Raw genomic sequence first — 57,671 nt, 5'->3', positions numbered from 1 at the left:
GCACCGACCGCGAGCGTGGGTTTGCCGCTGGAATACGCCGCTTTGACCATGGCAGGACCACCGGTTGCCATCACAACCGAGGTACGGCGGTGTTTCATCAACTCGGCTGTGCCCTGAATTGTCACGGAATCCAGACATTGGATTAGACCCGTGGGCGCACCCATTTGCTCAGCCACGCGCGCCATAATTCGCACCGTTTCGATGCCACAACTCACGCCACGCGGATGCGGCGCGCACACGATCGCATTGCCTGCCTTCACCGCAGAAAGCACTTTGTAGATGATCGTTGAAGTGGGGTTCGTCACCGGGATCAGAGCTGCCACAACGCCCATCGGTTCACCGAAGGCTGCGATCTTTGTCGCATCATCGCGCCAGAGCAACCCCAGCGTTGTCACATCTCTTAGATAATCCGCGACTGAAAGCGCGTTGAACAGGTTCTTGACGCGCTTATCCGGCACATTCCCATATCCGGTTTCCTCGACGGCCATTTGCCCCAGCCGTTCGGCCTCGGGCTCGATGGCGCGCGCCATGGCGTCGACTATTGCGTCTACCTGCGCCGGGTCAGTGCCCAAAAAGGCGCGATAAGCCTCGAAAGCGCTATCTGCGGCACGCCGTGCGGCGGCGATTGATTTCAGATCTGCATCCATCAAGAAGCTCCGGTGACGATGGTGTCAAAGATACGGCGCGCTTGATCAACGTCGCCCGCTGAAATCCCTATGGCTTCGAGGCGCCGTCCGGCGGCAGCCACATCCGCCCCCAAAATTCGGTCGGACATCGCGATCAGGCTGTTCGTCAACGGGCTCGGGATACCCGCAAGCTCACCCGCTGAGACCAAAGGTACAAGCGAGCCCAACACGCCATCCCGCATCATACCGCGCGACGTTTGCTGATCCGGGATCGGACGCGCGCCCGAGCCACGTTCGGCGCCGGCAAAGGTGGCTATCCACTGCCCTGTCTCCGGCAGGTTGCGAACTCCAAACGCAGCAGCAATGCGTCGCCGTTCGTCTGCAAGCCCCTGAATGACCTCTGTCTGGTCCGGACCAATCAGAGACGCAAAGGTCTGGTTATCCTCAAGCGGAACACCACCCATTGGAATGTCAGGACCACCTGTCCCCATTGCGGCACCGCCGAGGATCAGCGCAGGTATCTCGACTGCGGCCGACAGATCGTTGAAGCCGCACGACAAAACCGAGTCGACCGCCTGAACGTTGGACAAATAGGCGGACACGGCGTCCAGAACTTCTTCCCGACCGCGCGGCAAGGTTGCCGCAGCCATCGGTGCTGCCTGCGAAAGCGTCAAAGCTGCGCCCTCTGAACGGAACCAGTATGGCAGACCCTGAACCTCGACCAGCGTGACGTCCGCCGCGCAGCCTCCGATCCGCAATAGCCACGCTGTTTCCACAGCCCCCAGGGATCGTCCTGGCGCAAGGACCAAGATTTGCCCGTCGCTGAGGTGATCGGCCAGCACCATCGCATACGTGCGCTGTTTGTGAAGCGGTCCGGTCAGGAATATCACCTGTGCATCGCGCACCGCTGCATCCAGCTCAGCGGTTGTGCGCACCGACGGCCCATCCCGATCGACTTGATAGGTCCCGACCGGACCTTCACCGCGAAGCGAGATGCCCGAGGACTGGGCCAACAGCGACAGTTCGGCCCCATAGGCCGAAAACAAGGTGACTTCAGCCCCTTCGGCAAGACAAAGAGCGGCCAACAGGCGTGCATCAGCCCCGCCGCCCAACACCGATATCCGGTCGAGCTTGGGATGTTCAGGTGCACCCCGGGTTGAGCCACGTGTCGCTGCACGTGTGAATTCCTCGAAACCGGCTGACATAGCGTCTCCTCAAGACAGACGGATTAAGCCGCAGAGCCAGCACCAAGGCTGTCGATTATGGCCTCAAGTTCATCATGTGGGCGCGCGATCACGTGGACGGATACGACTTCACCCACTTTGTTTGCCGCTGTCGCACCGGCATCCGCGGCGGCTTTGACTGCGCCGACTTCACCACGCACAAGGGTGGTGACTAGGCCTCCGCCAGCCTTGGTTTGGCCGACAATCGAAACGCTGGCCGCCTTGACCATCGCATCTGCCGCTTCGATCGCGCCGACCAGTCCGCGCGTTTCGATCATGCCCAGGGCCATTTGCCCCGCCACTGGTTTCGCCATTTTTTGTTCCTCCAAAGAAATTTAGATTTTTGGTGTTCTTGGTTCAGGTCGTGGACACGCGATCCACAATCGCGATGATCGCCAGATCGACGGGCGCGGTGGACAGACCGGCGGCCATACGCGCCGCCGAGCCATTGACCAGCAGAACCGTATCCCCCACCCCGGCGCCGCAGGTGTCGACAGCGACCCGCGCCGGTTCGATCACCTTGCCTTTGCTATCGACCAAATCCGTCACCAGCAGTTTCGTACCGACCAGTTTTGCGTCTTTGGCCGTGGCTGTGACGGTCCCGGCGACCTTGCCCAAATGCATCAGAAGGTCCTCAGGTAACGGTCCAACTCAACCGGAGTGACCTGTTGATTGAAGAAATCAAGCTCGCGCTCGGCCTGTTGCAGAACCAGCTCCCACAGCATTTCGCCCATGAGATCGCGAAGCCATTCGGATCCTCGCGCCAGTTCGATCGCCGTTGGCAAGTCGGTCGGGATCGGATCGCCGATCCCTTCTTCGTAACCGTTGCCAGTTGTCGGCTCTGAGGGAGCCAGGCCCTGCTCGATCCCGTCCAGCCCCGCTGCAATCTCGGCTGCCAGCAGAAGGTAGGGATTGGCATCTGCACCAGCGTCACGTTTTTCTACGCGCACCGCGCTGTCGGATCCTTCAATGACCCGAATACCAACGGTCCGGTTGTCATAACCCCAGCTCGTGTTGATCGGGCAGAAAGTATAAGGCTGACGGCGTCGATAACCATTGACGGTGCCACTGCCACAGATTGCCGTTTCGCACATGCGTTGTTGCAGCCCGGCGATGAAGGATTTGCCGGTATCGTTTATCTTGCCGTTATCGGCAAAGACATTCTTGCCGTCTTTCCAAAGCGAGTAGTGTGTGTGGAAGCCGTTGCCGGACTGATCGTAGAACGGTTTTGGCATGAAGGTTGCCAGATAGCCGTGGGCGATGCCCAGCTGGCGGATCAGCGACTTGAACAAGACGACACGATCTGCCGCTGCGAGCGCTTCGCCGTAACGGATATTCACCTCAATCTGACCCGCAGCATATTCCGGGTTCGATTGCTCGATGGGGATACCGCACTCGTTGATCTGCTGGCGGATCGGTCCAACGATGTGCTCCATCCGCGCAGCACGGCCCAGACCGTAGACCTGAATCCCGCTATCGCGCGGCTGTCCGGTCTCCGGATCTAGTAGATAGAATTCAAGTTCAGTACCGACATTGACCTCGAACCCCATTTCGCGGGCCCGTTCAACCTGACGCACCAGCGCCTGTCGAGGGTCGATCGGAACCGGCTTGTGATCCATACCTTCCGCCCGACCAAAGCAAACAGCGACGCCTGGCTCCCACGGCACAGCGACGGGCTGGGTCATTGGGAAGACGTGCATATCGGGGTAGCCGTTGTCGAAATTGACATAAGGCGTATCCCAGACGTCGCACGTCATATCGATCGCCATCAATGCAATCGACAGCGCATTGCCGCTTTTGCAGACGTGGTCCCAGTGGCTGGCCGGAATGCGCTTGCCGCGCATGATGCCGTTGAGGTCACCCACACCGAGTATGACGGTGTGCGTGCCTTCGGGCAGATCAAATCCCGAACTCATTGATGCGCTCTCCCTGTTTTTTGGCTTTATAATTGTTGTATTCTGTATACAGTATTCACAAAGACAATCGATAAACAAGGAAAATCTGCATCATGTCCAAGAACTCGGTCATCGTTGTCGGAGGCGGCATCGTCGGCGTCATGACGGCGCTTACACTGCAACGACGTGGTGAGGCAGTGACTTTGATAGATCGCTGGGAACCGGGACATTCCCGTGCATCTTCAACGGATTACAACCGTGTCATCCGTGCGATTTCCGGGCGGGATGAGTTCTATACACGTTGGGCCCGCGAAAGCCGCCTGCGCTGGCTGGAACTGCAAGCCGAGAGCGGCCAGAACCTGATGTATGAATGCGGTGCGCTGATTCTTGCAACAGGCGGTCATTGCGACTGGGAGAACGCCACAGCCGAAACCTTCGACCGCGTTGGTGTGCCCTACTACAAGTTCGGGCGGCAGGACATCGAATCGCGATTTCCGCAGTTTCGCGTTCCTGACATCGAATACGCCCTGTTCGAACCCGAAGCCGGAATGTTAATGGCGCATCGCTGCGTCCTGACCGGGCTTGAGCTGTTTCGTCGAGCGGGCGGGATCGTACAGCGCGGTCGCGTGACCACCGATGGATCAGAGCGCCCAATGCTGGATGGAAAGCCGCTTGAGGCTGATCTTATCATTGTCTCAACCGGCCCCTGGATGGCGGACATGTTCCCCAGGACGATCAAGCCGATATCGACGGTGGTTGGTGTGAATGTCCTCTATACCTCAACGCCAGATGGGTCCGAGGAGTTCGATATGAGCCGAATGCCCTGCTGGATCGATCATGGTCAGGGCTCATTCGGGCTGCCCTCCTCCGAGGGTTCAGGGGTAAAAGCGGCAGTCGTCATCCCGGACAAGATCGATCTGGACAATGACGAAAGGCTAATCCGACAGGAAACGCTGGGACGCACTCGCAGCTACATCCGTCATCGTCTTCCGGGCCTTGAGGGTGAGCGGGTCGTGGATTCCAAATTCAACCAGATCATCCTGACGCCAGACACGCACTTTATTGTCGACTGGCACCCCGAGCATGAAAACGTTCTGTTCGCGGGCGGCTGCTCGGGACATCTGTTCAAACACGCGCCGGTATTTGCCGAGTTTGCCACAGGTGTTGGAATGAAGGACTTCGGAACGGCTGATCGTTTCAAGATCACTGGTCGAAGAAAACTGAGCCCGAAGGAAAGTCCAAGCGGGCGTTAAAGGTCCGACAGAGTACGATAAAATCCTGAGTTCGGACACTTCTCCTGCGGCAGGCGACTACCTGATCGAATTGCATCGCGGCAGGTTTTCGCCTGACGGCAATGCCCACATTTTTCTGCAAGCTCAAGGCTAAGCTCAGGATGTGCATTGAGATCATCTTCGCTAAGACCAAACTGACTTGCCATAGAAAGGATACGCTCTCTCGCGTTGGGCGCGCCAGAGCGCAACATGGCCAGATCAGCACGGGAAAGACCGAGATCCGATAGCTCCAGATCGCTGATACTTCCCTCGCGTGGAGCATTCACAATGCGCGCAATCCTCTCAAAGAAATCCTTGTATCCCGTCATTGCCAAATCTCCCAATCGATTGCGTATACAGTATACATAGTGCGGCTTGGCTGGACTTGATTAGGATCAAGAGCCGTTCGCTCAAAGGCTTATTGCTCAGGGACGTATGTACCGCGAAAAAGCTCTACTGCTTGAAGCGCTGCAATATCGTCGGGCACATTTGCCGCGTTGACCGAGGACATCCCATCATCCGCTTCCGTAGCTGACAAAAGCACCTCTCGACCTCTGGTGAACAGATCGCGCAAGTGATGCGCCTTGTATTCGGGATGAAACTGAACAGAGCGGGCAGGAAAATCATAATCCAGTGCACCAACTGGACAGTGGCCCGCTGATCCGGTCACCCGAGCCGAGTCCGGAATGCTTGTTACCTGATCCTGATGCCAGACATATGCATCCACGCTATCTCCGCCATAGTTGAAGGGCCGTGCACCAACGACATTGCCTACCTCGACTTTCTCGGCCCGACCACCATAGACGTCAGCCATGATCTGATGTCCGAAACAGATACCAAAGACTGGAATTCGGATTTCTCGACAACGGTCCAGGAAGGCACGTAGCGGCTGAATCCAATCCGTGTCATCATAAACGCCAAATTCAGATCCGCCGACTATAGCACCGTCGAAATCGCTCTCGTCCGGGAGCGGTTCTCCATCAACAACCCCTACTACTACGAACTCGGCTTCCGGTAGGTGTGGGGCGATCCACTCCTGAATCTGCTGTGAAGTCCGCGGCATTCCCTCCAACAATGGCAGCGGGTGGCTAGTCAACTCAAGAACTGCGATTTTCACCAGTCAAAAGCCCTGTCAATTCCAGCCATTTTCACCCCAGTGAAAGCTGACGCTTGAAAACTAAGCGCACGCAAGTCTTCGGTTTCCAGATTGTGTACCGAGGACTTTCCGCAGGCTTTCGCAAGCGCTGTAATCTCCATGGTCATGGCCGTCAAATAGCGCGCAATGCGCTCTGCCCCTGCATTCGGGTTCATACGAGCTTCGAGACTTTCATCCTGCGTCGCAATCCCGACCGGGCAGCGACCTGTGTGACAATGGTGGCAGGCACCTGGGGATGTTCCCAAGGCCGCGTAATCTTCGAGATAGCGCGGACTGTTGCACCCTAGCGCAACCATGGCCGCGTTGCCGATCATCACAGCGTCAGCACCGAGGGCCAGACACTTCGCCGCGTCCACACCGGACCGAATGCCACCGGCAGCGACCAGAGAGACTTTGCCGGTCATGCCGCATTCGTCTAATGCTTCACGCGCAGCGCGAATGGCGCTCATCGTCGGGATACCGGTATGGTTTAACAACAACTCCGGAGACGCGCCGGTACCACCTTCGGCACCATCAACTACTACAACATCAGCACCCGCTTTGGCGGCAACTGCCACGTCAAACCGGGGACGTGTCGCACCCATCTTGATGAAGATCGGCACCTGATAGTTGGTGGCGATGCGCAATTCTTCAATCTTCACTGCCAAATCATCAGCGCCGAGAAAATCTGGATGGCGGATCGTAGATCGCTGATCCACGCCTTCGGGCAAAGTTCGCATCTGGCTGACGCGCGGGCTGACCTTCATACCCAGCAACAGACCCCCGGTTCCGGGTTTCGCACCCTGCCCCACGACAAGTTCCAAGGCATCCGCGCGGCGCAGATGATCCAGATCCACACCATACCGCGCGGGTGACATCTGATAGAGCAGGCGTTGGGAGGCTTCGCGCTCCTCTTCCAGCATGCCACCCTCACCCGTGCAAGTCATGGTTCCTACTTTCGAGGCCCCATAACCCAGCGATGCCTTGGCCGATGCCGACAAAGCACCAAAAGACATTGAAGCGATGTAGATCGGGATCTTCAATTCAAGTGGGCGCTCCACAAGGCCGCGCCCTCCACCCAGAACGGTCGTCGTATCGCAATTCTCGCGATAACCTTCCAGCGGCAGGCGGGTCATCGTTGCTGGAACGAATGTCAGATCATCGAAGGTCGGCAATTGCTTGTTGAACGTATTGTATCCACGTACCTGATAGCGCCCAAGCTGCGCCAGCGCGTGAACTTCCGAGATAGCCTCGGGTGTCCAGCGGGTCGAACCTCCTTCATCATACGACGAAGGAACGCCAGCCGGGCGGTCGTCGATCGCTCCCGCATCGCGGAACCTGATTTCCTCTTCCGAGGCAACATCGAACGGATATTCGTAAGGTTTACTCAGATCATGAGCCATGCGCTTGCGTCCCTGCTTTCAAAATACCAAAGACGCTGGCCCGAAACCATTTTGCGCCAATTTCGCGAACTGTCGACAAGCCCGAGCGGGTCGAGGATCGCATCAACCTCGGCCACTTCTTCAGCAGTCGGTTCGATCACGTCGACATCCACACCCAGGCTGTCGACCTCGCCAGCTACCCAGACCTCACCTTCCCAAAGCGCATCAGCACAGGATTCACCCGCACCGCCAAGCGCTATGATCCGACCGGAATGCGCCATGAAGCCGGACTGATAGCCAATCTTTCCTTCGACGACGATGTTTCCACCTTTCATCGCAACGCCCACCCTTGGCCCCGCATCGCCTTTGACATGGATCGTGCCGCCGATCATCGCAGCACCACAGGACATACCGGCATAGCCACCGACAGTGATGTGCCCTTTGGCCATACCTTCGCCAACGGCCCAGCCGCAGTTGCGTTCGATAGTGATTTTCGCCCCGGTGTTGAGACCGCCGCAGTAATAACCAACCGACCCCTCGAAAGTGATATCCACATTGTCTGGCAGACCCACGCCCAAATTATGACGAGACAGCGTATCTACCACGCGGATCGGCCGACCCATTGTGCAGGCTTCCATTATCTCACGATTGACCTCGCGGATATGTCGCTTGCCGACTTCGATGACGATCTCATCCATCTTTGCAGCCACCTCATTCATGCCGCCAAACTCCGGTTTCCGACGCCCCAGATACCGGTCAGCGACGGGCCGTCGTAGTTGATCACATCGCATTCCTCGGTCATCACCCGGCGGACCGCTTGTTCTTCGGTCGCAGCCGCCAGATCGCCATTGCGGTTGACGACGACCAGAGGCTTCATTGCAAATCGGTCTTTGGCAAACCCAATCCCGTTTGGCGTTGCGATCATGTAGGTAAACACACCATCGATAGAGGTAATGGACTTCTTTAGCGCCTGCTCCATGGTCAGGCCCGCCTTCATTTGGTCGCTGACCCACACGGCAATCAACTCGCTGTCATTCTCAGTCAAGAACCGATAACCCATTCGGGTCAGCTTATCGCGCCAGGTGAAGTAATCGGTGATCTGCCCGTTATGTACGATCGCGACATCCGAAAATGGGCGCGCCCAGAACGGATGCGATGCGTTAGGCAATACCGAACTTTCTGTAGCAAGCCGCGCATGCCCCAGCCCATGTGTTCCTATCATATCGCGAACGCCGTGCTTTTCTGCCACGGCTTCGGCACCACCAATATCCTTGATGATCTCAAGACTGCGGCCGCAGGATTGAACTTCAATGCGGTCTGTCAGCTCATCCGCGTCCGCGACCCAGGCTTGAAGATTCCTTGGGTCTGAAATTTCCATCCGAAAGCAATAGTGACGACTTTGGTCCGTTACGATTTGGGGGTCAGACAGAAAGCTGCTTCCGTGTTCACGCAATATCGTTTCAAACGCGGAGAGATCCGCATCCTGTTGAGACTTGTCGAATCCCATTCCGCGTAAAACGTACCCCGTTTCCCGAGGCAAACCATAAACGGCGAAGCCAGTGCTGTCGGCGCCTCGATGTTCCTGCGCATCCATCAGGTCAACAAGATCCGCCCCAACCTTCCCGGGCGCGGCCAGTATTCTACCAGCAATTCCACACATGAAGAGCTCCCTGTTCATTCTTTCTTGTATACTGTATACAGTACACGAACAATAGCAACCCCATTCGCCTTGGCAGCAGTTGTTTTATTGAATACAGAATTCATGAAGGACAGAAAGAGAGGCTCCGAGTGGCTCTGAAACAAATCAAAACACAACGCAGACGCCTGGCGGACGAGGTCTATGACCAACTGGTCGAAGCCATCATGAGTCGCGAGATCACCGGTGAAGATCGGCTGGTGCAAGAAAAGCTGGCGGCCGAGTTGAACATCAGCAGGACGCCTGTACGCGAAGCGCTCATGCGGTTGGAGACTGAAGGCGTGTTGGAAGTGGCCGCCAGCGGCGGATTTCGATTGGCGCGCATGGACCAGACCGAGGTGCGGCAACTATACCAGGCACGTGCCGCGATCGAAGGACAAGCCGCGCGCATACTTGCGGTACACGCAGAACCAGAGGTGCTGGATCGATTGCGTGAACTCATTCGTCGCGAAGAAGATCTGAGCCAGCCGACGACCCGAGACTATTTTATCGCAAACCGACGCATTCATCGTGCCTTCATGGTTGAGGCGGGCAACAAATTTCTTATCGACATGTTCGATATGATCTGGGGCAAAGCGATGGCGTTCCATCTGTTTTCAGCAATTGAGAACGTTGATATATCCAAATCGCTCGGAAACCACCTGACGCTCGTTGACGCGATTGCGACGGGTGATGTCACCGAAGCACTGGAAACTTTCACCAGCCACATTCAGGAAGGTTTCGACCTTCAGATCGAAGGTCTGAAAGAAGCGGATAACGGTTAAACCGCGTTTCTGAGCGAGCGGCCAGTCAGGGCCTTTGCCTGATTGGCCGCAGCTTGTTCAAATCACGAAATGCAGCCTGTCGAACTCAGCGCGCCATCCAGATACCTCGGATAGAACGGATTCACCGCTCAAGCTACGTCGGATCAGTTCTGCCAGACGCTCTGCATCTCCTGCTGTCATACCCCACCGGACCAGCTCGGGCGTGCCGATCCGTAGGCCATTCATGTCGCCGTCCACCGGCTCAACTGGCAATCCGATGCCGCATGCCAGAAACCCGGATTTACGAAGCAGTTTGGAGGCAGTCTGACCGCCACCATACGGCGCTGCCAGTACCGCGAATTGATGAGAATTGGTGAAACCCTCTCCACCCGCGAAGACCGGAACACCTTGCGCATCCAACGCGGCAGCAAGTGCTTTGGACATCGCAATCATCTCATCTGCATAGGCTGAGCCGAACTCTTTCCAATCCAGCATGGTGACGGCAAGTGCAGCCGTTTTTGCGGCATCAAAGTTGGCTGTCATACCGGGGAAAGCAATTGCATCCAACGACCGGGCGATTTCTGCATCGTTCGACACAATCAAACCCCCGGCCGGTCCGCCTAAGCTTTTGTAGGTACTCATGGTCATGAAATGCGCACCCTCCTTCAGCGGGTTGCACCACGCGCGCCCTGCGATGATGCCGCACTGATGGGCGGCGTCGAACATGACCTTTGCGCCAATTTCATCTGCTATGGCACGCACCTCGGCCACAGGATGCTCAAACAGGTTCAGACTACCGCCTATCGTGATTAGCTTGGGGCATTCGGTCTCCGCCAATGCCCTCAAGCGTTCCAAATCAACGGTATACCCATCCGCATTGACGGGGGCCTCAATAGTGCGCAGACCAAACAGCCCCGCACACCCCGCCAAATGGTGAGTCACATGGCCACCAATCGACGCGGGCGGAGCGATTATCGCATCACCGGGTTTGCAGGTCGCCATAAAACCATAGAGGTTGGCAATTGCGCCCGAAGGCACGCGAACCTCGGCGAACTGCGCATCAAAGACATCGGCACATAGTTCTGCGGCGATAACTTCGATCTCTTCGATCGCCTCCAGTCCCATTTCATATTTGTCACCGGGGTATCCCAGCGATGGTCTGGATCCAATGCCCGAAGACAATAGCGCCTCGGCCCTCGGGTTCATGACATTTGTCGCCGGGTTGAGGTTAAAGCACTCTTTTTCGTGAATGCGGCGGTTTTCGTCCGCCAGATGCTCGATCCGGGCCAGAAGATCGCCAGACGACAACGATGCGGCCTTTGTCGCGATGTCCTGGATCAGAGTTTCGCTTGCGGCAGGCACCCAATCTCTTTGTACAAGTGTCATCTGTCCTCCTCCTGTTTTTTGCAGTTTGGCGGCTTTCGCGTGACACCGCAAAGCAGAATTGTTATTTCTTGGCGTAGAAAAACTAAGGCTAGATCAATGAGTGTCGCCCCCAAACGCCCCAAGGGACCTCCGCTGAACGCAATGCGGGCGTTCGAGGCAGCAGCGCGTCACGTCAGCTTTGTTGCGGCGGCGGAAGAGCTGAACGTTTCTCCGGGTGCGATCTCACAACATGTAAAGGCGTTGGAGGATTGGGCAGGTGCGCCGCTGTTTCGCCGCAACGCCCAAGGGGTGGAACTGACGCCTGAGGGACAATCACTTGTCGCTGTCTTCACCACAGCCTTTGATCAGATGAGCGATGCCGCCCGGGCTCTGCGAAACCTTAAACCAAATGCCGATTTTCACATCGCCGCTTTGCCTGCTGTTGCCCAACTCTGGTTGCCCAAACGATTGCGCCGGATTAGAGAGTGTTTTCCGCATATCAATTTTTCGGTCACGGCGCTGGAAACACCACCCAGCCTTTCGCGTGAGATGTTCGATTTGGCGATCTTCTTCGCGACCTTGGACGAAGCACCTGACCTAATTGTGCTGTGCGAGGATGAAACCCAACCGGTTTGCGCCCCTGCTCTGCTGGATCAGTTAACCGGCAACAACGGGTTTCAAGGCACTCCCTTGTTGCACGATCAGACGTGGAGCAGCGATTGGTCCACATGGTCGCGAAGCACAGGTTGTGAGGTCCCAGATGTCAAAACTGGCCCGCAGTTTTCGCTTTACAGCCTTGCCGTGGAAGAGGCCAAGGCCGCAGCTGGCGTGCTAATGGGGCACCTATGCTTACTCGAAGAGCCATTGAAATCTGGTGCACTCGTAACGGCCCACGCGCAATCCTGCCCGACAGGGCGTGCTCTAGCGGTTCAAGTGCCGGTGGCATCGCGACGAAGACCCGAAACCGATCAAGTCATCGCCTTGTTGTCAGATTGAGTCAAATCTCATCAATCCGGTGCATTGTGCACGACACTTCACATTGAAAGCCGTGCACAAAACAGTCTCGCATAGACCGCAAGGCAACTCAGATTTCATAGGGCATATGGCGGAGAGACAGGGATTCGAACCCTGGAGACGGTTTCCCGCCTACACACTTTCCAGGCGTGCGCCTTCGACCACTCGGCCACCTCTCCGGTAGAGGTGACTTATGCGAATTTCTGAACCGAGCGCAAGGCCCCTTTCGCAAAAATGGACGGGTCAGAAAATACGAAAGCTGGCGACAAATGGCAGATGATCCGACACCTCATCCTTGAACGCCTCGCGCCCCATATTCATGGTCCAGTGCATTGGAAACAGTCGCAAGCTGCCGCGGACATAATCGGTGGAATAAGTGCGTGATACGGCAAAACCGTCCAGTAAATTGGCGCGACCCCTATCCAGAATATGCGAAAATCGGTCTTGCAGATCCCAGCACGAAACAAAGTCCATCATGTCATCCCCACCAAGATGGTGGAAATTGCTGACGTCCTGACCGGGGATCATGTTGAAGTCGCCCATCAGCAGAATCGTGCGTTGTGTCAGACCGGGGGTCGAGCGGATCTCGGCGATCTTGTCTCCGATAATCCTGCATTGGCTGTCACGTATCTGCTGCTCGGGCCGGTCTCGTCCGGATTTAAGATGCACAGCGATCAGCTTGGCCTTGAATTTGCCGACCTCGACATCGGCGATCAGGGCCTGACGTCCGCCGGGATCGTCACCTTCCGAGCCGTCGATCAGCTGCAAACCTGTCACCGAGACCCCCGGTTTGTGCAGAAACCCGATATGGATATTGCCGTTGGGCTGCGGCAGGATCTTGACCTGATAGTTCAGCCCCTTATCGGCCAGACCCAAGGCAAGCCGATCAATATGTTCGATGGGGCTGACCTCGACCAGAGTGATCAGTTCGGCGTCCAGCAGGGCCAGCCCTTCGATTTGATGGGTGACTCGGTCACTGCTGGCTAGAATACCCAGACTTGTGTTCACCGGATTGAAGCCGGCCAGATTCCAGACGGCAATACGCGCGAGGCTGTGTGAAAATGTAACCATCAAAATTCCTCCTGCAAATGACTTCAGACTACATCAAAATGAAACAGTCCGATAACCATTTGCGGGAAAATGCCGATCGCATCACGCTCAGTGGTTGTCGCCCTCGCCGTCCTGATCCCCTGCCGCGTCCAGATCGTCCGCTGTCATGTCCACTGGTTTTGTCGATGGCGCATGGGGTGATAGGTCGTAATCCACGGCAGAAGCATCATTGGACGGATCGGACTGACCCGTCAGCACCTCAGGGTTACGGAGCCACAGGTCACGCTGCGCAAACGGGATCTCGATGCCTTCCTCAACGAACCGGCGATTGATCTCGTGGTTCATGTCGGATTTGACAGACAGCACCCAATTCACATCCCGCAGGATCGCGCGGATTTCGAAATCCAACGAGTCTGCACCGAAGCCCTGGAACACTACGCTGGGCGCGGGATTGGCCAGAACCATCGGGTGCCCGTTTGCGATCTCGCCCAGAATAGTTTCGACCTTGCGGGTATCGGTACCATAGGCGACGCCTACAGGCACGATCACTCGGCCAATCGTATTGCCCCGGGTGTAATTCGTAACCACCCCACTGATCAGGTCCGAGTTCGGAACGATCACATCCGTCCGGTCGAACGTCTCGATCCGCGTCGACCGGACTGAGATATCGCGCACATATCCCATCATGCCGTTCACATCGATCCAGTCACCTTTGGAGATAGGACGCTCAACCAGCAGGATGATCCCTGAGACAAAGTTCGATACAATGGTCTGAAGACCGAAACCGATGCCGACCGACAAAGCACCCGCCACGATCGCAAGCGAGGACAGGTCAAAACCGGCAACCATGATAGCGATCAGTGCCGCCAGAAAAATTCCGACATATCCGGTACCCGACACGATGGCATTCTGCCCGCCGGGATCAATGCTGGTCTTCGGCAGCAGTGAATTGCGCAGCCCGCTTTGCAGCAAACGGGTCAGCGTATATCCAATGGCGAAAATGGCAACGAACGTCAGGAAGTTACTGGGTGAAATCGTAACCCCGCCAATATCGAACCCCAGCAACAATCGCGACCAAGCTTCAAGCAGGTCCGTCTGGCGCGCGCCCCAGTAAAGCGCCAATATCGGCAACGCCAGAATGGCAAGCGCGAACCCGACCAGAACCGAAAACAGTGAATCGCGCGCGGCGTCGCCCTGCCCTGAAAGCCAGCCATATACCGTACCAATAAATCGCTGCACGATCACCAGTGCTGCAATCAGAACCAGCGTTTTGATGGCAGGAAATACGATAGCTTCGGCAGCGTTAATGTATCCGAAGGCCCCCAAGATCGGAGTCGCAATCCCAAGCATGAACAAGGCGCGCCGCAAGAACTCGACCAATTGGCTGAACCCTGCGCCACGGCGGGTAGCTTCCTGGTCCGTCTGTTCTTGCTGAGGCTCTGATTGGCGGACCTGACGCACACGCAGCAGAAGAAGGGCAGACACCACAACGATCGGGAAGCCAACAACGGCGCGGGTCGCGTCAGAGATATTCTCGATCTGCTCGAACAATTGCGCCAGCTCGTGCAAAATAAGCATGACCGCCAACAGGTCTATATAAACCCGCAATTCTCTGATTTTGCCTGCGGACAGTCTTTGGAAGTTCTGCGCCGCTCCCATCAGATAGACCTGCCGGCCGATCCAATCAAAATAGAAGATAATCGCGGCCCAATAGGGGATTTGCTGGAACAAAAGTGTACCGCGCAGGCCCAGCACGCCAGTTAGCACGACGGCGGTGACCAACGCCAACACGCCCAACCAAGGCAATAGAATGCGCAACAGCGAGACAATAAAGGTCCAGACCCCGCTGCCGCTACCTCCTAGCGAGCGGAGATATTCGCCGCCTTTCTCGGACCATTTGCGCCCAAACAGCAATAGAACTGCTGAAACAACCAACAGCACGAGAATGCCAAGACCGCGCTCGCGGATTTGTTCGCGCACCACATCAGAGCGCAAGTTTTCGATGGTTTCGTTAATAAGGCTGTGCGTCGCCTCTTTGATGTCGACCCAAGCTGGTCCCCAATAGACGGGGTTGAGCGGCGACGGCCCGCGTTTCAGCATCTCTTTCTTTTGTCGGTCTCGGACTATCCGATCAATTTCGCTGATCAGCCCATTCGCGCGACTGAAAGCCTCTTCCGAGATGATGCGGGGAACACGCAAACTGTTCAGTTGTGTTTCGAGTTGCGCACGCAGCTTGGCAATGTCTTCGGCCTCGCTTTCCCCTTCAGCCGGCTTTGGGCCAAGCGCCTTGAGTTGGCTTTCCAGCGTCTGAATACGATCGGTGTTGGCACCTCGGGCTTTGTTAAAGTCTTCGCGATACTCATTTATTTCCGAACGCAAATTCTCTAATGCTGCGTTGGATGCACGGTTCGCGCGAATAACAGATTCCGCCCGGTCCGCCGTGCTGACCCAGCCCTGATAATATTCGCTCTGCCGGTCAGTAAGTTGGGCAGAGGCGATCCCGCCCAAACCAATCAAGCAGAATAGCACCAGAACCAGACACAGGCGGACCTGTCGCAGCATCACACGTCCTCAAACACGCCAGGAATACTGCGCGGCGCTTCGGTCATCCAATCGGGCACGGGAAGTTCCTTTTCACGCAGGAATTCAGGATTAAACAGTTTGGATTGATAGCGGGTGCCGTAGTCACACAAAATCGTAACAATGGTGTGCCCTGGCCCCAGTTCTTTCGCCAAACGGACGGCACCGGCAATGTTGATCGCGGTTGACCCGCCCATCACCAGACCCTCTTCGCGCAGCAGATCGAAGATATAGGGCAGCGCTTCGCTATCGGTAATCTGCCAGGAATGGTCAGGTGTGAACCCTTCTAGGTTCTTGGTAATCCGCACCTGTCCGATACCTTCGGCGATAGAACCTCCCTCCATCGCGATCTCACCAGTGGTGTAGAAGGAATAGAGCCCCGCCCCCATCGGATCAGCCAAACCGATCTTGACACCCTTGGGCTGCAACGCTTCGGCCACCCCGGCCAGAGTACCACCCGATCCAACGGCACAGATGAAACCATCGACTTTACCGCCGGTCTGCTCCCAGATTTCGGGACCAGTGGTTTCCACATGTGCCTGACGGTTGGCGACATTGTCGAACTGATTGGCCCAAATCGCGCCATTTGGTTCGGTTTGAGCCAATTGTTCGGCCAGTCGGCGCGAATAGTGCACAAAGTTGTTGGGATTACGGTACGGCGCCGCAGGCACCTGCACAAGCTGAGCCCCCGCCAGGCGGAGCATATCCTTTTTCTCTTCGGATTGGGTTTCGGGAATGACGATCACCGTCTTGAACCCCATCGAGGCACCAACCAGCGCCAGACCGATGCCGGTATTCCCGGCCGTGCCCTCAACAATCGTGCCGCCGGGTTTCAGATCACCGCGCGCTATCGCATCGCGGATGATAAACAACGCAGCACGGTCTTTGACGGACTGACCCGGGTTCATGAATTCGGCCTTGCCGAGAATCTCGCATCCCGTTTCTTCGCTGACGCGACGCAGCCGGATCAAAGGTGTTTTACCGACAGCGTCGGCAAGGTCTCGTGCAATGCGCATGGCATCCTCTTGTCATATGGTATTGCAGCAGATTTACAGGTGCCCTGACGCGATCACAAGCAGGGATCACTTAGCGCGCAGTCGATCGCGGTTCCGCGCCAACCAATAAGCAAGAGTTAGAAGCGGCAGATCCTTGAAAACATGAGCATCTACCATGCTCATGAATTCATCAAACGGCAGAATTTTGCTGCGGATATCCTCACCTTCGGAAGCGAGGCCACCGCTTTCAACCGTACTAGTCAGATCCCCAAGACCGACATAGAGATAAACATATTCTGTTGACGATCCGCTGGATGAATAGGCACCACCTGCATATTCCAGTTGGTATAGTGAAATCTGCGCTTCTTCCATGGCCTCGCGGGTGGCCGCCTGCTGAGGTGTTTCGCCCGGGTCGATCATGCCAGCCACAGGCTCCCACATCCACGGCTCGGGGTCGTCGATCAGGAACACGGGCGCGCGGAATTGCTCTACCAGCAACACCGTATCGCGCACCGGATCATAAGGTAGGACGACCACAGCGGACCCTTGCATCAATCCATTGCGATGCAGCACCGGACTCATCTCGCCGTTATTCTGACGATGCTGCAGTTCAATTTCATCCATCCCAAAATAGTTGACATAGGCGCGCTTGCGGTCATGAACGATCACGTCATCCGCAACGCTCCGCTCATCCCCCGCTCCACGTTGTCTTGCCGCTAATCTGGCCCAGGCGCGTGTTCTTATGGCTGGAAAGCTGCGCACGATGTCCGAGGCATCGACTCTTCCATAATGGGCCATCACCTCGTCTGCCGCGAACACCGAAAGCGCACCCCAATCCCTGATCCAGGTTTCAAGATCCCACGGTGCGCCTTTTTTCCAAATCTCAGTATCCGGAAAGAACACCAAGGCCTGATGTTCTTTTCCATCCTCAGTCACGATTGTCTCCGGGCGCAGTTCATATTCGAAACCGCCTTCATAGAAGGCCAATCGACTACGCTCGACGTCACCTAGGCCCTGCACCAGAACGCCACTGGCCTTACTGCCCTTTTCGGTGACAATCATTGGAAAGGGTTGATCTTGAACCGCGTATACGGCGTGATCCGGCAAAACAGCCTGCATCGCCGATAAATCGCCTGCGCTGCGACCCATGACGAGTTCCAGCAAAGAGACATGGCGCAAAGTGCCATAGAAAAACAGATTGGACAAAGCAGAGGCCCCGAATTGGCAGATCAGATTTAACGCCAGCGGCGAAAAGCAATTTCGGTAAGTATCCCGCTGAGAACAGCACCAAAACCCAGCGTAAGCAGGATTTCCGGTGCCAGAAGCTGTTCACCATAGCCAATCCCGATCTGAAAGATGGCAAGCAGAGCCTCAAACGGACCACCAAACCGATGGCGCATCGCCTGACTGAACATCTCGTAGGTGCCCTGAACGAACAGCCCCCAGAACACCAGCGCCGCTACACCGGTTAAACCGTTGTTGACGGCCGCGGTCCAGCCACGGCCAGCACGTTTACCCATGACAACCCAGCCGCAGATCCAACCCAGGATTATGTTCACGTAAGTGAAATAACCATAGTCCTTACCCTCTTCCCCGTTGTCGATGATCATGCCCGTCACAAGGAACGCGATCACCAGCAGACACAACGCGGCGACGAGACGTGAGGCTGTAGGCATTCGATTTTTCCGTTCTTCAACTGGGTTTGGCTATCGTGATCTGTGTCACATCACAATTACCGGTGTCAAAGGCTGCGCCACATGCGGTCAAATAATAATTCCACATGCGGCGAAAACGCTCATCAAACCCCATCTCCGATATCTGATCCCACTTGGCATTGAAGGTCTCGTACCAGCGCCGCAGGGTCAGATCGTAGCTTTTGCCAAACTCTTTTGAGCGTACAACGGTCAACCCCGCCTGATCGATCTGATCTCTAAGGATAGACGGTGCTGGCAACATCCCGCCGGGAAAGATGTATTTCTGAATGAAATCAACGCCGTTCTTGTAAATGTCCCAGCGATGATCCGCGACCGTGATGATCTGCAATGTGGCATGGGCACCCGGCTTCAACCGATCACGGACCGTGTTGAAATATGCGGGCCAATATTTCTGACCGACCGCCTCGAACATCTCGATCGAGGCAATTCCATCATATTGACCCTGCTCATCGCGGTAGTCCTGTAGCTTGAACTCCACCAGATCAGAAAGCCCTGCTTTTTCAATTCGCTCTCTAGCAAACTTCAACTGCTCTTGGCTAATGGTCAGCCCGGTGACGCGCAACCCACGCTCTTTCGCGGCATATTCGGCGAACCCACCCCAGCCGCACCCGATCTCAAGGATATGATCCCCCGGTTTGGCCCCCATTTCATCCACCAAGCTGGCGTATTTCGCAGTTTGCGCCTTTTCGAGGCTTTCCTGACCCGTTTCAAATATGGCACTGGAATAGGTCATCGTGTCATCCAGCCACAGGCCATAGAAGTCATTGCCGAGATCATAGTGATACGAGATGTTCTTTTTCGCCTGCGACCGGTTGTTACGATGCAACCAGAACCGCAGTCTTTCATAGGCTCGCACTAGAAACTGTCCGGTAAAATCATCGTAGACCGTCTCAGTTCCCAGATGCACGAGGTCCATGAAACTGCGTAGGTCCGGTGTGCTCCAATCGCCTTCAAGGTAGCCGTCCGAGAAGCCCAGCTCTCCCTCGCGCACCAGCCGGGAAAAGACGTCCGGGTCGTGGATGTCCACATGTGCCACGGGGCCTGGTTGTGGCGCATCCGCGCGGAAAATGCGTCCGTCGGGCAGCGCGATGTCAAGTCGGCCGCGCTCCATCCTCTTCAGCATCTTGAAGACTTGTGTAAAATATCTCGGCAGGTTTTCCTGCCCTTCGGTGCTCGTCAGGAACATCCGCTCTCCCCTCTGCGGTTGCGGGTCAAAGCTAGGACGGGATTCGGTTTCTGGCAAGTTTTCAGTTCCTTACTGGTCTTTTCTGGCATTATACGCGCCCAACGCACGGGCGCGGCCTTCCTTCAGCCCCACCACCGGTGCGGGATACATCTGGTCACGAGAAAGCCCCCATGATCGCGGCACGGCATCAAAATAGGCCAGCGCGGTGGATGGCGGCTCGGATTGGCCCTCGGCAATCCAGCGACGCACATAACCTGAGTTTGGATCAAACCGCTCGCGCTGTGTGTCGGGATTGAAGATACGGAAATACGGTGCGGCATCAGGGCCGCAACCGGCCACCCATTGCCATCCCATCGCATTTGCAGCTGGGTCCCAGTCGATCAGGCAATCCCCGAACCAGTCTGCGCCGATTTTCCAATGCGTCATCAGATGCTTTGTTAGATAACTCGCGACAATCATCCGAGCCCGATTGTGCATGCGTCCGGTGACATACATTTGTCTTAGACCGGCATCGACAAGCGGAATTCCGGTTCTTGCCTGACGCCACGCGCGCACTTCGGGCGTGTCGGGATCTGTATTCCAAGGGAATGCGTCCCATTCAGGCTTCCAATTGGCACTTAGAAGATGCGGCCAGTGGTACATTAAGTGATATGCGAACTCACGCCACACAAGCTGACGCAGATAGCCTTCACCACCATGCGCCCCGGTTTGGTCGGCGATTTGCACCCGATGCCAGATTGTACGCGGCCCGATCTCGCCCAGTGCAAGGTATTCTGAAAGATCAGAGGTTCCAGATTGATCCAGTTGATCCCGCTGTTCGCGATACTGATCAATACGTTCTAGAAACACATCCAACTGGTCCAGCGCAGCATTTTCGCCCGGGTGGACAAACGGGCGGACCACTGCGGCCCCGCGCTGCATATCCCGATCCAGTCGCCAATCAGACAATTGATCGGACGCAGGCCAGGTTTTCGGCGTCATAAGCCGCGTGGGCGCGGGCTCGGGCAAAGAGACTTCGCGCCCCTGCACTGATCGCCACATCGGAGTGAAGACCCGAAACGGCTGGCCGGTTTTGGTGGCGATCGTCCAAGGCTCAAACAAAAGCAGGCCAGCAAAAGACTGTGCCTGGATACCCTGTTCGGTCAAAGCAGCCTTGATCTGGGTATCCCTGTTGATCGCCTCTGGATCATAAGCCCGCGTCCAGAATACGGAGCCTGCCCCAGTTTCTCTGACCAGTTCACAAAGAACATCCAGTGCTTGACCCTGGCGCAGTATCAACTTGCTGCCAAGCTGCTCAAGCCTGCCGGCAAAAGCGTCAAGGCCCAGACCAAGGCGCCATTTCGGCGCGGCACCCAAAGTCTGAACCTGATGATCTAGAACAAATACGGGCACGATGGGTCGACCTGATTGCACCGCCGCGCTCAGCGCCGGATGATCTCCTAACCGAAGATCGCGCCTGAACCACAAAATGATCGGTGAATGATCAAAATCCATGTCCGCCCCATGTTTTCTTCGAACTACGAAGCGCCGCAGAAACTGGATCACAAAACGCGGTCAAGCGCCTCCAAAAGCTGATCAATTTCCTGTCGACTGGTGTAGTGTGTAAAGCTAAGACGCAAGACCCCTTGGTCTGCATCGACACCCATCGCCTGCAGAGGGCGATGAGCATAGAAATCACCGCCACCTGCCATGATACCGTGTTTCGAAAGCTCGGCAGCAACAGGCTCGGCCTTCTTATTCAGACTTAACGCTACCGTCGGTGCACGCCGGCTGGCATCAGACGGTCCGATCAGGCGCAGAGCGTTCCGGTCTTTGACCGCGTCCAGCAGAGGTTGCAATAAAGTGACCTCGTGTTCCCGCATCAGATCATGCACAAAGGACCCCCTTGCCGAAGCTCCTGTTTCCGGTCCTCCATGATGGGCACAAAGCAGGTCCACATAGTCCGCCATGCCTGCGCTGGCCGCGATCTGAGCATGGTCAGGCCCGGCTGGTGTGAACCGCTTGAAAAGAGTGTCGCCGTTGAAATAATGCGCTTGGTTGGGCAGCAATTCACCCAGAGCTCGTCGAATAACCATGCAACCCTGATGCGGGCCATAGGTTTTGTAGGCGGAGAACAGATAGATATCAGGGCCCAGATCACCGACATTGGGGAACCCGTGCGGTGCGTAAGAAACCCCGTCGACACAGGCAAAAGCACCCGCAGCATGGGCGATTGCGGTGATTTCGGTGACCGGGTTGATTTCCCCAACGACATTCGAGCAATGCGGAAAGCACACCAGCCGCACTTTCTCGTCCAGCAAATTCTCCAAATCTTGCGGGTTCAAAGACCCACTTTCCGGATCAATCTTCCATTCCCGAATTTCGATCCCCTCATCGGCCAATCGCCGCCAGGGCCCCGAGTTTGCTTCGTGGTCCTGATTGGTCACGACAATCGCTTCGCCCGGCTGCATCCACTGCCGGAATGCCTGAGCCAGTACATAGGTGTTCTGCGTCGTCGAAGGGCCAAAGCTCAGCTCATCTGTTTCCACCCCCAATATCGCGGCAAGTCGCGCTCGTGCTTCGTCCATTTCCGCGCCACCCGCACGGCTCGCCTCATAGGGCGCGTAGGGCTGAACCTTTCGCTGGGTGTAGAACCGGCTCAACCGATCAAGCACAGGTTCGCAGGTATAGGATCCACCTGCATTCTCAAAAAAGCCTGTCCCTGAAGGCTGGGTTCCGAAAAGGCCGGGAACTGTGCCCGAACGAATTCAATATCAAGAGCGCCCATCGCATCTCTCTCCCTTATCATGCACTACAGTCCGGGTCGTTGCCCGCGCAAAGTCCGGACATCCCCGAAAACAAGGCAGGTCTTCCAGCCCAGCCGCAGGTCCTTGGAACGGGTAAGGATCGGCGGCAGCACCCATGATGGCCCCACGACCACCAGCAGACCCGGCCAGATAGCCAGAGGTAGAAGGTTGGGTCAAGTGATTGCGTTAATGGTATTTTTTGCCGCCACGCAATGCGTGCACTGACGAAGTCATTGGCCCACGCGGGGCTTAGTTTCTTTTAGGTAGGAAAATGCCGGGCAGAGATGCCCGGCTCAGTGTTGCTCAAATCAGCATTAGCCCTGAACTTTGGTATAAGTCCCCTCACCCGCCAGGATGCCGCGGAACCCGCCGGGTTCATCCAGACCGAAAACGATCAGTGGCAGATTGTTGTCGCGCGCCAATGCAATGGCCGATGCGTCCATCACGCGCAGCCGCTTGGCCAAAACATCGTCATAGGAAACCTGATCATAGCGCACTGCATCCGAGTGTACTTTGGGGTCTTTGTCATAAACGCCATCCACACCGTTCTTGCCCATAAAGATCGCCTGACACGCCATTTCGTTAGCGCGCAGAGTCGCAGCGGTATCGGTGGTGAAATAGGGGTTCCCGGTTCCTGCGGCAAAGATGCAAACCCGCTTTTTCTCAAGGTGACGAACAGCACGGCGGCGAATGTAAGGCTCGCACACCTCATCCATCCGAATGGCCGAAATCACACGTGTAAAGACCCCTACCCCCTCCAGCGCGGATTGCATCGCCAGCGCGTTCATGACAGTCGCCAGCATGCCCATGTAGTCGGCTGTCGTACGCTCCATCCCCTGCGCCGAACCAGACAGACCACGGAAGATATTGCCACCACCGATGACCATGCAAATCTCAACACCAAGATCATGAACCGATTTGACCTCTTGCGCGATGCGCTGAACGGTGGGCGGATGCAGTCCGAATCCCTGATCTCCCATCAGCGCCTCGCCGGAAATCTTCAACATGACACGGTCATATGTTGTTTTTGGGGTCTCGGTGGTCTCGACGGAAGGGGAAAGGCTCATGTTGCGCTCCGGGCTGGCACGGGGTTATTTTCCGGCGCAAAATGAAGCAAAACCTCCGCATGTTCAATGCGGATAGTCAGGAACGGGGCAACCAGTCATGGCCGACAACTCTGAGAACCGGCTTTTGGCGCAATTGCCGTCGATTCCCGATGACAAACCTGTATTGATCGCCGGGCCCACTGCCTCGGGTAAATCGGCGCTGGCGCTGTTGATCGCCGAGCGTTTCGGAGGCGTGATTGTCAACGCCGATGCCAGTCAGGTCTATGACTGCTGGCGTATTATCTCGGCCCGCCCCTCGCCCGAGGATGAGGCCCGCGCACCGCACCGTCTGTATGGGCATGTTGCCTATGACCAGACCTATTCGACTGGTCATTGGCTGCGAGAGGTCACGCCGATGCTGTCGCAACGCCCTCGTCCGATAATCGTCGGAGGGACCGGTCTGTATTTCACAGCTCTGACCGAGGGGATGGCCGATATCCCCGCAACCCCGCCGGAAATCCGGGAACACGCGGATAAGTTGCCGTTGCAAGAACTAATCGCGGGTTTGGACGGTCTGACCCTGCAGAGGATCGACACCCAAAACCGCGCGCGTGTTCAGCGCGCCTGGGAGGTTCAGAACGCAACCGGGCGATCCCTTTCGGATTGGCAGGCTGACACCCCCGCCCCGATACTGGATATTCAAAACACGGTGCCGATTGTTTTCGACGCCAGAAAAGACTGGCTGCTGGATCGCATCAACCGACGGTTCGACCTGATGTTGGACCAAGGAGCTATAGAGGAAGTGGAGGCCATGCGCGATCGCTATGACCCCTCTTTTCCCTCCTGTAAAGCGATCGGCGTTCCGGAGCTAATGGGCTACCTGGACGGCCGCATGACACTGGATGAGGCGCGCGAAAAAGCGACGATCGCGACACGGCAGTTTGCCAAGCGCCAACGCACATGGTTCCGTGCGCGCATGAAGTTCTGGCATCACCTTGACGCTGCGTGTTGAAGGCTGCAGTCGCCGGAGACGATAAAGCCTAATATAACAACGCCTTAATCAGCACCATGGTGAGAGATAGATATATATCCATCTATCCGTCACAACGTGTCTCGTTTCCTTTCACATTGAAACTTTCCGAACCTCACTTTCTGCTCGGATGTCGTTTTTGTACCATCTATGACGATTTCCAACATTGACGCAGGGAAAAAACTGGTGCCGAATGCGGCTATGGGGATGTTGATAAATCGTAAATCCAAGCCCGTGGCCCTACCAACCGAGACTAAACGGTCCCTGTAGTGCCCGGCTCTATCAATCAGAAACACGAAATCTAAAAAAATTATGTGTCACAGGGAGACATCTATGGAAAACCAGACAATCAACGGAAAGCCGATGCATTGGGCGGCAGAGATGCACGCCAAGGAATATCGTGAGGGCAATCTGAGCCGTCGTGAATTTCTGGCCCGTGTAACCGCGCTGGGCGTTGCTGTACCGACGGCATATGGCATGATTGGCCTGCAGTCACCGGCAGCCGCTGCCGAACCTCAGCGTGGCGGCACCATCCGCTATCAAATGGAAGTGCGCGCACTGAAAGACCCGCGCACATATGACTGGACGCAGATCGCAACCTTCACGGCTGGCTGGCTGGAATATCTTGTCGAATACAATAATGACGGCTCGTTCAAACCCATGTTGCTGGAAAGCTGGGAAGCCAATGATGACGCCACTGAATACACGCTGAACGTCCGCAAAGGTGTGAAGTGGAACAATGGTGACGATTTCACTGCCGAAGACGTAGCTCGCAATATCGAAGGTTGGTGCGACGGGTCTCTGGAAGGGAACTCGATGGCCTCGCGCATGGCCTCACTGATGGATGAGAGCACTCAGAAAGCCGCAGATGGCGCCATCACCGTTGTCGACTCGCATACAGTCAAGCTGAAGTGCAACGCGCCGGATATCACGATCATCCCCGGCATGGCAGATTACCCGGGTGCAATCGTACACAGCAGCTTTGATGCAAATGATATGCTGTCCAACCCAGTTGGTACGGGTTTCATGATGCCCGAAAGCCATGAGGTCGGCGTGAAGGGCGTTCTGGTCCGCAACGAAGGCTTTGACTGGTGGGGCTACGAAGCTGGTAAAGGCGGCTATATCGACCGGATCGAATTCATCGATTATGGCACTGACCCTGCCGCTTTCCTGGCCGCCTATGAGGCCGAAGAGATCGATATGAACTGGGAATCGGTTGGCGAGTTTGTCGACATCTTTGACAGTATTGGCCTTGTCCGCTCGGAAATCCCATCGGGCTTTACCATTGTCATTCGCCCCAACCAGCTGGCTGAAGACGCCGATGGCAACAAAATCTATGGCGACAAGAGGGTCCGTCAGGCCCTTGCCATGGCAGTCGACAACGCCGTCTGCCTTGAACTTGGCATGTCCGGCTACGGCATCACTGCCGACAACTGTCATGTAGGCCCGATGCACCCCGAGTACGACTCGGCTGTGACGCGTATCCCTTACGATCCGGCAGGCGCAAAGGCGCTGATGGACGAAGCGGGTATGGGCGATTTCGAACACGAAGTGCAGTCGATCGACGATGACTGGCGTCGCAATACCACGGCTGCGGTAGTGGCTCAGTTGAACGATGCGGGCATCAAGGCAAAGCACACGGTTCTACCCGGTTCGACATTCTGGAACGACTGGACCAAGTACCCGTATTCCTCGACCAACTGGAACCACCGCCCGCTGGGCACGCAGGTTCTGGCACTGGCGTATAAGTCGGGTGTCGCTTGGAATGAATCTGGTTTTGCCAACGAAGAGTTCGACATGCTGCTGGCCGAGGCGAACTCGATCGCTGATGTCGATATGCGCCGTGAGGTGATGGCGAAGCTGCAGACGATCATGATCGACGAAGGCGTGGTCATCCAGCCCTATTGGCGGACCGCGATGCGTCACCACCGCGACAATATGGTCGGTGTCGAAAAGCACATTGCGGACCTGCCGCAGCTTTATAAGTTCGGCCTGACTTCCTAAGCCGAAACCTACAAGGGCCGCGCCAATCTGGCGCGGCCCTTCGTCCTCAATACGGCGACCAGAATAATAGCAATGCGTGGGGCGAAATGCCTGTCACGCCAGCCGATCAACAGGGGCTAACATGGGACTTTTTATTCTAAGGCGTGTGGGGATTATGCTGCTGACAGCATTGTGCCTGACATTCCTAGTCTTCTTCCTTACCAATCTCTACCCGAACCTGGAAAAGCTTGCGAAGACGCAGGGCAATTTCCGGATGTCTGATGAACAGGTCGAGAGCTATCTGGAGAAAAACGGCTACCTCCAGTCCACGCCGATCAAATACGGTGAATGGCTGGGTGTCCTGCCCTCGTTCCGACACACAAATGAGGACGGAACCGTTCAGGGCAGATGTATCCTGCCAGGCAAAACTGCCGAGGAATCTCCGAATTTCTGCGGTATCCTGCAGGGGTACTGGGGATATTCAACTGTCTTCAAGGAAGAGGTCTCTACCGTTGTTGGCAACCGGCTGGCACTGACCGGACGGCTGATGTTCTGGGTGATGCTGCTGATGGTCCCTTCGGCACTCATTCTGGGCATCCTGGCCGGGATGAAGGAAGGTTCGGCCACTGACCGGACGCTTTCAACCTTTGCCATCACGACGACGGCGACCCCAGAATACGTCTCGGGCGTTATCTTCATAGCGATCTTCACATCCTCCGCCGTCGGGTTGAAATGGTTCAAAGGCACCGCCACGCAAGCGATGGAGAACCCGACGTTCGAGAACTTCTTCCTACCAGTTCTGACCATCGCGCTTTACGGGATGGGCTATATCGCCCGGATGACCCGCGCCTCAATGACCGAGGTGATGACGGCGCAATACATCAGGACGGCGCGTCTGAAAGGCGTGTCATTCCCGAATATCGTCATGAAACACGCGCTGCGCAACGCGCTTATCGCGCCCTTTACAGTCATTATGCTGCAGTTCCCATGGCTGCTGAATGGTGTCGTGATCGTCGAAACCCTGTTCAACTACAAGGGCTTTGGCTGGGCGCTCGTACAGGCAGCGGGCAACAATGACATCCAGCTGCTGCTGGCGATCTCGGTCGTGTCGGTCTTCGTGGTGCTGGTGACGCAGCTGATCTCGGATATCGGCTATGTCTACCTCAACCCGCGCATCCGCATTTCGTAAGGAGGGATAGATCATGGAACCACTTACCTGGACCGGCTCTATCGCCTTCCTGAACCCGCTGTTGATGCTTGCGTTGGGACTGATGCTTTTGTCCATCGTTGTCTGGATGCTGGCAAGTATCGTGCTGCCCGAAGATCAGATGATTGTGAATGCCGATGGGACGCTCAGTTCGAGCTCTGGCCTGAGAATCCTGATACAATCGTCGCTACGCTATAGCTTTCTGGCAAGTGTGGGAATTGCGGTGGCGTACATTGTCCTTGGCATCCTGATGGGGACCAGTGCTGGCATCATCGGCGCTATCTCTCAGCAGTTTCTGCCCGTCTGGCTGTCGCTGATCATCCTTTATGCGATGTCGATTGCGTTCAAGCGCAAGCTGGGCCTATATGGCAAGCTGTTCGACAGCCCCATTGGTATGATCGGCTTTGGCCTTGTGATGTTCTGGGTGTTCACCGGCATATTTGGCGCACTCGATCTGATCGTAACCCACGATCCGCTGTCGCAGGTCTCAGGCATGAAGAACAAGGTGCCGGGCACCCCGCTTCCCAATCTGGAGGATGGACAATACGCTTGGTATTTGCTGGGTGGAGATAACCTCGCGCGCGACGTCTTTAGCCGTATGGTTAAAGGTGCCTGGATCGTCGTGCAGATCGCGCCGCTGGCGACGATGTTTGCCTTCATGGTCGGTATCACTCTGGGTTTACCCGCAGGCTACTATGGCGGGCGTCTGGATACGCTCCTGTCATTCCTCGCGAACCTGATCCTGGCTTTTCCCGTGATCTTGCTGTTCTACCTTTTGGTCACGCCCGAGATCGTAGCGACCGGCGTGCCGAACTATATGGCCGCGATCCTGTTCGTGTTCCCGATCATCTTCCTCGGCGTTCTGCTGAATTCGCGTTTCTATACGCGTCCCAGTTTTCGAACGCCTTTGTTGATCGGGGTTCTGGGTGTTGCGCTCTGGCTCTACCTGTCGCTGATTTCGACTGGTGGCTACATCATCAACACCGACAGCTACCGCATCTGGGGTCTGCCGACCTACCTTGATCTGTTCGATATTCCAGGCGGTATTCTGGTGGTGTTCGTCTCGGTGGTCTTCGTGAACTCTCCGACCGTGTTCCGCATCGTACGCGGACTGGCGCTGGACATCAAAACTCGCGACTATGTGGCTGCGGCCCAAACGCGCGGCGAGGGTCCATGGTACATCATGCTGTGGGAAATCCTGCCCAACGCGCGTGGTCCGCTGATCGTCGATTTCTGCCTGCGCATCGGCTACACGACCATCCTGCTTGGAACCTTGGGTTTCTTTGGGCTGGGGCTGCCACCGGAAAGCCCGGACTGGGGCTCGACGATCAACGAGGGGCGCAAGCTTCTGTCGATCTATCTACATCCCGCACTGCCGCCCGCGCTGGCATTGCTGTCGCTGGTTCTTGGCTTGAACCTGCTAGCGGATGGTCTGCGCGAAGAAAGTCTGAAGGACTGATTGTGATCGAGGACGGGGGCTCTGCCCCCGGACCCCCGAGATATTTTTAGCCAGATGAAGGGGAACCCCCGGACTCTCGCGAGGAGTAATAAGATGAACAAACTGGCGGATTATGACGGGCCAATCCTGGAGATCGACAAGCTTTCGATTTCCTTCTTTACCCGCCTTCGTGAGATCCCTGCCGTGATGGATTTCTCGGTCAGTGTGCAACCCGGCGAAGCCGTCGGTTTGGTGGGTGAATCAGGTTGTGGGAAATCTACCGTGGCGCTGGGTGTCATGCAGGATTTGGGCAAGAATGGCCGCATCGTCGGTGGCTCGATCAAGTTCAAGGGGCGTGATCTGGGTGAAATGACCACCGAAGAGCTGCGCGACATACGTGGCAATGAAATCGCGATGATCTATCAGGAGCCGATGGCATCGCTGAATCCGGCGATGAAGATCGGCAAACAGCTGATGGAAGTGCCAATGATTCATGAGGGCGTTGGTGCCGAAGAGGCCTATGCTCGTGCGTTGGAAGTGGTCACCGATGTACGCCTGCCCGACCCTGAGCGGATGCTGAACTCGTTCCCGCATCAGCTGTCAGGCGGTCAGCAGCAGCGGATCGTGATTGCGATGGCGCTGATGTCGAAACCTGCCTTGTTGATCTTGGATGAGCCAACAACCGCTCTGGACGTGACGGTCGAGGCCGCCGTGGTCGAGTTGGTCAAGGATCTGGGCAAGAAATACGGCACCTCGATGCTGTTCATTTCGCACAATCTGGGTCTGGTGCTGGAAACCTGCGACCGGCTGTGCGTGATGTATTCAGGTGAGGCCGTCGAGCGTGGCTCGATCAAGGATGTATTCGACGAGATGCAGCACCCGTATACGCAGGCGCTGTTCCGCTCGATCCCGCTGCCGGGCGCCGACAAGAACTCGCGCCCACTGGTGGCCATACCGGGTAACTTTCCCCTGCCTCATGAGCGGCCTCCGGGCTGTAACTTTGGTCCGCGCTGCGACTATTTCGAAGAAGGCCGCTGTGACGCCAAGGATATCCTGATGGAGGCGGTACCGGGCAACGACCGACACCATACGCGATGCTTGAAATTCCAGGAAATCGACTGGAACGCGCCAATCACCGTTGGTGAGCAGAAAGAGAAAGGCGAGATTGGCCGGACTGTTCTGAAAATGGATAACCTCAAGAAATACTATGAGGTGGCTGCGAATGCATTGTTCGGCGGTGGTGAGACCAAAGTGGTCAAGGCCAATGAGACGCTAAGCTTTGAAGCGCATGAATCCGAGACGCTTGCCATTGTCGGCGAATCCGGTTGCGGCAAATCCACTTTTGCGAAGGTCTTGATGGGGCTGGAAACAGCCACCGACGGGCAGATCCTGCTGGACAATCGCAATATCGAGGACGTGCCCATCGAAGAACGCGACGCCAAGACCGTTGGCGAAGTGCAGATGGTGTTTCAGAACCCGTTCGACACGCTGAACCCGTCGATGACCGTAGGCCGTCAAATCATCCGGGCGCTGGAAATCTTTGGCGTCGGTGACTCCGAGGCCGATCGCAAGAAGCGGATGCTGGAACTGCTGGATCTCGTGAAATTGCCCCGCGCCTTCGCGGACAGGATGCCACGCCAGCTATCAGGCGGTCAGAAGCAGCGCGTCGGTATCGCCCGCGCCTTTGCCGGTGATGCACGGATCGTGGTTGCGGATGAACCGGTTTCGGCGCTGGACGTATCCGTACAAGCTGCCGTTACGGACCTGTTGATGGAGATTCAGCGCGAGCACAAAACCACGCTGCTGTTCATCAGTCACGACCTTTCAATCGTGCGCTATCTCAGTGACCGTGTGATGGTGATGTATCTGGGGCATGTGGTTGAACTGGGCACCACCGATCAGGTCTTTAGCCCACCCTATCATCCCTACACTGAGGCATTGCTAAGTGCGGTTCCAATCGCAGACACATCGATCGAAAAGCAGCACATCGTGCTTGAGGGCGATATCCCCTCGGCCATGAACCCGCCGCCGGGTTGCCCATTCCAAACACGCTGTCGCTGGAAATCAGAAGTGCCGGATGGGCGATGCGAATCCCATGTGCCTCCGGTGCAGACACTTGCGGATGGTCATCAGGTGAAATGTCACCTTGCCGAAGACATTCTGGCCAAAATGGAGCCGGTTATCAAAATTGCGGCCGAATAAATCCGCGCAAACGAAAGAAAAGGGCCGGTCAAAGACCGGCCCTTTCAATTTGCGTCACGTTTAGTGGGGAGACAGGCGACGCAGGTCGTGGGTGAGTGGCAGTTTCTGATCGTAATCAGCCCGTCATCACGTTGTTGCCGAAGTGCATGAACTCCTGATTCATACCCGCCACATCTCCGGCCTCCAGTTTTAGACTGGCGCTGTCGAGCATCTTGTAACTCTGCTGGCTTTTGACCCAATCGTCTGCGGTCTGCAGCGTCGTAAGCGTGTATGACGTAACCTCATTGAGGTAATGCGTCGGGATGATGATCTTGGGCTTGAGCTTGGCGACAATATCGTTGCCCTGATCGAAGCTAAGGATGTGTTCCGATCCGTCGACGGGCAAAGTCAGCACGTCTACCTGTCCTATAGCATCCCAGAACTCCTGAGGCGGATTGTGGCGGTTGTCGCCCCAGATCAAGGTGCGAATGCCTCCGGTTTCGACAAGGTAGACCACCATGTCCATATGTCCGACGTTGTTGGGCGGACAAGCTTCCGCGCCAAACTCGGCCAAGGCGTTGGTCCATTCGTACCAACCCGGCGCAACGCAGGCATGTTTGTCAGCAAAACCTGTGATCTTAAGATCAGCAAATTCAAAATTGCCCGCCATCCTGTCTAAAACCATTGTGGAACTTGGTCGCTCGATAGCGTCATGGTCAAAATGAGCATGAGTGGACATGGTGATATCAACTGGGATCTGCGGGAACTCGTTGCGGAACCACAGGCCCCATGCGCCGGAGGGATCATCGCGCCAAGGATCAAACAACACGGTCGCTCCGTTTGGAGAGGTGATTTTAATCGCGCAGTGACCGTAATAATCGATTCCAACCGCTCCCGTGCTTGCCTGACCAGTCGAGCCCTGTAGATCGATTACGTGGTTATTATTGCCAGGCTGCAGCCAGGCCTGCGATTGCGCCTCGGCCGGTTTGCTACCCAACAGTGAGGCCCCTGCACCGACGCCGGCGGCCCCGGCAGCCATAAAGAACGATCGACGCGACAGACCACTTGCCAATGTGTCGCGTTCTCCGTTTAGAATTGTGGGTTTCAGATCTTTGCGATCCATTTTTTATCCTCCCGAGTTGAAAAGGCACGGCTTGGTCCGCACCCTTGCGACCAGCCTAGCGCGCGTGGCACAGGTTGCTCAGATCAGAAAAATCGGGGGGGAATATGGGGGAAATCCCCATATTCAGAAATCACGAAATCGACAAAAGATGGCTTCGCAAGTTCTGATCACGGCCTTCGAGGCCAAGTTTTCGACGAATATTGTTACGATGAAAATCAATTGTAGAAGTTTCGCGCGACATCGCCCGGGCGATATCTTTCGTGGTTTTGCCCGACATGACCAGCTGAGCAATTTCGATCTCGGTCGGCGTCATGACCGAAAACGCATCCGAAAGCTTGTCGGAAATCATTGAAGTAATCTCTTGCAGATTACGCTCGGCCAGTTCCAGATAAACTTGCGAGGCGTCGCCTTCGGTCAATAGCCCGCGCAACTTGTCCAGATATGGCAACACCATCGTGCGAACCTGATCTACGATATCCTGATCCCGGTCTTTCCGATCGTCGTCCAAACTGGTCAACAGCACCCGTAGCGCCGTGTTTGTTTCCTGCAGCTCCCGCGTCCTCGCCGCAACGCGGTGCTCCAGTTGCGCCAGAGTTTCATTCAACTTCACTTCCAGCGCTCGGCGCAGGTAAACCTCTTGGATCAAAGCCAAATCCGATTCAACCATGCGCGCAAACTGTGCCAAACCTTCACGAAACAACAAGGCTCGGCGATTGCGGTGACGGTCCAAGACGCAGATTGTTCCGAATACCGAACCATCCGGCCACTTCAGCGGAAAACCGATATAGAAGGACATTCCATGCTCCATGTCCTCATTGTCGCTCCAAGCCGGGTCACAGGTTGCGTCCTCGACAACAAATTCGCCGTCGCGTTCCAGAACGCCCTGACAATAGAGCTTCGGGTTCAGTCGAAAATTCATGCCGACCGGGTATGGGTTTTCTGGATGATCCGATGTGATCAGAACCGCATGATCCGGCGCTTCGGTCTTCATGATCAAAGTGGCGGGCACATCGGCCAGCTGCGAAACAAGGTCGACCAAACGCTGCCAGTTCGCCATTGTCTCGGGCGGTATGTTGGGTCGATCTTGGATCATCGCAATTCGCACCAGTCCGAAAAGTTATCCAATCAGACTAGGACAGCGTTTGGCGGTAGATCAAGAAACAGACACGCTGCGGCGCAGCTAGCCCCCCCAGATCACTTTTACGTAGTTCTGGGTTTCCTTGTAGGGTGGAATTCCGCCGTGCTTTTCAACTGCTTTGGGCCCTGCATTGTAAGCTGCCAGTGCAAGGCGCCAGGACTTGAACTTGCGGTATTGCCAGGAAAGATAACGCGCACCACCCTCCAGATTCTGGATCGGATCGTGCGGATTGACGCCCAGCAGCCGCGCTGTCTGAGGCATCAGTTGCGCAAGACCCAAGGCCCCTTTGTGGGATTTGGCATTCGGGTTCCACCCGCTTTCTTGTTGAACAAGTCGCAGGAAAAGTTCTTCCGGCACATTATGTTGCCGCGCTGCTTTTCTGGCATGATCGAGATACTGGCCCCGATAGTTACCAGTGTAACGCTTGACGAATTTCCCACGCTCGGTCTTGGGTTTAAGCCGTTCAGAGCCGCGATATTGCGTAGCGGCCCGATTATCCAAAACCTTGGATTGCTTGAGGAATATCGCCTTACGATTCTTGGTGGACAGCGTTTCTGCCTGCGTCGCAAACGACGTCAGACAAAGACCCAATACCGAGATACCGCCGACCAGAAAACGCATTAATGCCAATCCTGCACCCTCAACAACCAATCAGATTATAGTTAAATCAGCCGGAAATGAAAGCTTGGTTAAGACAGTCCTAATGTTTTCCTGCTCAGCGTTGCACGATCAATCATGTTTCAACCAAGTCGTAGCCCGTATAGGGTCAGCACCAGAATACAGCGCCAGATTCGGGCGCCATCCAGTCAGAGTAAAACGAGGGAATATATGGCGGGTTCAGTCAACAAGGTCATTCTGATCGGCAATCTCGGTGCCGACCCCGAGGTGCGGTCGTTCCAGAACGGTGGTAAGGTGTGCAACCTGCGCATCGCAACGTCAGAGACATGGAAAGACCGCAACACTGGTGAGCGTCGGGATCGAACCCAATGGCACACAGTCGCCATCTTCTCGGAACCTCTGGTTCGCGTTGCCGAGCAGTATTTGCGTAAAGGCAGCAAAGTCTATGTCGAGGGCCAGTTAGAGACCCGCAAGTGGCAGGATCAGTCGGGGCAGGATCGCTATTCGACTGAGGTTGTCCTGCGCCCTTACCGCAGCGAGCTGACTATGCTGGATGCCCGCGGTGAAGGCGGTGGCGGCGGTGGTGGCTATGGCGGTGGTCAGGCCGGAGGAGGCTATGGTGATCCCTATGGCGGTCAGTCCAGCGCCCCTGCCCCTGCATCCGGCGGCATCGATGACGACGAGATTCCGTTCTGAGAGTAACATAATTCAGAATTGTAGATTTACGAACGCCAACCGGCTGTAAAGATGTAAGAAAAGCCTCAAAAGTGTAAACTTTTGAGGTTGACAAGGTTGCGTGATTCCGAAACCAATTGAAATGTAGATTTTTGATTGGTTGACGCTCCCGTGCTAAAACAACGTAATATCATTTTTGCCAGTGGCGAACGGTTCAGCTACCTCGAATCTGAGGGCTGCCTACCCGACTATTGGTCGACACTGTTTGTTACTGTTGAGTTGCGCTCCAAGCTTTCTCAGAACACCATCCTCAGTGTTCTGACCTCAATTCGTCACTTGAGACTCTGGGAGTACGCTAACGAAAGAGATCTAATCGCAGAGTTTGCAGATGGAAAATTTTTGACGCCCATCGACATCGAGTCGCTATATGAACACTTCACTCTCAAGCGTTCCGAGGTTGAAAGAAGTCTGAATATCCAGAAGTCAAATGATGTGATTTCAATGCAAATCCATCACCCGCATAGTTTGCCTGCTTTGGAAACCGTTAGCACTCATCAGCAAAAAAACAGAATGAGTGTCGCAGCCCGCTTTATGGTTTTTGTCGGAAAAACCATGCACCGTTACTCCAGTCATCGCGCCAATCTTTACCACGAGCTAGATGAAATGGCGGCAAACATGCATGCGAAGGCGCCAAAAGTACGTCGTAGTTCAGGGCTTCAAATCGACCCCAACTACCGCTCTGCCCCTCCCGAGGTCTACGACGAAGTCCTGCGCCTAGTCCGCGTAGATAACCCACAAAACCCATTCCGCACAAATGTGCGGCTGCGTAATCAAGTGATGTTCGACATCATGTTTGAAACGGGGGCACGGGGTGGAGAAATACTAGGCCTCCAGATTGGGGATATTGATTGGACACAGCGCATTCTAAAAATCGTTAGACGCCATGATGACGCTAACGACAGCCGCAAGCATCAACCGGTAGCGAAAACCGAAGAAGGACAAGTTTATATATCTGAAACCTTGGCCAGTGACCTTCATCAGTACGTAATGAAGGATCGCGCCCAAATTGCCGAGGCTCGGCGTCATCCATATATATTTGTGAACCATCGCAAGGGTGCCGGCTATGGACAGCCAGTTGGTATCGTGACCTTCAAAACGAGAATTGCCAAGCCAGCATCACGCCGGGCACCAGAAATTTTCAATGAAATCACGCGACATGGCTTTCGCCATAACTTCAACTACCGCCTCTCAAAGAAAATTGACGAACAAAATGCCCTTGCGGCGAATGATCCCTCTGAAAAGCGCATCTCGCAAAAAGAGGAGACACAGCTCCGTATGCGCTTGAATCGTTGGCGTTCAGAGAAGACGGCAGAAACATACAACTCAAGGCACATTAAACAGAAAGCGGATCGCCTGATGCAAAGCCAATTGGACGAAATTGCCGAAACCAAAGGGAAAATGCTGTGAACTCCATTGAACCCTCATTGGCCAGAAGCACTGAGGTTGAACGTTCAAAGTTCCTGCGCTCCAAAGCCGGATATCAGTTTGATTTCTGGGGCAATACCTGGCAACTGGACGGTGGCATTAGCCTAAATCTCTCGTCCCTAAGTGAGCTACTTGGGAATCAGACCACGCTTTTTGACGCGATAAGGTACACGCTTGGGAGGTTGGCCGTAGAGGCTTCATCCGACTACACCTCAGGCTGTATCAATAACACATTGTTTTTCCTGAGGTCGCCGCATTTCATGGGCGAACCAATAACTGCCTCTCAACTCAAGAATTATCGCGCTTCATTGGAACCCGAACACGAATACAGGCTCGGTCACTTTAGGGGGTTTTTGCGAACGTTGGCCGACTACGGTCAGAGCGGCTTGGCTCCGGACGTCGTACCCTACCTCGACTCGCTCAAACTCCGAGGCAACAAAAAAGGGGCCGCAGTGGAACACCGATGCCCTTACAGCGGACCATTTACTACGACGGAACAAGCGGCCGTGTTGGTTTGGTCAACAAATGAATTCGAGGAAGGCAGCATCTCACTCAAAGAGTATGCGTGGTTTTTTTGCTCATTTGTCACTGGTCGGCGCTCCGTGAACTTACGCGCCTTGCGCGGAAAGGATCTCAAAGCAAACGATGTAAATGGTGTTCGTGAATTTCGACTTGCTGTGCCAAGGGCCAAACAACGGGGCGCACCATATCGTAGCCAATTTCGCGAAATTCTTATTGGCGAAGATTTGTACCTACTGCTCAAGAACTTGAGTGAGAGCGTTTATAGTCGGGTTAGGGAATGTATCCCTGAGGACGTTCCGGTTGATGTCCTGCAAGAGCTGCCTGTTTTCTCACATGATGCACGTATCGAGGAATTAGTTTCTTTAAGTGAGTTGAACAGAATTCTAAGGGAGACGCCGGACTACCTGCATGCCAACGGGCGGAAGACCTCCCAAATTATCGGGAAGTTATCTCACATGTGCACGGCCATATCGGAACGAACTGGCGACACCATTCACATCACCCAAACACGAATGCGGCGAAGTCGCGCCACTAACCTTGCAAGAAAAGGTATCGGCGGCACTGAATTGGCCTACCTTTTGGACCATTCTGATACCCAGCAGATTGGTGTTTACACAGAAAACACTCCCAATGTTGCTGAGCGGATTGACGAAGCCATGCTTCCTGCTTTGACCCCCTTGGCAATGGCTGCCCGAGGCATGCTTATCGAGTCCGAACGGGATGCAATCCGAGCCAATGACCCAAACAGCCGGATTCATAAAACCGGCGGCACAACCATGGGAAATTGCGGAAATGAAGGTTTCTGTGCTGGGGGCATAAAGTCTTGTCTCGTCTGCACCCAGTTCCAGCCATGGATGGACGCGCCTTGGGATGACTTGTTGTCAGAACTATTGGATGAACGTGACGAACTTCGAAATTCCAATGTCGGCAACGGAGTCCTTCAATCATACGATCTACAAATCTCACGAGCCTTTGCAATCAAGACTGCTGTTGAGCAACTGAGGTCTGAAAATGAGTAATGTGGTCGTCTTTATTCCCCAAAACGACATCGATGGAGCTCGCAACCTTCGCGATTTTATCCGCTTTGCTCGCGATGAGCTGACATTGTTCGAAGACCAAGGCGGATTCTTGGTGGACAAGTGGGAGTACAAGCTAGGAGCCAAAATAACCTCAGTCCAATTCTCCCAAGCAAAAATGCAGGGACGCAACATTGGTCAACGTGAACACGTACCCTTTGAGCAACCGTTCATGGATTTTGCCAAAGCCCATGTTCGGACGCTCCTTACGAAAAGGCTTTCCACAGCGATTACCAAAAACATCAACGCGCTGCGCTACGTTTACGCTGCATTGGTGGAAGTTCATGGGACACCGGAAATTCTGAAACTTGACGGCATCGTTCAGGCGAAACTCGTCGAGTTAATCGAAGCAAATGATAGAATGGGTCCCGCAGCTCTGTACCGTTTTGGTCAAGCGCTGGAAAAACTCTACAAAGACATCAGGGAAAACAAAATTGTAATTGATCTGCCGATCTGGAGAAACCCTTGGAGCCGACCTCGCGAGAGGTCCATGGGCACCTCAGACAAAGACAAAAAGTGGCAGGAAGAGCGGTGCCCTTCCATGCACGAGATGATGTGCATTATGGACGCATTCAATCGTGCCGAAACAGTACCCGACAAGTATGTAACCAGTCTTATTGTCATGCTGATCTTTGCGCCAGGCCGGGTATCAGAGCTAAATCATCTGACCCACGATTGCTTGACGATAGAAGAATATGAAGAATCCGGTGAAACAAAGCGGCGAATGGGAGTCCGCTGGCATTCAGCCAAGGGCTACGGAGAGACTATAAAATGGGTTCCCAGAGTCATGGAGCCCGTTGTTGAAGCAGCAGTTGGTCGATTGCGTGAAATAAGCTCAGAGCCAAGAAAGGCGGCAGCTTTCTACAATGAGAATGAATGTGGATTTTTTGTTCATGAGCGATGCTTGACCGCCGGCGACTTCAGCCAAAGCAATCCTCTAAACGGAAAGCAAATTCATGGGGCGCTCGGGTTAACTCCAATTCCATCGTCTCCTGAAGCCAAGCTCGAAAGCACCCAAGGAATCACCAAGAGAACTGCACTCGGGAACAATTTGAACTCACCGGAGCTAAATAAGCATTTCTGGGATCATGTGGCCCACAAAGAATTAATAACTTACAATGACTTAGGATGTCTGGCCCGGCGAGTGTTGCCAAGAGAATTTCCTAACATCTCCGGAACCAACATAAAACTACATGACTCCTTGGTCGTTACCTGGGAGTTTGCAACCAATCGCCAATTCAAGACAAGACCATACAAATTGGCCATTCCAACCTTGGGTTCTGAGCTGATAAATCATGCTCTAGGAAGCCGCCCCAACAAAAGCGGAGGAAGGTCTGCGTCCATCTTTGACACTTTTGGCTTAAAGAATGAAGACGGGTCTGAAATACGGCTAACCAGCCACCAACTTAGAGTTTGGCTGTCCACTAACGCTGAACGCGGGAATATGGACAGTCTTGAACTAGCCCAATGGGCCGGGCGCCTTCGCATCGAAGATAATCGCCACTATGACTTAAGAACTCCAGCAGAGAGAGAACAACGAGAGCGCGAGGTTCTCGACTTACTACCAGCTTCGCAGTCCGCTCTTCAACAAGCCAAGTTAAACGGCCCGGTGTCCTATGAAGCCCTTGGACATAAAGACCGGTTAGGCATGGCAGAGATAACAAAATGGGGATTTTGCGAACACGATTTCGCCATGGAGCCATGCACCAAAGGTGCCAACTGCCTGACCTGCAAGGAACACTGCGTAATCAAGGGGCTATCCGACAACCTTGAGAAAATTCGGGTAGAAGAGGACCTAATTCAGGCTGAGTTTGACCGGGCACGCGAAGCTGAAGGCCTAAACTACTTCGGGGCGTCTCGGTGGGTCGATCATCTGGGATATCGGCTGGCGCTCATTCGAACACAGCGTCTGAAGTTAGAAGATCCAGAAACGCCAGACGGGTCAATTATCCGTGTACCCGATGAGTATGATGTAAGCCAAACCAAAAGAGCACTTCAAAACGCTGGATATGAAACCGAAATCGTTGATTTGCCAGACGAGAAGCTATCAGATGACTATCTCCGCGGGCTCCTGAGTATTTGAGATGAAGACCAAGCTGATCAATGAAGAAGCTATGACCCGCATCCTCAACGAGCTGGATGGATGGCGGGGAAAGATGACATGGCCACTTGTAGGTAAAATGGTATCCAAACAAATTGGTGTAAAGAGCATCTCCAGACACACGCTTTTGGGCTACCCGCGGCTTGTTGAGGCGTTCAATGCAAGAAAGGCTGAACTGAAGTCTTCCAAGGCGACCAAGGCCGAAGAGACCGTGGATCACACCCTTGAAGCGGCGCTATCAGAAATAGAAAAACTCCAGGCCAAAGTCGTTCGCTTGCAGCGGGAACGGGATCTGTACGTCGAGCAGTTCGCACGCTGGCAATACAACCTCTACACTATGCCCGGTGTCGACTTGGTTACTCTGAATAAAACGCTGAACAAACCGCTTCCCAAAACCAACAGAGCAAAAAGGTAATCAGCACCATATGACCAAAGCAGGTAAGAAATCGGGCGCGGGTTTGGCATTGGAATATGCCGAACGCTTTACTCTTTGGATTGAGGAACGCGAGCTGCAAAATGATTTCCGGGACTATGTTAGATCAGGAAAGTTGAACCGAACTGAAGTCGCAAAAGAACTGGGTTTTGGCCGTAGCGTTTTTGCACAAAATCCTGAAGTCAAAGCGCTTGCGAAGAACTGCGACGAAAAGTGGGGATCCGTCGTACCCGATGGGCGACAATCCAAGACTGCACGAGAAGAAAGTGCCGCACGCGAACGCGCCATAAGCAAGCTAAAGCGTTCCGAAACCTCCAATAGTCGCCTGCTAGAGCGGATCGCGATGTTGGAGGAGGAAAATCGACAGCTTAAGCTCCGTTTGAGTGAAATGGGCAAGTTTGCTGCCGCCAAGAGAGCTTTTGATGATGCCTCTGAAGCGTTTGCAAGGAGTTTGAAATGAATTGGGATTTCGTTGGAGCGTGTTCGGCAAAGCATATGCACCCTTTCATTGGTCACTACGGCAAGAATTAAAAAAACAGTGCTAGTCCAGATTCAAAAAGCGCGACTGAACGGCCTACTAAGCGCCAAGAGGCTGTCTGATGAGGGTTGCATCATCCACTCTTCAAAGGGCCTCTCAGTGCGTTTTCCATGGGCCGTCAGAGACGTAGCCACGCCGGGAAGTGTTTGGCGCGTCAGGGGGCGCAAAATGAAGCCAGCTTCGTAGTAAATGGCTTCACGATCACGGAAGATCGGATTGACGTCGACGAAGCCGAATTGGTCAAGCCCAACACGAGCCTCATAGAAACGTGGCTTCAGAAAAACATCGATGGCATCGGCGAGGTTAAAGCCGGGCGGCTTGCTCGGAATCCAAGCATTCTAGATCTTATCCAAAACGAAGATTTTGAAGCACTTCTTGACCTCGGCATTTCCAGCACTGCCGCTAGCCAAATTCTAAAGACGTTTCCTAGAGACGAAATGCTTGATGCGATCAATTGGCTGGCAGAGAAAAACCTACCTGCCAGAATAGCCCATAGCATCGCTGATATCTGGAAAGAAAAAACCGTCGAATACCTGGAAGCCGACCCGTTTGTTTTGCTTCAGTTTGGAGTACCTTTCAACAAATGCTGTGAAGTTGCTGAAAGAATAGGAATTTCCCGAAACAGCAGTGTTTATCAAGCTGCTCAAGTAAAGGATATTGTCCAAAAATACACACTAAAGACAGGCTCGACGGCGATGCCTGTTTCGGCTTTCCAAACTGAGGCAAGCCGTAGAAAGCTAAGTCCCCAAACCATCCTGAGGTCAGCTGCTGATCGTAAAGTGTTGACCCGTACACCAGCAGGAATCCAACTGGAAGGTCCATTTTTGCTGGAACACTTTGTTGCTCATACGCTGAAGTCGGCATTCAACCGGCCCAACGGTGCAGGATCACTTCTGGCTGGCTGGGAAACGTCACTTTGTGACCGGGAGATTTCTGTTTTTTTGGCTAGGTTCGAATCTGGAATTGCATTCGAACTCACTAGCGAGCAGAGACAGGCAGTAGTCGGAGCGGTTAAGTCGAAAGTTTGCGCCCTGTCTGGGGGGCGGGTACAGGTAAGACGACCATTTTGAATGCCGTACTCTCCATCATAGATAAAGTCAGCTTGGGTTCTGAAGTAGTTCAGCTGGCGCTTTCTGGTCGAGCGGCTTCCAGAATGTCAGAGGCGACCAATCGGCCCGCGCATACGATCTCAAAATACATCATCGAATTGAAGAGAATGGCACCAGAGCGACGACCAGATCACCTGGTAATCGTTATCGATGAAGCAAGCATGGTCGACATTGTCTCCATGTACAATCTTATGTCACTCCTCCCCAGCGCAACGCGGTTCATTTTCGTTGGTGACGTCGAACAATTGCCGCCAGTTGGCATGGGCCTAGTTTTTCACGCAATCATGGAATCTGACATCCCGAGGTTTCATTTGGAAGCGGTAAAGAGGCAGGGAGAAGATAGTGGCATCCATCGATTTGCCACCGCTGTCCGCAACTCGGAGACCGCCTGTCGGCTACCAACCTTCGCAGAAGCACCAGAAGCAGATTGCGTTATCCTCGGGACCACGGACCCCATCACTATAAAAGAACTTTTTGAGGATTTGGGTGGTCGCGACAACTGCATCGTTCTGTGTCCAACCGACATGGGAATTGATGGAGTCACAAACATCAACAAGGTGATCCAAGCCGGTTATGGGCGTCGCCGAAGGGCAATCCAATGCCCTGACGACGACGGAAACTTTCAACACTTCGTCACCGATAAAGGAAGCCGATTACATGAAGGCGATGCTATTCTCGTTATCAAAAACGACTATGCACTTGGCCTCAGAAACGGTTTCCTGGGGAAAATTTCAAGAGCCTACGATGAGCCACTAGACGGCAGCTACGGTCTAGCAATTATTGACGGAGATGAAATCCAACTGACAGATGACGTCATCGCTAAACTGGAACTTGGATTTGCGATAACGATCCACAAAAGCCAAGGATCCCAGTGGGAGAACGTCATTTTGGCTCTTCCTGCTTCTCGTGCTGTGGAAGGAATGCTGGACAAGACATTGCTGTATACTGGAGCAACCCGAGCACGGCAAAAACTTGTGGTCTGCTGTCCCGACCAAGAGATCATTCAGCGGGCTATAGAACGTGGGTCACTTGCAAGCACGCGAAGTGTGAATTTACTTAACCATCTTTGAGCGTAGGCGCAGCAAAAAACGGCGAGGTGAAACCTCGCCGCTTTCAACGTTCGCGGCCATCGGGATCCCTCCCTGTTCCGCATGAGAAATATAGCTATATTAGGTACTTCGGTCAAAGAAAAACAAAACAAATCAGCGCTTTCAATGTTCCAAAAATATCCTGGGGGAGGCGCCGAAGGCGACGGGGGCAAAGCCCCTCTTGCTTCCTTGACTAAAGTAAATTCGATTGTCGGAAGCTCTTGCCCTACCACTCTAACATGTAGTCTATGGTATCAAACTTGATGCAGGTATTAACGCAGCAAGCGTCAAAAAAGTTCATTGCAGGCTTTAGTGCGTTATCAAACATGTGCGTCATCCGACGCGTTGGTCAGATCCTGCTGAAGGCAAAAAGACCCAGTTGGGAGCAGTAAAAAGACTATGACGGAAGCACAAAAACAGCGACTGGAGGCTCAACTCTGGAAGATCGCGAACGAGCTTCGCGGGAAGATGGATGCGGATGAGTTCCGTGACTACATCCTTGGCTTCATCTTCTATAAGTACCTCTCAGAAAAGCTGCACCTCTTTGCAAACAAACTACTCGAGACCGAGGAAGTTACTGACTACGTCGATGTAACTGAAGAGGAGGACCTTGAGGCAATCAAGGAGGAGTCGCTCGAGAAGCTCGGATACTTCCTGAAACCCGAAGAGCTCTTCAGTGCCATCACGAAGAAGGGGAACATCAAGGTTGATGAGGACGACGAGGAAGAAGTCGGAAACTTCATCCTTGAAGACCTTCAGAGCATCCTCAACGCCATAGAGCAGAGCACGATGGGCAACGAGAGCGAAGACGACTTCAACAAGCTCTTCGAAGATATCGACCTGGCTAGCACAAAGCTTGGACGAACCCCGGGCGCCCGCAACAAGCTTATCGCGAAAGTACTGGCACATTTGGACGCCATCGACTTCCAACTTGGAGAAGTGGAATCAGACGTTCTTGGCGATGCCTATGAATACCTGATCGGGCAATTCGCGTCCGGAGCCGGAAAGAAAGCCGGGGAGTTCTATACACCGCAACAGGTTTCCCGCGTCCTCGCGAAGATCGTGACACTTGGGAAAACCCAGATTAAAAACGCCTACGACCCGGCATGTGGTTCGGGTTCGTTGCTTCTTCGCATCGCGAAAGAGGCGGACGTTGGCGAGTTCGCAGGGCAAGAGCTCAATCGCACGACCTATAACCTCGCGCGAATGAACATGATCCTGCACGATGTGCATTTTTCGCGATTCGACATCCGGCAAGAGGACACTCTTGAGGAGCCACAACACTTCGAAGAACGCTTTGAGGCAGTAGTGGCAAACCCACCCTTCTCAGCGAAATGGAAGAGCTCTGACAATCCCCTCCACGAGACTGATGACCGCTACAGCCAGTACGGCCGCCTAGCGCCAAGCTCAAAGGCTGATTACGCATTTGTGCAGCATATGATCCACCAGCTTGCGGACAATGGCACGGCGGCGATTGTTCTGCCACATGGCGTGCTGTTTAGGGGCGCGGCTGAGGGTGTGATCCGCGAATACATCATAAAGGATCAGAACTACCTTGATGCCGTAATTGGCCTGCCGCCGAACCTCTTCTACGGCACATCCATTCCGGCCTGCATTCTAGTGCTTAAGAAATGCCGCGTGCATGACGGCGATATCCTGTTCATCGACGCGAGCGCAGAGTTTAAAAAGGTCGGCAATCAGAACGCGCTGACCGACGCGCATGTCGAAAAGATCGTGCAGACCTATGCGAACCGAGAAACGATTGACCGCTACAGCTATGTCGCACCGCTCAGCGAGGTGGCCGAGAACGACTATAACCTGAATATCCCCCGCTACGTGGACACGTTCGAGGAGGAAGAACCGATTGACTTAATGGCTGTGACCACTGCCCTGCAAGGGCTTGAGGAAGCTATGGTGGAAACGGACGCCAGCATCGCTGGCTTCACTGCGGAACTTGGCATCCCAAGCCCTTTTAACTCGTAAGCCTGCACCCATGACACAGAAAGATCAACAGAACGTGCCAAAGCTTCGGTTTCCGGGGTTTAAAGAAGGGTGGGGAAGCAAGACCCTTGGAGATTTTTTCACGTTTAAGAATGGAGTGAACGCTGACAAGTCAGCCTATGGACGCGGGCGTAAGTTCATCAACGTGTTGGATATCATTTCCGATCAACCGATTACATCAGATGCAATCATCGGCAGCGTCGAAATCTCTGACAAAGAGTTCGAAAAGAACGAAGTAAAATATGGTGATATTCTATTCCAACGTAGCTCCGAAACACGCGAAGAAGTCGGGCAAAGCAACGTTTATCTAGATGAAGAATCGACCGCTACTTTCGGTGGCTTTGTTATTCGCGGAAGACCCATCACAGAGATCGTACCAGAGTACTTTCACAACCTCCTGAAAACCTCGCGTGTGCGCAAAGATATGACGGCGCGCAGCGGTGGGAGCACACGCTACAATGTCGGGCAGGAATCTTTGTCAGCGGTGCCGGTTACCTTGGCGCCCTCCCTCCCCGAGCAACGCAAGATTGCGGGATTTCTTGGTGTGGTGGATAAGAAGATCGCTCAACTGGTTGAAAACAGGTGCCTGCTGGAGGACTACAAGAAAGGCTGCATGCAGCAGCTTTTTTCCCAACAAATCCGCTTCAAGGACGGCAGCGGCAACGACTTCCCAGACTGGGAGGAGAGTCGGCTGGGGGAGATCGTTTCTATCAAGAAGGGTCAACAGCTTAATCGAGATGATATGATTGAAGGTGCTGAGTATCCGGTTATCAACGGAGGAATTTCAGCTTCTGGATACACAGATACGTTCAACATGAAAGGCCGCGTCATAACCGTCAGTGAAGGAGGTAACTCCTGCGGATATGTCGATTGGCAACCCCTGGATTTTTGGCTTGGTGGGCACTGCTACGCGCTACCATTGAAGGATAGCTCCTCGCCTGCTGAATATTTGCTTCAGTTCCTTAAGAATGCTCAGTCGAGCATAATGGCTTTACGCGTTGGATCAGGCCTACCAAACATCCAAAAGCGTGATTTGGAAAAGCTACCCGTTTCTCTCCCTCACCCCAACGAGCAGCGTAAAATCGCGGAATTCCTTTCTGCCCTCGACCGCAAGATCGACTTGATCGGTCAAGAGCTGACCCACGCCCGCAGCTTCAAGCAGGGCCTCCTGCAACAGATGTTTGTGTAGGCGCCCCGACCTATGGAAAAGCTCAAAAACGAAATCCAACGGATTAAACGCCACCGGCTCGACTACTACCATAGCCACCTGGATCTAGTCGAAGGCTACATCGACGAGAAGCCAGACATCTCGATTGAGACCTGCAAAGCCCTTATCGAGGGTATTTCAAAGCTCTCGCTACACTTGCTCAATCAAGAGCCTCTTGATAGCCACAACGATGAGAAGTTTCAGGCGCTTGTGAAGCGGGCGCTTTCAGAGCTTCAGAAGGGTCGTGGCTTCTCAGACGCAGATTTGTGTAAGCGGCTCTCTGGCGTGGTTCACTACATCGGTGAGGTGCGCAATGAGCACTGCGACATCGGGCATGGTCGTGCTTCGCTCAAGGAGCAAGTGAACGACGCAGAGTTTGCCGACCTGATTGTCGGGATCACGGACAATATTTGCACTTACATGCTGCGCCGCTTGGACGGGCTCGCAGACGAGGTCACGGAGTATGAGGACCATCCCGAGTTCAATGACTTTCTTGACGAACAGAACCCGCTCCCTGGGAATATCCGGTACAGCCGAGCCCTCTTCGACCAAGAATTTGAAACCTATGAGATCGAGCTTGGTGACTTCCTTTTAGAGTTTAACCCTGAAGAAGAATGACACAGACAGAGCAACAACTAGAGAACGCCCTTATCGCGCAGCTTGAAGACCTGGGCTGGGACAAGGTGACGATTGCCGATGAGAATGACCTCTTGGTCAATCTCAAGCGTCAGCTGGAAAAGCACAACAAGCTGCTCCTCTCAGACCTTGAGTTTCGGCAAGTTCTCAACAAGCTCGCTCGCGGAAACATCTTCGAGAAGGCCAAGATTCTCCGCGACAAGGTGGACTACACCCGCGACGATGGAACGACCGGCTATATCGAACTCATCAACCAGATTCAGTGGTGCAAGAACCAGTACCAAGTAACGCATCAGGTCACCATGACCGGCAAGTACACGAACCGCTATGATGTGACCTTGCTCGTGAACGGCTTGCCCCTCGTGCAAATCGAACTCAAGCGCCGTGGCCTCGAAATGAAAGAGGCCTTCAACCAGACCAATCGCTACCACCGGCACAGCTTTTCAGCAGGCTATGGGCTCTTTGGCTACATTCAGCTCTTCGTCATCAGCAACGGGGTCAACACCAAGTATTACGCGAACAACCCGGTGAACCGGCGCGACTTCAAGCAGACCTTTTTCTGGGCAGACGAAGAGAACAAGAAAATCTCGCAGCTCAGCGAGTTTGCGGAGGCTTTCCTCGAGAAGTGCCAGCTCTCGAAGATGATTACGAAGTACATCGTGCTGCATGAGAGTGACCAGCTGCTTATGGCGCTGCGTCCCTACCAGTTCTATGCGGTTGAGGCGATTGTGGAGCGTGTCGCGAACACGCAGAAGAACGGCTACATCTGGCACACAACCGGCTCAGGAAAGACCCTCACGTCCTTCAAGGCCGCTCAGATACTCACGCAGAGCTCAAAGGTGCATAAGGTGGTCTTTGTCGTGGACCGCAAAGACCTCGATTTCCAGACTATCAAGGAGTTCAACAGCTTCCAAGAAGGAAGCGTTGACGCCACGAACAACACGAAAAAGCTGGTGGACCAGTTCGCGGACGATACTCCCCTCATTGTGACCACGCTTCAGAAGCTCAATACCGCCATCAGCAAAGAGCGGCACCTGAAGGTGATGGAGAAGCTCAAGGACAAGCGCATGGTCTTCATCTTCGATGAATGCCACCGCAGCCAGTTCGGAGAGACCCACAAGCGGATCACAGACTACTTCGATAACGTGCAGATGTTCGGGTTCACCGGAACGCCTATCTTCCTAGAAAACGCCGGAACGCATGCCTACACGATGCCCGATGGGAGGGTTGTGAAAGGCAAAAGAACGACAAAAGATCTCTTCGGAGACCAGTTGCATAGCTACGTCATCACCGATGCCATCCGAGATGAGAACGTCCTGAAGTTCTCAGTCGAGTACATCCGAACCGTGAAACGCAAGGACCAGGTGGAGGACATCGAGGTCGAAGCTATCGACACGGCCGAGGTCATGGAGGCCCCTGCCCGTCTCGAGAAGATCGTAGACTACATCATCGCGAACCACGACCGGAAGACGCATAGCCGCGAGTTCACGGCCATCATGTGCGTCTCAAACGTGAAGAGCCTGATCGCCTACTACGAGCTCTTCAAAACAAAGAAGGATGCGGGAGAGCACAACCTTAAGATCGCGACCATCTTCTCCTACCAAGCCAACGAGGAAGATGCCGACGCCGATGGGCTTGGTGATGCAGATGACTTGCCGGATGAAAGCCGCCCGGTGAACAAGCACAGCCGGGAGAAGCTGGACGAGTACATTGCCGACTATAATGCGATGTACGGGACTAACTATTCGACCAAGGACAGCAAGCTTTTCTACAACTACTACAAGGATGTCGGAAAGCGCATGAAAGCGCGGCAGGTCGATATCTTACTCGTCGTGAACATGTTCCTCACCGGCTTTGACAGCAAGCCACTCAACACGATCTACGTCGATAAAAATCTCAAGTACCACGGTCTTTTGCAGGCCTATTCCCGCACCAACCGGACGATGGGCGCGAAGAAATCCCAGGGGAATGTGGTAGTCTTCCGCAACCTTAAGCCTGCGACTGACAAGGCCATCGAGCTCTTCGCGAACAAGAACGCGCAGGAGGAAATCATCCTCGCTCCCTACGAGGACTATGTGAAGAAGTTCGAGGAAGCGACCGCAAAGCTCTTTGCCATCACGCCGACCGTCGAGAGTGTGGATGAACTCCTCACCGAAGAGGATGAAGCCGCTTTCGTGCAAGCCTTCCGTGAACTTATCCGAGTGAAGAACGTGCTGGATTGCTTCACGCAATTCGACTTCTCCACCCTGCCCCTTGATGAACAGACCTTCGCGGACTTCCGCAGCAAGTACCTTGACCTTTACGACAAGGTTCGCAGCGAAAAAGAAAAAGAGAAGGTTTCGATCCTTGATGACCTGGACTTCGAGGTCGAGCTCATCAGTCGCGACAAAATCAACGTCAGCTACATCATCAATCTGCTACGCGATATGCAGAACAAGAAGCCTGAAGAACAGGCCAAGGCTCGCAAGAGCATCATGGACGTGCTGGATACCGAGGCTCAGCTCCGTAGCAAGAAAGAGCTTATCGAACGCTTCATCTCGCAGCACTTCCCTGACCTGCCGGCAAGCGCCGATGTTGGTGAGGAGTTTGATAGCTACTGGCAGGCAAGAAAACAGGAAGCTATCGCGAACCTGAGCGAGGACGAAGGCCTCAAGCAAGAAGGCCTTGAGAAGGTTATTGGAACCTATCTCTTCACCGAGAAGACCCCAATGCGCGACGACGTTATCGGGATTATGGAAAAGCGCCCTGGCCTACGAGAGCGTCGTAGCGTTGCAGACCGGGTGATCGAGAAAATCAAAACCTTCGTGGAGACTTTTATTGACGGAGTTGATTAACTGCGATGCTGGGATTTTCGATCAGCTTACCATCGAACAGACTTTCGAAGCACTACTGATAGTGGCCGCGTACGCTTCTGTTTAGGTGGCTTGTTGATGGCTTGTCGTCTGGCTACAAATCGGCGATACATAACCGAGCCGATGCCGATCCCTGCGAGTCTTGCCGGCAGCACTTTTCTGTCCAGAGTCCTTGGCCCGATTTGGATCTGCGCAGTCTGACGCGAAATCACTCGCATTCTTCAATCCTTATCCATGCAGCTGAGGGCCATGCTGAAATGGTAGCCGAGGAGCGAAGAAATGGACAAAGAGCCTATCATCATTACCAATGCAAGCGCTTTGAAAGACGCTGCAAAAGCTGTTGTAGCGCGTGTAAAACGTAACGAAGGAAACATATCGATCAACGGTGTCCTGTCTGAAATCGCATCTGGCCTTGCTGGCGAAGCCAGGACTTGGGGCGCGATTACAGAACAACCTGTATACGTGTCCGAAAGTGTTCGGCTGGTCAAAATCTTTGGCCGTTCTCGGCCAAACAAGAAAATCAAAGACAGGCAAGGCGTCAACACTGCATTCGAATTTTTTGCCTCGCCTACGGTGTTGTCAAAGTCAAGAATGCTGGAGCTTGCCTCTCTTTGGAAGCAAGGAGGTTACGAAAACAGGCACAACCGAAGCCCTGTCTGCCGCTTCGCTGAAAAAGATATCTACGAATTTGAGTTGGTATGCATTGCTGACCTTCTAAGCGCTTTAGAGCAAAGCAGAAATCCAATTTTCGGAGACTCTGCTTATCGCCTTCTCCTTGATTGGGGGAACCCTTCGCAGGATTCCAACAGTCAGTACCCTTTGGGTTTCATTGAGCATGGAATTCGGCAGGTTCTTTTTGAATTATCATACCAAGTACCATATGATCGCGATCAACAAATTCACTCAATTTTGCAGACTTGGTCCTACTTGAAATTGGAAATCCCTGGCAATGACTTTGGGGAAACTTGGGGCAAGCTAGTTCAGTGCCTAGGTTGGCTTGAGCATTGAGAGTTCACGCACCGAGAACAGGCTCTCGAAGACGACTGAAGCCAAGCGGTTAGGTGCATCTTGGCTCTCATTTCCGGGGCGCTTTGGTTCCTAGCAGGAGAGGCGCTTAGAAGAAGCACGCACTACTACAACGACAGTCGCCATAGACTTCTGATATTCAATATTGGGTAATGGCGGCAGGTAAGCTGTACTAGCGGTCTGGGTCTGTATCGAGTTTGCCCCAGAGATCCTCAACCAGATCTGAGAAGCCATCATTCGAGGGCTCCTTGGGCAGTAGACCAGCTCTTCGCCGGCGTTCGACCTCGGCCATGAGTTCTTCTTCTGTGGCTGTCTCAACCACATCACATCGAAGAGCTTCAATCTCGTCCGCTGTCCACGACTCAAATTTGTCAGCGTAGAAGCCCAGGGAATACGGCTCGTCATCGGAAATCTGCTTGATCAAAGCATTCCAATCTTCGCTCTGGTTCAATTCCTTTTCGATCCTCTCGTCTGGTTCGCGAATGGACTCGCGGATCAACGGCAGCAGCTTTGCCTGAGCGCTTTCCTTATCCACTCCGGTTCCTAGCAGCCACATGTCTGCGATCTTGCGAACAAGCGACCAAACAGTTTGATTTCGTGGGTGGTCTTCTATTCTGCCGCCAAGGCCTTTTTCCTGAATGCCCAGCTGTTCAGCGGCCCGTTCGCTCATTCGAATATTGTAATCAGAAACGTCCGCGAGTTCTGAATCGTTCTCAGCCACAGCTCGGGCGACCTCTTGATCACCAACATAGACAACCACCTTCAACATCCCACTACCCCTTCCTTCGCCGGTTCATCACTCGGTCCAGGTGGCTGTAGTCCAGATCTCGCATTATCCTTTTAACTCGCTCTGGATCGACTTCGCGATCTTTTCCAGCAGTGTGGACGATGTGTCTGACGTAGATCGCCAACGCGACTATGATCACGGCGGATAAGATCAAGCTGATATGCTCCGCCCCCATCACTAAGTCTTCTTCCTTGGGTCTTCGATCCCGAGGTCGTCGAACACGTTGCCGCTACCATCAGTGATCTCGACATCATCGTCCTCAGTCACTAGATCCCAGGTGTTCTCTTTGACCCATTCATCCCGCCATTTGGGCGCATCGGCCGGACGCTGTGCAAAATCGGCGATTTGCTCGAAAATCATTTTGCGCAATGCAAGCCAGACCTCCGGACCCTCTTTGCGACGAGCTTGCAACTCTGCGATCAAGTCATCCAGAGGAACATCCTGTAACGGGCGCCCGAAGATCTCTTCTTCTGAAAAATCATCTGTCATCGCTCAACATCCTCGACACTGATCGTCAAGACTAAGATCTTGTTTGGTTTTACGGTGATCTCTTTTCCTTCAATCTCTCGAAGTTTGCCGTTCACCAAAGTCTCGCAGACTACGAAAATTGGAATTTCCTCTTCCGTAGACTCGTCACTCATCTGGCTTACCCTTCGGATCAGGCACCTTTCGCGACCGGATCTCATCCGAGGTAATCGGCTTGGTTAGTTTTGCTCGACCGGCCGCAATTTCAGCCTCCCGAAGCCTAAGCAAACGCAAGGTTTGTTCATCCAGCTCAACGTCGTCGTCATCACCCATCAGACTTCTCCCGAGTACAGTAACAGTGAGAACAGAGCACTTGAGACCCGTCGGCTGTCCGAACGATGTCACCAACGTGGCCACACTCTTCACACGTCACACCGCATCGAAATTCCATCCAGTCAGCGTACTCCTGAATGAGATCGTGGTATCGACTGAAACCGATGGATATCTTGCCATCCTGGCCTTTCCTAATTTCCGAGATCTGAATAGTTCCAAGGTCCAGTGCCCTGAAATCCTGACTGAAGGAAAGCTTGTGGAGTGCTTGCGAAATCACGACGAGCCAGCCCTTTCCGACAGCAGGAACAAGAGATGCGCAATCTGGAGAAACGAGGTCTGGATAGTTTTCCACAATGTCCAGCCTCAGGCTGTCGGGCCAGGATCCTTCGGCGCCCTCAAATCGCCGCCGCAGAGCATCATTATAGCACCAGCTGCAAAGCGTCGTCACAAACCCAAGGACGTTCTGGCGTTGGGCAGAATTAGAACAACCTTCACAGGTTTGCTCAATCTGATCGACACGCCATTGAATCTCTTCACTCGTAGCCTGGTTGCAGCCCGGGCCCTCATAGACGCGCAAGCCTCCCCATTTCTGTTTGATCTGAACGATGGACGGGTGTTCATCACCAAACAGGTCGGGCTGCTCGTCGATCAACCTCTTCACTTTCTCAAGTGCAAGTGTAAGCTGCTCCGCCCACCCGGCACGATACTCACCAAGCTGCTTGAAGACGCTTCCATGAATATCATTCCAGTCGACAACACTGCTCATCACTGACCTCCGGGCCCGCGCCTCTTTGAGATCGTGTGAAACCTCCGCTATAGCAGTCATCATACGGTCGACCACTTCACGGCCATCACACTCGACATGCAGACCCTCGGTCGACCATGTGACGTCAGAGACGTGCGGAGCTGGGTAGTTGTGCGCCATCACCAAACGCATCTCTTCGGCGTACCAGGCGTCAAATGAGCGGAGATCATCTGGAGCTCCATGGTCCTCGATCACACCTCGAACCTTTTCTCGGAATTCCTTCCAGCTCTTTTCGACATCATCCATCAGTCACATTCTCCAGAACTTGGGCTTGTTGAGATGGAAGACCCCTCCCGGGATCTCCTCGACCGATTGCTTGATGTCGTTGAAATCAATTGAATTAGTAGCATCGCCCGCCATATCGGACTCCTCCTGAGGATGGTAGGAGGCGTCGGAATCGAACCGACTCGTGCACTCTAATCTGGAGCAATTACAAGGATATAAGCCTCGCCCGCATACCAATGCTGCCTCCCGCGGATTTCGCGTGGGTTATCAACCTCAGGCCGATATTCGCTGGCAGTGGATGCGTGTGAACGTCATGACCGCAAGCTGAACCAGTTCGCATAACCATGTCAAGACAGAGCGTGCTGCACCTAGAAATTCACCGCGTAGTTCTGGGAACCTTCTAGCTTCGCGTGTGCCAAAAGGAATGAAGCATCCTATTATACGGGTCAGTACAGCGTCGGGTAGCTCTCAGACCGCGAAGCGATTCGATGCCCTGTGATCCGGAGTCGAACCCAGAAGCTCCGTCGACAACTCGCTCTGAACCGCCGCGCGTCTTTTGATCTGCGTTTGGTGCGCTCTGTTCTGGAGAAATACAAAAGTCTTGATCTGACCAAACCTCAGCGGCAGCATTGATCTGCATCTTTCGAAAAATGGAGAAACTACTGCCCCCTGCCAACTCTCACTCGAACTACCAAGTTATAGATGTTTTTAATGCCTTGAAGTTCGCTCCTTCTCCTCGGCAGCTTTCATACGGCTATCTATTGTATGTAGGAAACCTGTCTCGGTACTCCCGCTTGCAAAATGTTGATTATCGTGGTCGTCGTTGTGTACAGGACCAAAATTCGACTAAAAATCGACATTTCTAATTAAGGTAGTTGATTTATGCTAAACGGTGAACGCGACAAGTTGCGGATTCATATGACTATAGCTGCACTCAGTCACACAGTTGGTGGAATTTTTTGTTACCTTAACCCTTTTAAACCAAACGGAGAAACAACATGGCATGGTCCTTCTCACTTGGCCGATTGCTCGGCTCGGAACTGAGGGTCCATGTCACCTTCTTCCTGCTGCTCGCCTGGGTTGGTTTTGCAGCGTATTCCAGCGGCGGTTGGCCCGCTGCGCTCAACAACATCCTGTTCGTTCTGGCTTTGTTTGCCTGTGTCGTCGCGCATGAATTCGGTCACGCGCTCATGGCAAAGCGATACGGGATTCGCACCCCTGATATCACTTTGCTGCCAATCGGTGGACTGGCACGTCTTGAGCGGATGCCAGAAAAACCGATGCAGGAGGTTTGGGTCGCCTTAGCAGGCCCGGCCGTAAACGTCGTCATCTGGGCCATCCTCGTGGTTTTAGGCGCGGGGATACAACTTGGATCGCTGGCCCAGATCGACTCGGCAGGCACGAACCTATTGAGCCGTCTGGCCTATGTGAATCTGCTGCTGGCGGCCTTCAACATGATCCCGGCATTTCCGATGGACGGCGGGCGTGTATTCCGCGCTTTGCTATGTATGAAGATGGAACGTGCCAAGGCCACGCGGATCGCCGCCCTTGGCGGTCAGATCGTAGCGGTCGGGCTTGGTTTTCTGGGGCTGACCTCTGGCAACCCGATACTGGTTCTGATCGCCGTCTTTGTCTTCATTGCCGCGAATTCCGAAAACCAAGACGTTGCGCTACGTTCGGTTGCGCGGCGTGTGAAGGCCCGGGATGCGATGATCACCGAGTTCAAGGCGTTGTCGCCCGATGATACGTTGGCGACGGCGGCTCAAGCGGTCATTCATACGACCCAGCACGAGTTTCCGGTCTTGGCCGAGGATGGCAGCCTTTTGGGTTTTGTCACCCGTGACCGACTGTTCGCAGCGTTAGCAAGCGACCATCCCCGATCCGAGCCTGCAGCGTCGATTATGGATAAGGACATACCACAAGTCGCGCTCACCAGCGGTTTGGATCAAGTTCTGAATGGCCTGCATAAAGGTGCACCCGCAATTGCTGTTTGTACCAAATCGGGACACATGGTTGGCTATATCACCCGCGAAAACATCGGCGAGCTGATGGTAATCCAGGGGCGCTGAATCTCAGCAGGCGGCCAGCGCATCATCAAGCACCGAGACCACTGTCTCGCGCGGCACTTCTGAAGTGACGAAGGCCTGTCCGATGCCTCGTGCCATAATGAAACGCAACTGGCCATCCATGACCTTTTTGTCCTGCGCCATCAGATCGACCAGCGTTTCTGCATCCGGCAATTCACCCGGAATATCGGCCAGATCAGTCTTCATGCCCATGGCGCGCAAATGCGCCCTGACACGGCTTGGATCTTCTTGCGGGCAAAGCCCCAAGCGAGAAGAAGTTTCAAACGCCAGCGAACAGCCGATGGCGACACCTTCACCGTGCAGCAATCGATCAGAATAATCGGTTGCAGCCTCAAGCGCGTGGCAGAAAGTATGACCCAGATTGAGCAGCGCCCGGTCGCCCTGCTCGGTCTCGTCGCGCGCGACGATATCGGCCTTCATCTGAACCGAGCGTGTGACGGCCTGCACGCGCGCAGCCATGTCGCCGGATGCTAACAGAGGCCCGTTATCTTCAAGCCACTCAAAGAACTGGGCATCGCCCAGCAGTCCATATTTGACGACTTCGCCATATCCAGCGAGAAAGTCCCGCGTCTGTAACGTACCCAGCACGTCCGTGTCGGCCAACACCAGTGACGGCTGGTGAAACGCTCCAATCAGGTTCTTGCCCTGTGGCGCATTTATCCCAGTCTTGCCGCCAACCGAGCTGTCGACCTGTGCCAGCAGCGAAGTCGGTATCTGAACAAAGCGTACCCCGCGCCGCATCACTGCTGCAGCAAATCCCGCCAGATCGCCGATCACACCCCCTCCTAGCGCAACGACGACGTCGTTCCGTTCGACCTTCTCCGCCAGCAACCATTCTACCGCGCGCTCAAAATGCGGCCAGCTTTTGGTGGCCTCACCCGCTGGCAGTGCCAGAGCATTCATCTCGATCCCGGCTGAGGCCAGGCCTTCACGCAGTGCATCCAGATGCAGGCCCTCGACAGTCTCATCGGTCAGAACCGCGACACGCTTACGCTTTATCAGTGGAGCAATCCGTTCCCCAGATTGCGCCAAAAGGCCGGGGCCGATCTCTACATCATAAGAACGCTCGGCCAAATCAACATGTACGGTTTGATGCATTAAATTCGTTCCAAAATATCAGGGCGCGTCACCAATGCGGCAATCACCCGATCCACCATATCTTCGATTGCGGTTTCGCCATCTGAGTCAGCCACCAGATCGGCCTGTTCATAGATCGGCACGCGCGCCTCGTACAAACCGCGCAACGTTGCATACGGGTCTGCCGTACGCAGCAACGGGCGCGTGTCTTTATGTTTGACGCGATTCCACAACACGTTCAGATCGGCCCGCAACCACACAGATGCACCGCGGTCTGAGATCATATTTCGATTGCCTTCTGCTAGAAACGCGCCGCCTCCGGTCGACAGGATGCCTTTTTCCTCATCCAGAAGCCGTCCGATGATCTGGCTTTCCTTGCTGCGAAAGAACGCCTCGCCATCGCGGGCAAAGATCTCGGGGATGGTCATGTTGGCCGCCGATTCGATCTCGGAATCGCTATCGAGAAAGGGAACGCCGAGCCGAGCCGCCAGAGCCCGGCCCACCGCAGTCTTTCCAGCCCCCATCATTCCGACCAAAACGACGGTTTTGTGCAGTTGAAATTGCGCCGCTGTGTCGGAACGCACCGTGTTATGCTTAATTTCGCTCATTTCGTCGTGAATGACGTGATCTTAAGAAAAATGCTAGTTATAACTTGGGCAAAAGCAAAAATTGAGGCAGCGTTCACCCATGGGCCGTTTGATCAAGTTCCTGATTTAC

51 protein-coding genes, 2 tRNA genes and 1 pseudogene (2 of these 54 only partly in view) are annotated in these 57,671 nt (G+C 54.3%); 23 read left to right on the top strand and 31 right to left on the bottom strand.

From position 1 onward, the window contains the following. The 5 genes in view from AC1DFB_RS05415 to AC1DFB_RS05395 are tightly spaced (at most 43 nt apart) and all read right to left on the bottom strand, a layout consistent with a single transcriptional unit that may run on beyond the window. Nucleotides 1-647, bottom strand: partial view of an aldehyde dehydrogenase family protein gene (locus AC1DFB_RS05415; protein WP_480922289.1) — the beginning only. Its footprint begins 733 nt before the window's first position; the window shows 647 of its 1,380 coding nt (coding positions 1-647); its start codon is at nucleotides 645-647; the stop codon falls past the left edge of the window. Then, nucleotides 647-1,831 carry a hypothetical protein gene (locus tag AC1DFB_RS05410; RefSeq protein WP_480922288.1) on the bottom strand — a complete coding sequence of 395 codons (1,185 nt, stop codon included), beginning with the start codon at nucleotides 1,829-1,831 and terminating at the stop codon, nucleotides 647-649. Before AC1DFB_RS05410 ends, AC1DFB_RS05415 begins: the two co-directional genes overlap by 1 nt. Before the next feature lie 23 nt (nucleotides 1,832-1,854). Further along, nucleotides 1,855-2,163, bottom strand: a complete 309-nt coding sequence (locus AC1DFB_RS05405) for a BMC domain-containing protein (protein ID WP_170393275.1) — start codon at nucleotides 2,161-2,163, stop codon at nucleotides 1,855-1,857. A 43-nt stretch (nucleotides 2,164-2,206) separates the two neighbouring features. Next, entirely contained in the window at nucleotides 2,207-2,473 is a 267-nt protein-coding gene (locus AC1DFB_RS05400; protein ID WP_170393276.1) for a EutN/CcmL family microcompartment protein, read from the bottom strand. Continuing rightward, entirely contained in the window at nucleotides 2,473-3,765 is a 1,293-nt protein-coding gene (locus tag AC1DFB_RS05395) for a glutamine synthetase family protein (protein WP_480922287.1), read from the bottom strand. Before AC1DFB_RS05395 ends, AC1DFB_RS05400 begins: the two co-directional genes overlap by 1 nt. 92 nt (nucleotides 3,766-3,857) lie before the next feature. Here AC1DFB_RS05395 and AC1DFB_RS05390 point away from each other — a divergent pair, with 92 nt between their 5' ends. Then, on the top strand, nucleotides 3,858-4,997 hold the full coding sequence (locus AC1DFB_RS05390; protein ID WP_480922286.1) for an FAD-dependent oxidoreductase: 1,140 nt from the start codon (nucleotides 3,858-3,860) through the stop codon (nucleotides 4,995-4,997). Here the strand turns inward: AC1DFB_RS05390 and AC1DFB_RS05385 are convergent. The 5 genes from AC1DFB_RS05385 to AC1DFB_RS05365 all read right to left on the bottom strand — a co-directional run bounded on the left by AC1DFB_RS05385 (nucleotide 4,994) and on the right by AC1DFB_RS05365 (nucleotide 9,192). After that, on the bottom strand, nucleotides 4,994-5,344 hold the full coding sequence (locus tag AC1DFB_RS05385; protein ID WP_170735191.1) for a hypothetical protein: 351 nt from the start codon (nucleotides 5,342-5,344) through the stop codon (nucleotides 4,994-4,996). The two genes, AC1DFB_RS05390 and AC1DFB_RS05385, sit on opposite strands and share 4 nt — an antisense overlap. An 89-nt stretch (nucleotides 5,345-5,433) precedes the next feature. Continuing rightward, nucleotides 5,434-6,132 carry a type 1 glutamine amidotransferase gene (locus AC1DFB_RS05380; RefSeq protein ID WP_480922285.1) on the bottom strand — a complete coding sequence of 233 codons (699 nt, stop codon included), beginning with the start codon at nucleotides 6,130-6,132 and terminating at the stop codon, nucleotides 5,434-5,436. Continuing rightward, on the bottom strand, nucleotides 6,129-7,553 hold the full coding sequence (locus AC1DFB_RS05375; RefSeq protein WP_170817684.1) for an FMN-binding glutamate synthase family protein: 1,425 nt from the start codon (nucleotides 7,551-7,553) through the stop codon (nucleotides 6,129-6,131). Before AC1DFB_RS05375 ends, AC1DFB_RS05380 begins: the two co-directional genes overlap by 4 nt. After that, the gene (locus AC1DFB_RS05370) at nucleotides 7,538-8,251 is read right to left on the bottom strand and encodes a GltB/FmdC/FwdC-like GXGXG domain-containing protein (RefSeq protein WP_170405341.1); all 714 of its coding nucleotides are present in this window, start codon (nucleotides 8,249-8,251) and stop codon (nucleotides 7,538-7,540) included. The genes AC1DFB_RS05375 and AC1DFB_RS05370 overlap by 16 nt, the downstream gene beginning before the upstream one ends. Continuing rightward, on the bottom strand, nucleotides 8,248-9,192 hold the full coding sequence (locus AC1DFB_RS05365; protein ID WP_170421277.1) for a class II glutamine amidotransferase domain-containing protein: 945 nt from the start codon (nucleotides 9,190-9,192) through the stop codon (nucleotides 8,248-8,250). Before AC1DFB_RS05365 ends, AC1DFB_RS05370 begins: the two co-directional genes overlap by 4 nt. A 128-nt stretch (nucleotides 9,193-9,320) precedes the next feature. Between AC1DFB_RS05365 and AC1DFB_RS05360 the strand changes: the two genes are divergently transcribed. After that, a complete protein-coding gene (locus AC1DFB_RS05360; protein ID WP_170405336.1) occupies nucleotides 9,321-9,992 on the top strand; it encodes a GntR family transcriptional regulator in 672 nt (223 codons plus the stop codon). Between the two features lie 57 nt (nucleotides 9,993-10,049). Here the strand turns inward: AC1DFB_RS05360 and AC1DFB_RS05355 are convergent, their stop codons facing one another. After that, nucleotides 10,050-11,357: an aminotransferase class I/II-fold pyridoxal phosphate-dependent enzyme gene (locus tag AC1DFB_RS05355; protein WP_480922284.1), complete on the bottom strand. Its 1,308-nt coding sequence runs from the start codon at nucleotides 11,355-11,357 to the stop codon at nucleotides 10,050-10,052. A gap of 96 nt (nucleotides 11,358-11,453) precedes the next feature. Here AC1DFB_RS05355 and AC1DFB_RS05350 point away from each other — a divergent pair, with 96 nt between their 5' ends. Then, entirely contained in the window at nucleotides 11,454-12,332 is an 879-nt protein-coding gene (locus AC1DFB_RS05350) for a LysR family transcriptional regulator (protein ID WP_480922283.1), read from the top strand. A gap of 107 nt (nucleotides 12,333-12,439) precedes the next feature. On the opposite strand, the gene AC1DFB_RS05345 is transcribed toward AC1DFB_RS05350, so the two are convergent. The 10 genes and pseudogenes from AC1DFB_RS05345 to pyrH all read right to left on the bottom strand — a co-directional run bounded on the left by AC1DFB_RS05345 (nucleotide 12,440) and on the right by pyrH (nucleotide 23,729). Then, a tRNA-Ser gene (locus AC1DFB_RS05345) sits at nucleotides 12,440-12,529 on the bottom strand. 64 nt (nucleotides 12,530-12,593) lie between these two features. Further along, nucleotides 12,594-13,421 (bottom strand): GMP synthase, encoded by an 828-nt coding sequence (locus AC1DFB_RS05340; protein ID WP_480922282.1) that lies wholly within the window; start codon nucleotides 13,419-13,421, stop codon nucleotides 12,594-12,596. Nucleotides 13,422-13,508: 87 nt separating this feature from the next. Continuing rightward, nucleotides 13,509-15,962: a DUF3772 domain-containing protein gene (locus tag AC1DFB_RS05335; RefSeq protein ID WP_480922281.1), complete on the bottom strand. Its 2,454-nt coding sequence runs from the start codon at nucleotides 15,960-15,962 to the stop codon at nucleotides 13,509-13,511. After that, entirely contained in the window at nucleotides 15,962-16,996 is a 1,035-nt protein-coding gene (locus tag AC1DFB_RS05330) for a cysteine synthase A (RefSeq protein ID WP_170662323.1), read from the bottom strand. Before AC1DFB_RS05330 ends, AC1DFB_RS05335 begins: the two co-directional genes overlap by 1 nt. Nucleotides 16,997-17,062: 66 nt before the next feature. Next, a complete protein-coding gene (locus AC1DFB_RS05325; protein ID WP_480922280.1) occupies nucleotides 17,063-18,181 on the bottom strand; it encodes an NUDIX domain-containing protein in 1,119 nt (372 codons plus the stop codon). A gap of 29 nt (nucleotides 18,182-18,210) precedes the next feature. Then, nucleotides 18,211-18,651, bottom strand: a complete 441-nt coding sequence (locus AC1DFB_RS05320) for a TrgA family protein (RefSeq protein ID WP_480886005.1) — start codon at nucleotides 18,649-18,651, stop codon at nucleotides 18,211-18,213. Nucleotides 18,652-18,667: 16 nt separating this feature from the next. Beyond that, a complete protein-coding gene (locus AC1DFB_RS05315; RefSeq protein WP_170393292.1) occupies nucleotides 18,668-19,876 on the bottom strand; it encodes an SAM-dependent methyltransferase in 1,209 nt (402 codons plus the stop codon). A gap of 69 nt (nucleotides 19,877-19,945) precedes the next feature. After that, nucleotides 19,946-21,370: a cryptochrome/photolyase family protein gene (locus AC1DFB_RS05310; protein ID WP_480922279.1), complete on the bottom strand. Its 1,425-nt coding sequence runs from the start codon at nucleotides 21,368-21,370 to the stop codon at nucleotides 19,946-19,948. A gap of 47 nt (nucleotides 21,371-21,417) precedes the next feature. After that, nucleotides 21,418-22,643, bottom strand: a pseudogene (locus AC1DFB_RS05305) (aminotransferase class V-fold PLP-dependent enzyme). Between the two features lie 333 nt (nucleotides 22,644-22,976). Next, nucleotides 22,977-23,729 (bottom strand): UMP kinase, encoded by a 753-nt coding sequence (gene pyrH, locus AC1DFB_RS05300; protein WP_170405311.1) that lies wholly within the window; start codon nucleotides 23,727-23,729, stop codon nucleotides 22,977-22,979. Between the two features lie 97 nt (nucleotides 23,730-23,826). Between pyrH and miaA the strand changes: the two genes are divergently transcribed. The 5 genes from miaA (at nucleotide 23,827) to AC1DFB_RS05275 (ending at nucleotide 31,568) form a co-directional block, all read left to right on the top strand. Then, nucleotides 23,827-24,720 carry a tRNA (adenosine(37)-N6)-dimethylallyltransferase MiaA gene (gene miaA, locus AC1DFB_RS05295; protein ID WP_480922278.1) on the top strand — a complete coding sequence of 298 codons (894 nt, stop codon included), beginning with the start codon at nucleotides 23,827-23,829 and terminating at the stop codon, nucleotides 24,718-24,720. A gap of 351 nt (nucleotides 24,721-25,071) precedes the next feature. Beyond that, nucleotides 25,072-26,742 (top strand): ABC transporter substrate-binding protein, encoded by a 1,671-nt coding sequence (locus AC1DFB_RS05290; RefSeq protein ID WP_480922277.1) that lies wholly within the window; start codon nucleotides 25,072-25,074, stop codon nucleotides 26,740-26,742. Between the two features lie 121 nt (nucleotides 26,743-26,863). Continuing rightward, entirely contained in the window at nucleotides 26,864-27,910 is a 1,047-nt protein-coding gene (locus tag AC1DFB_RS05285) for an ABC transporter permease (RefSeq protein WP_170393299.1), read from the top strand. A gap of 13 nt (nucleotides 27,911-27,923) precedes the next feature. Continuing rightward, complete coding sequence (locus AC1DFB_RS05280) at nucleotides 27,924-29,387, top strand: ABC transporter permease (protein WP_170510747.1); 1,464 nt, start codon at nucleotides 27,924-27,926, stop codon at nucleotides 29,385-29,387. Between the two features lie 93 nt (nucleotides 29,388-29,480). Then, nucleotides 29,481-31,568 (top strand): dipeptide ABC transporter ATP-binding protein, encoded by a 2,088-nt coding sequence (locus tag AC1DFB_RS05275; protein ID WP_170393301.1) that lies wholly within the window; start codon nucleotides 29,481-29,483, stop codon nucleotides 31,566-31,568. 115 nt (nucleotides 31,569-31,683) lie between these two features. Here the strand turns inward: AC1DFB_RS05275 and AC1DFB_RS05270 are convergent, their stop codons facing one another. The 3 genes from AC1DFB_RS05270 to AC1DFB_RS05260 form a co-directional block, all read right to left on the bottom strand. After that, on the bottom strand, nucleotides 31,684-32,670 hold the full coding sequence (locus AC1DFB_RS05270; RefSeq protein ID WP_480922276.1) for an MBL fold metallo-hydrolase: 987 nt from the start codon (nucleotides 32,668-32,670) through the stop codon (nucleotides 31,684-31,686). Between the two features lie 130 nt (nucleotides 32,671-32,800). Further along, complete coding sequence (locus AC1DFB_RS05265; RefSeq protein ID WP_170405297.1) at nucleotides 32,801-33,763, bottom strand: LuxR C-terminal-related transcriptional regulator; 963 nt, start codon at nucleotides 33,761-33,763, stop codon at nucleotides 32,801-32,803. Between the two features lie 87 nt (nucleotides 33,764-33,850). Further along, nucleotides 33,851-34,429 (bottom strand): lytic transglycosylase domain-containing protein, encoded by a 579-nt coding sequence (locus AC1DFB_RS05260; protein ID WP_170405293.1) that lies wholly within the window; start codon nucleotides 34,427-34,429, stop codon nucleotides 33,851-33,853. A gap of 207 nt (nucleotides 34,430-34,636) precedes the next feature. On the opposite strand from AC1DFB_RS05260, the gene ssb reads away from it, so the two are divergent. The 13 genes from ssb (at nucleotide 34,637) to AC1DFB_RS05195 (ending at nucleotide 51,157) form a co-directional block, all read left to right on the top strand. Continuing rightward, nucleotides 34,637-35,122, top strand: a complete 486-nt coding sequence (gene ssb, locus AC1DFB_RS05255; RefSeq protein ID WP_170393305.1) for a single-stranded DNA-binding protein — start codon at nucleotides 34,637-34,639, stop codon at nucleotides 35,120-35,122. Nucleotides 35,123-35,257: 135 nt separating this feature from the next. After that, the gene (locus tag AC1DFB_RS05250) at nucleotides 35,258-36,568 is read left to right on the top strand and encodes a site-specific integrase (protein ID WP_480922275.1); all 1,311 of its coding nucleotides are present in this window, start codon (nucleotides 35,258-35,260) and stop codon (nucleotides 36,566-36,568) included. Then, nucleotides 36,565-38,127, top strand: a complete 1,563-nt coding sequence (locus AC1DFB_RS05245; RefSeq protein ID WP_480922274.1) for a site-specific integrase — start codon at nucleotides 36,565-36,567, stop codon at nucleotides 38,125-38,127. The genes AC1DFB_RS05250 and AC1DFB_RS05245 overlap by 4 nt, the downstream gene beginning before the upstream one ends. Then, the gene (locus AC1DFB_RS05240) at nucleotides 38,120-40,267 is read left to right on the top strand and encodes a hypothetical protein (RefSeq protein ID WP_480922273.1); all 2,148 of its coding nucleotides are present in this window, start codon (nucleotides 38,120-38,122) and stop codon (nucleotides 40,265-40,267) included. Before AC1DFB_RS05245 ends, AC1DFB_RS05240 begins: the two co-directional genes overlap by 8 nt. Before the next feature lies 1 nt (nucleotide 40,268). Beyond that, nucleotides 40,269-40,700 (top strand): hypothetical protein, encoded by a 432-nt coding sequence (locus AC1DFB_RS05235; RefSeq protein WP_480922272.1) that lies wholly within the window; start codon nucleotides 40,269-40,271, stop codon nucleotides 40,698-40,700. A gap of 10 nt (nucleotides 40,701-40,710) precedes the next feature. Beyond that, a complete protein-coding gene (locus AC1DFB_RS05230; RefSeq protein ID WP_480922271.1) occupies nucleotides 40,711-41,178 on the top strand; it encodes a hypothetical protein in 468 nt (155 codons plus the stop codon). Between the two features lie 224 nt (nucleotides 41,179-41,402). Next, nucleotides 41,403-42,326, top strand: a complete 924-nt coding sequence (locus tag AC1DFB_RS05225; RefSeq protein WP_480922270.1) for a helix-hairpin-helix domain-containing protein — start codon at nucleotides 41,403-41,405, stop codon at nucleotides 42,324-42,326. Further along, complete coding sequence (locus tag AC1DFB_RS05220) at nucleotides 42,323-43,435, top strand: ATP-dependent DNA helicase (protein ID WP_480922269.1); 1,113 nt, start codon at nucleotides 42,323-42,325, stop codon at nucleotides 43,433-43,435. The genes AC1DFB_RS05225 and AC1DFB_RS05220 overlap by 4 nt, the downstream gene beginning before the upstream one ends. A 417-nt stretch (nucleotides 43,436-43,852) precedes the next feature. After that, nucleotides 43,853-45,436, top strand: coding sequence for a type I restriction-modification system subunit M (locus tag AC1DFB_RS05215; protein WP_480922268.1), 1,584 nt, complete (start codon nucleotides 43,853-43,855; stop codon nucleotides 45,434-45,436). A 10-nt stretch (nucleotides 45,437-45,446) separates the two neighbouring features. Continuing rightward, a complete protein-coding gene (locus tag AC1DFB_RS05210; protein WP_480922267.1) occupies nucleotides 45,447-46,643 on the top strand; it encodes a restriction endonuclease subunit S in 1,197 nt (398 codons plus the stop codon). 12 nt (nucleotides 46,644-46,655) lie between these two features. Beyond that, nucleotides 46,656-47,279, top strand: a complete 624-nt coding sequence (locus AC1DFB_RS05205; RefSeq protein ID WP_480922266.1) for an abortive infection family protein — start codon at nucleotides 46,656-46,658, stop codon at nucleotides 47,277-47,279. Then, on the top strand, nucleotides 47,276-50,131 hold the full coding sequence (locus AC1DFB_RS05200) for a type I restriction endonuclease subunit R (RefSeq protein WP_480922265.1): 2,856 nt from the start codon (nucleotides 47,276-47,278) through the stop codon (nucleotides 50,129-50,131). The genes AC1DFB_RS05205 and AC1DFB_RS05200 overlap by 4 nt, the downstream gene beginning before the upstream one ends. Before the next feature lie 297 nt (nucleotides 50,132-50,428). Then, complete coding sequence (locus AC1DFB_RS05195) at nucleotides 50,429-51,157, top strand: hypothetical protein (RefSeq protein WP_480922264.1); 729 nt, start codon at nucleotides 50,429-50,431, stop codon at nucleotides 51,155-51,157. A 190-nt stretch (nucleotides 51,158-51,347) separates the two neighbouring features. On the opposite strand, the gene AC1DFB_RS05190 is transcribed toward AC1DFB_RS05195, so the two are convergent. The 5 genes from AC1DFB_RS05190 to AC1DFB_RS05170 form a co-directional block, all read right to left on the bottom strand. Next, complete coding sequence (locus AC1DFB_RS05190; RefSeq protein WP_480922263.1) at nucleotides 51,348-51,944, bottom strand: hypothetical protein; 597 nt, start codon at nucleotides 51,942-51,944, stop codon at nucleotides 51,348-51,350. A gap of 195 nt (nucleotides 51,945-52,139) precedes the next feature. After that, complete coding sequence (locus tag AC1DFB_RS05185; RefSeq protein WP_480922262.1) at nucleotides 52,140-52,451, bottom strand: hypothetical protein; 312 nt, start codon at nucleotides 52,449-52,451, stop codon at nucleotides 52,140-52,142. A 144-nt stretch (nucleotides 52,452-52,595) separates the two neighbouring features. Next, entirely contained in the window at nucleotides 52,596-52,760 is a 165-nt protein-coding gene (locus AC1DFB_RS05180) for a hypothetical protein (protein WP_170334772.1), read from the bottom strand. Next, the gene (locus AC1DFB_RS05175; protein WP_480922261.1) at nucleotides 52,753-53,811 is read right to left on the bottom strand and encodes a hypothetical protein; all 1,059 of its coding nucleotides are present in this window, start codon (nucleotides 53,809-53,811) and stop codon (nucleotides 52,753-52,755) included. Before AC1DFB_RS05175 ends, AC1DFB_RS05180 begins: the two co-directional genes overlap by 8 nt. Nucleotides 53,812-53,944: 133 nt before the next feature. Further along, nucleotides 53,945-54,038: transfer RNA gene (locus AC1DFB_RS05170), tRNA-OTHER, on the bottom strand. 750 nt (nucleotides 54,039-54,788) lie between these two features. Here AC1DFB_RS05170 and AC1DFB_RS05165 point away from each other — a divergent pair. Beyond that, complete coding sequence (locus AC1DFB_RS05165; protein ID WP_170405290.1) at nucleotides 54,789-55,859, top strand: site-2 protease family protein; 1,071 nt, start codon at nucleotides 54,789-54,791, stop codon at nucleotides 55,857-55,859. A gap of 3 nt (nucleotides 55,860-55,862) precedes the next feature. On the opposite strand, the gene aroB is transcribed toward AC1DFB_RS05165, so the two are convergent. After that, entirely contained in the window at nucleotides 55,863-56,975 is a 1,113-nt protein-coding gene (aroB, locus tag AC1DFB_RS05160) for a 3-dehydroquinate synthase (RefSeq protein ID WP_480922260.1), read from the bottom strand. Then, a complete protein-coding gene (locus AC1DFB_RS05155; RefSeq protein WP_170405283.1) occupies nucleotides 56,975-57,562 on the bottom strand; it encodes a shikimate kinase in 588 nt (195 codons plus the stop codon). The genes aroB and AC1DFB_RS05155 overlap by 1 nt, the downstream gene beginning before the upstream one ends. 79 nt (nucleotides 57,563-57,641) lie before the next feature. Between AC1DFB_RS05155 and AC1DFB_RS05150 the strand changes: the two genes are divergently transcribed. Next, nucleotides 57,642-57,671, top strand: partial view of a hypothetical protein gene (locus AC1DFB_RS05150; protein WP_170393309.1) — the 5' portion only. Its footprint extends 120 nt past the window's final position; only the first 30 of its 150 coding nucleotides appear in the window; it begins with the start codon at nucleotides 57,642-57,644; its stop codon lies beyond the right edge, outside the window.

It is taken from the genome of Ruegeria sp. S84 (assembly GCF_056583445.1).
Note: the sequence above shows the minus strand (reverse complement) of the source record. Positions and strands in the feature narration are given on the sequence as shown.

Coding starts and splice junctions, on each gene's coding strand:
- AC1DFB_RS05275 (WP_170393301.1), top strand. CDS start 29,481: ATGAACAAACTGGCGGATTATGACGGGCCAATCCTGGAGATCGACAAG.
- miaA (WP_480922278.1), top strand. CDS start 23,827: ATGGCCGACAACTCTGAGAACCGGCTTTTGGCGCAATTGCCGTCGATT.
- AC1DFB_RS05290 (WP_480922277.1), top strand. CDS start 25,072: ATGGAAAACCAGACAATCAACGGAAAGCCGATGCATTGGGCGGCAGAG.
- AC1DFB_RS05195 (WP_480922264.1), top strand. CDS start 50,429: ATGGACAAAGAGCCTATCATCATTACCAATGCAAGCGCTTTGAAAGAC.
- AC1DFB_RS05155 (WP_170405283.1), bottom strand. CDS start 57,562: ATGAGCGAAATTAAGCATAACACGGTGCGTTCCGACACAGCGGCGCAA.
- AC1DFB_RS05205 (WP_480922266.1), top strand. CDS start 46,656: ATGGAAAAGCTCAAAAACGAAATCCAACGGATTAAACGCCACCGGCTC.
- AC1DFB_RS05270 (WP_480922276.1), bottom strand. CDS start 32,670: ATGGATCGCAAAGATCTGAAACCCACAATTCTAAACGGAGAACGCGAC.
- pyrH (WP_170405311.1), bottom strand. CDS start 23,729: ATGAGCCTTTCCCCTTCCGTCGAGACCACCGAGACCCCAAAAACAACA.
- AC1DFB_RS05350 (WP_480922283.1), top strand. CDS start 11,454: ATGAGTGTCGCCCCCAAACGCCCCAAGGGACCTCCGCTGAACGCAATG.
- AC1DFB_RS05320 (WP_480886005.1), bottom strand. CDS start 18,651: ATGCCTACAGCCTCACGTCTCGTCGCCGCGTTGTGTCTGCTGGTGATC.
- AC1DFB_RS05200 (WP_480922265.1), top strand. CDS start 47,276: ATGACACAGACAGAGCAACAACTAGAGAACGCCCTTATCGCGCAGCTT.
- AC1DFB_RS05365 (WP_170421277.1), bottom strand. CDS start 9,192: ATGTGTGGAATTGCTGGTAGAATACTGGCCGCGCCCGGGAAGGTTGGG.
- AC1DFB_RS05165 (WP_170405290.1), top strand. CDS start 54,789: ATGGCATGGTCCTTCTCACTTGGCCGATTGCTCGGCTCGGAACTGAGG.
- AC1DFB_RS05215 (WP_480922268.1), top strand. CDS start 43,853: ATGACGGAAGCACAAAAACAGCGACTGGAGGCTCAACTCTGGAAGATC.
- AC1DFB_RS05410 (WP_480922288.1), bottom strand. CDS start 1,831: ATGTCAGCCGGTTTCGAGGAATTCACACGTGCAGCGACACGTGGCTCA.
- AC1DFB_RS05180 (WP_170334772.1), bottom strand. CDS start 52,760: ATGGGTGATGACGACGACGTTGAGCTGGATGAACAAACCTTGCGTTTG.
- AC1DFB_RS05355 (WP_480922284.1), bottom strand. CDS start 11,357: ATGACACTTGTACAAAGAGATTGGGTGCCTGCCGCAAGCGAAACTCTG.
- AC1DFB_RS05385 (WP_170735191.1), bottom strand. CDS start 5,344: ATGACGGGATACAAGGATTTCTTTGAGAGGATTGCGCGCATTGTGAAT.
- AC1DFB_RS05330 (WP_170662323.1), bottom strand. CDS start 16,996: ATGCGCATTGCACGAGACCTTGCCGACGCTGTCGGTAAAACACCTTTG.
- AC1DFB_RS05185 (WP_480922262.1), bottom strand. CDS start 52,451: ATGACAGATGATTTTTCAGAAGAAGAGATCTTCGGGCGCCCGTTACAG.
- aroB (WP_480922260.1), bottom strand. CDS start 56,975: ATGCATCAAACCGTACATGTTGATTTGGCCGAGCGTTCTTATGATGTA.
- AC1DFB_RS05175 (WP_480922261.1), bottom strand. CDS start 53,811: ATGGATGATGTCGAAAAGAGCTGGAAGGAATTCCGAGAAAAGGTTCGA.
- AC1DFB_RS05335 (WP_480922281.1), bottom strand. CDS start 15,962: ATGCTGCGACAGGTCCGCCTGTGTCTGGTTCTGGTGCTATTCTGCTTG.
- AC1DFB_RS05310 (WP_480922279.1), bottom strand. CDS start 21,370: ATGGATTTTGATCATTCACCGATCATTTTGTGGTTCAGGCGCGATCTT.
- ssb (WP_170393305.1), top strand. CDS start 34,637: ATGGCGGGTTCAGTCAACAAGGTCATTCTGATCGGCAATCTCGGTGCC.
- AC1DFB_RS05190 (WP_480922263.1), bottom strand. CDS start 51,944: ATGTTGAAGGTGGTTGTCTATGTTGGTGATCAAGAGGTCGCCCGAGCT.
- AC1DFB_RS05210 (WP_480922267.1), top strand. CDS start 45,447: ATGACACAGAAAGATCAACAGAACGTGCCAAAGCTTCGGTTTCCGGGG.
- AC1DFB_RS05340 (WP_480922282.1), bottom strand. CDS start 13,421: ATGGTTACATTTTCACACAGCCTCGCGCGTATTGCCGTCTGGAATCTG.
- AC1DFB_RS05375 (WP_170817684.1), bottom strand. CDS start 7,553: ATGGCTCATGATCTGAGTAAACCTTACGAATATCCGTTCGATGTTGCC.
- AC1DFB_RS05280 (WP_170510747.1), top strand. CDS start 27,924: ATGGAACCACTTACCTGGACCGGCTCTATCGCCTTCCTGAACCCGCTG.
- AC1DFB_RS05230 (WP_480922271.1), top strand. CDS start 40,711: ATGACCAAAGCAGGTAAGAAATCGGGCGCGGGTTTGGCATTGGAATAT.
- AC1DFB_RS05395 (WP_480922287.1), bottom strand. CDS start 3,765: ATGAGTTCGGGATTTGATCTGCCCGAAGGCACGCACACCGTCATACTC.
- AC1DFB_RS05390 (WP_480922286.1), top strand. CDS start 3,858: ATGTCCAAGAACTCGGTCATCGTTGTCGGAGGCGGCATCGTCGGCGTC.
- AC1DFB_RS05315 (WP_170393292.1), bottom strand. CDS start 19,876: ATGTTCCTGACGAGCACCGAAGGGCAGGAAAACCTGCCGAGATATTTT.
- AC1DFB_RS05405 (WP_170393275.1), bottom strand. CDS start 2,163: ATGGCGAAACCAGTGGCGGGGCAAATGGCCCTGGGCATGATCGAAACG.
- AC1DFB_RS05285 (WP_170393299.1), top strand. CDS start 26,864: ATGGGACTTTTTATTCTAAGGCGTGTGGGGATTATGCTGCTGACAGCA.
- AC1DFB_RS05235 (WP_480922272.1), top strand. CDS start 40,269: ATGAAGACCAAGCTGATCAATGAAGAAGCTATGACCCGCATCCTCAAC.
- AC1DFB_RS05400 (WP_170393276.1), bottom strand. CDS start 2,473: ATGCATTTGGGCAAGGTCGCCGGGACCGTCACAGCCACGGCCAAAGAC.
- AC1DFB_RS05260 (WP_170405293.1), bottom strand. CDS start 34,429: ATGCGTTTTCTGGTCGGCGGTATCTCGGTATTGGGTCTTTGTCTGACG.
- AC1DFB_RS05265 (WP_170405297.1), bottom strand. CDS start 33,763: ATGATCCAAGATCGACCCAACATACCGCCCGAGACAATGGCGAACTGG.
- AC1DFB_RS05240 (WP_480922273.1), top strand. CDS start 38,120: ATGAGTAATGTGGTCGTCTTTATTCCCCAAAACGACATCGATGGAGCT.
- AC1DFB_RS05370 (WP_170405341.1), bottom strand. CDS start 8,251: ATGAATGAGGTGGCTGCAAAGATGGATGAGATCGTCATCGAAGTCGGC.